56 protein-coding genes (2 of these 56 running past the window's edge) are annotated in these 56,156 nt (G+C 65.4%); 32 read left to right on the top strand and 24 right to left on the bottom strand.

Annotated features, from left to right (window positions below; genetic code table 11):
* Both AC07O8_RS06870 and AC07O8_RS06865 read left to right on the top strand, forming a co-directional pair.
* Positions 1–1,100 carry the 3' portion of a GGDEF domain-containing protein gene (locus tag AC07O8_RS06870; protein ID WP_495047320.1) on the top strand. The gene continues 778 nt to the left of window position 1, outside the view, so the window shows 1,100 of its 1,878 coding nt (coding positions 779–1,878); the start codon falls outside the window, past its left edge; its stop codon occupies positions 1,098–1,100.
* Positions 1,101–1,228: 128 nt separating this feature from the next.
* Positions 1,229–1,819, top strand: coding sequence for a hypothetical protein (locus AC07O8_RS06865; protein WP_495047319.1), 591 nt, complete (start codon positions 1,229–1,231; stop codon positions 1,817–1,819).
* Between the two features lie 83 nt (positions 1,820–1,902).
* Here the strand turns inward: AC07O8_RS06865 and AC07O8_RS06860 are convergent, their stop codons facing one another.
* Both AC07O8_RS06860 and AC07O8_RS06855 read right to left on the bottom strand, forming a co-directional pair.
* Entirely contained in the window at positions 1,903–2,418 is a 516-nt protein-coding gene (locus AC07O8_RS06860) for a DUF1697 domain-containing protein (protein WP_495047318.1), read from the bottom strand.
* Positions 2,419–2,589: 171 nt separating this feature from the next.
* Entirely contained in the window at positions 2,590–3,891 is a 1,302-nt protein-coding gene (locus AC07O8_RS06855; RefSeq protein ID WP_495047317.1) for a DUF445 domain-containing protein, read from the bottom strand.
* Between the two features lie 244 nt (positions 3,892–4,135).
* On the opposite strand from AC07O8_RS06855, the gene AC07O8_RS06850 reads away from it, so the two are divergent.
* A complete protein-coding gene (locus tag AC07O8_RS06850) occupies positions 4,136–6,349 on the top strand; it encodes a TonB-dependent siderophore receptor (RefSeq protein ID WP_495047316.1) in 2,214 nt (737 codons plus the stop codon).
* 69 nt (positions 6,350–6,418) lie between these two features.
* Here AC07O8_RS06850 and AC07O8_RS06845 read toward each other — a convergent pair whose 3' ends face one another.
* Positions 6,419–7,063, bottom strand: coding sequence for a hypothetical protein (locus AC07O8_RS06845; RefSeq protein ID WP_495047315.1), 645 nt, complete (start codon positions 7,061–7,063; stop codon positions 6,419–6,421).
* A gap of 158 nt (positions 7,064–7,221) precedes the next feature.
* On the opposite strand from AC07O8_RS06845, the gene AC07O8_RS06840 reads away from it, so the two are divergent.
* The 10 genes from AC07O8_RS06840 to AC07O8_RS06795 all read left to right on the top strand — a co-directional run bounded on the left by AC07O8_RS06840 (position 7,222) and on the right by AC07O8_RS06795 (position 18,450).
* The gene (locus AC07O8_RS06840; RefSeq protein WP_495047314.1) at positions 7,222–7,812 is read left to right on the top strand and encodes a hypothetical protein; all 591 of its coding nucleotides are present in this window, start codon (positions 7,222–7,224) and stop codon (positions 7,810–7,812) included.
* 393 nt (positions 7,813–8,205) lie between these two features.
* A complete protein-coding gene (locus AC07O8_RS06835; protein WP_495047313.1) occupies positions 8,206–11,136 on the top strand; it encodes a di-heme oxidoredictase family protein in 2,931 nt (976 codons plus the stop codon).
* 215 nt (positions 11,137–11,351) lie between these two features.
* The gene (locus AC07O8_RS06830) at positions 11,352–12,461 is read left to right on the top strand and encodes an MvdC/MvdD family ATP grasp protein (protein ID WP_495047312.1); all 1,110 of its coding nucleotides are present in this window, start codon (positions 11,352–11,354) and stop codon (positions 12,459–12,461) included.
* A gap of 73 nt (positions 12,462–12,534) precedes the next feature.
* Entirely contained in the window at positions 12,535–12,921 is a 387-nt protein-coding gene (locus AC07O8_RS06825; RefSeq protein WP_495047311.1) for an ExbD/TolR family protein, read from the top strand.
* A 7-nt stretch (positions 12,922–12,928) separates the two neighbouring features.
* Positions 12,929–13,276, top strand: a complete 348-nt coding sequence (locus AC07O8_RS06820) for a hypothetical protein (RefSeq protein WP_495047310.1) — start codon at positions 12,929–12,931, stop codon at positions 13,274–13,276.
* A 112-nt stretch (positions 13,277–13,388) separates the two neighbouring features.
* Complete coding sequence (locus AC07O8_RS06815; RefSeq protein WP_495047309.1) at positions 13,389–13,733, top strand: hypothetical protein; 345 nt, start codon at positions 13,389–13,391, stop codon at positions 13,731–13,733.
* A 359-nt stretch (positions 13,734–14,092) separates the two neighbouring features.
* Entirely contained in the window at positions 14,093–14,716 is a 624-nt protein-coding gene (locus AC07O8_RS06810; RefSeq protein ID WP_495047308.1) for a hypothetical protein, read from the top strand.
* Positions 14,713–15,663, top strand: a complete 951-nt coding sequence (locus AC07O8_RS06805) for a hypothetical protein (protein WP_495047307.1) — start codon at positions 14,713–14,715, stop codon at positions 15,661–15,663. Before AC07O8_RS06810 ends, AC07O8_RS06805 begins: the two co-directional genes overlap by 4 nt.
* Before the next feature lie 323 nt (positions 15,664–15,986).
* Positions 15,987–17,117, top strand: coding sequence for an MvdC/MvdD family ATP grasp protein (locus AC07O8_RS06800; protein WP_495047306.1), 1,131 nt, complete (start codon positions 15,987–15,989; stop codon positions 17,115–17,117).
* Between the two features lie 4 nt (positions 17,118–17,121).
* Complete coding sequence (locus AC07O8_RS06795) at positions 17,122–18,450, top strand: hypothetical protein (RefSeq protein ID WP_495047305.1); 1,329 nt, start codon at positions 17,122–17,124, stop codon at positions 18,448–18,450.
* Between the two features lie 170 nt (positions 18,451–18,620).
* Here the strand turns inward: AC07O8_RS06795 and AC07O8_RS06790 are convergent, their stop codons facing one another.
* The 20 genes from AC07O8_RS06790 to AC07O8_RS06695 form a co-directional block, all read right to left on the bottom strand.
* Positions 18,621–19,034, bottom strand: a complete 414-nt coding sequence (locus tag AC07O8_RS06790; protein WP_495047304.1) for a hypothetical protein — start codon at positions 19,032–19,034, stop codon at positions 18,621–18,623.
* Positions 19,035–19,675: 641 nt separating this feature from the next.
* Positions 19,676–20,326, bottom strand: coding sequence for a hypothetical protein (locus tag AC07O8_RS06785; RefSeq protein WP_495047303.1), 651 nt, complete (start codon positions 20,324–20,326; stop codon positions 19,676–19,678).
* A 4-nt stretch (positions 20,327–20,330) separates the two neighbouring features.
* Positions 20,331–20,921, bottom strand: a complete 591-nt coding sequence (locus tag AC07O8_RS06780) for an HNH endonuclease (RefSeq protein ID WP_495047302.1) — start codon at positions 20,919–20,921, stop codon at positions 20,331–20,333.
* 121 nt (positions 20,922–21,042) lie between these two features.
* On the bottom strand, positions 21,043–22,332 hold the full coding sequence (locus AC07O8_RS06775) for a methyl-accepting chemotaxis protein (protein ID WP_495047301.1): 1,290 nt from the start codon (positions 22,330–22,332) through the stop codon (positions 21,043–21,045).
* 147 nt (positions 22,333–22,479) lie between these two features.
* The gene (locus tag AC07O8_RS06770) at positions 22,480–23,193 is read right to left on the bottom strand and encodes an RNA polymerase sigma factor FliA (protein WP_495047300.1); all 714 of its coding nucleotides are present in this window, start codon (positions 23,191–23,193) and stop codon (positions 22,480–22,482) included.
* Between the two features lie 21 nt (positions 23,194–23,214).
* Positions 23,215–24,036 (bottom strand): MinD/ParA family ATP-binding protein, encoded by an 822-nt coding sequence (locus AC07O8_RS06765; RefSeq protein ID WP_495047299.1) that lies wholly within the window; start codon positions 24,034–24,036, stop codon positions 23,215–23,217.
* A gap of 317 nt (positions 24,037–24,353) precedes the next feature.
* Complete coding sequence (gene flhF, locus AC07O8_RS06760) at positions 24,354–26,066, bottom strand: flagellar biosynthesis GTPase FlhF (RefSeq protein WP_495047298.1); 1,713 nt, start codon at positions 26,064–26,066, stop codon at positions 24,354–24,356.
* Positions 26,063–28,159 (bottom strand): flagellar biosynthesis protein FlhA, encoded by a 2,097-nt coding sequence (flhA, locus tag AC07O8_RS06755; RefSeq protein ID WP_495047297.1) that lies wholly within the window; start codon positions 28,157–28,159, stop codon positions 26,063–26,065. Before flhA ends, flhF begins: the two co-directional genes overlap by 4 nt.
* Positions 28,160–28,299: 140 nt before the next feature.
* Complete coding sequence (locus AC07O8_RS06750; protein ID WP_495047296.1) at positions 28,300–29,496, bottom strand: EscU/YscU/HrcU family type III secretion system export apparatus switch protein; 1,197 nt, start codon at positions 29,494–29,496, stop codon at positions 28,300–28,302.
* A gap of 168 nt (positions 29,497–29,664) precedes the next feature.
* A complete protein-coding gene (locus AC07O8_RS06745; RefSeq protein WP_082938636.1) occupies positions 29,665–30,303 on the bottom strand; it encodes a protein phosphatase CheZ in 639 nt (212 codons plus the stop codon).
* Between the two features lie 16 nt (positions 30,304–30,319).
* Complete coding sequence (gene cheY / locus AC07O8_RS06740) at positions 30,320–30,712, bottom strand: chemotaxis response regulator CheY (protein ID WP_067276146.1); 393 nt, start codon at positions 30,710–30,712, stop codon at positions 30,320–30,322.
* 45 nt (positions 30,713–30,757) lie between these two features.
* Positions 30,758–31,705 carry a flagellar motor protein MotB gene (motB, locus tag AC07O8_RS06735; protein ID WP_495047295.1) on the bottom strand — a complete coding sequence of 316 codons (948 nt, stop codon included), beginning with the start codon at positions 31,703–31,705 and terminating at the stop codon, positions 30,758–30,760.
* Positions 31,706–31,720: 15 nt separating this feature from the next.
* Entirely contained in the window at positions 31,721–32,578 is an 858-nt protein-coding gene (gene motA, locus AC07O8_RS06730) for a flagellar motor stator protein MotA (protein WP_088403404.1), read from the bottom strand.
* A gap of 12 nt (positions 32,579–32,590) precedes the next feature.
* Positions 32,591–33,349: a class I SAM-dependent methyltransferase gene (locus AC07O8_RS06725; protein WP_495047294.1), complete on the bottom strand. Its 759-nt coding sequence runs from the start codon at positions 33,347–33,349 to the stop codon at positions 32,591–32,593.
* Positions 33,350–33,359: 10 nt separating this feature from the next.
* Positions 33,360–33,896 carry a flagellar transcriptional regulator FlhC gene (gene flhC / locus AC07O8_RS06720; protein ID WP_495047293.1) on the bottom strand — a complete coding sequence of 179 codons (537 nt, stop codon included), beginning with the start codon at positions 33,894–33,896 and terminating at the stop codon, positions 33,360–33,362.
* 56 nt (positions 33,897–33,952) lie between these two features.
* On the bottom strand, positions 33,953–34,276 hold the full coding sequence (gene flhD, locus AC07O8_RS06715) for a flagellar transcriptional regulator FlhD (protein WP_067276158.1): 324 nt from the start codon (positions 34,274–34,276) through the stop codon (positions 33,953–33,955).
* Between the two features lie 189 nt (positions 34,277–34,465).
* Positions 34,466–35,506, bottom strand: coding sequence for a glycosyltransferase (locus tag AC07O8_RS06710; RefSeq protein ID WP_495047292.1), 1,041 nt, complete (start codon positions 35,504–35,506; stop codon positions 34,466–34,468).
* Between the two features lie 28 nt (positions 35,507–35,534).
* Positions 35,535–36,071, bottom strand: coding sequence for a flagellar transcriptional regulator FlhC (gene flhC / locus AC07O8_RS06705; RefSeq protein ID WP_495047291.1), 537 nt, complete (start codon positions 36,069–36,071; stop codon positions 35,535–35,537).
* 74 nt (positions 36,072–36,145) lie between these two features.
* On the bottom strand, positions 36,146–36,472 hold the full coding sequence (gene flhD / locus AC07O8_RS06700) for a flagellar transcriptional regulator FlhD (RefSeq protein WP_088403399.1): 327 nt from the start codon (positions 36,470–36,472) through the stop codon (positions 36,146–36,148).
* A gap of 249 nt (positions 36,473–36,721) precedes the next feature.
* A complete protein-coding gene (locus tag AC07O8_RS06695) occupies positions 36,722–37,213 on the bottom strand; it encodes a tetratricopeptide repeat protein (RefSeq protein ID WP_495047290.1) in 492 nt (163 codons plus the stop codon).
* A gap of 655 nt (positions 37,214–37,868) precedes the next feature.
* Here AC07O8_RS06695 and AC07O8_RS06690 point away from each other — a divergent pair.
* The 7 genes from AC07O8_RS06690 to AC07O8_RS06660 all read left to right on the top strand — a co-directional run bounded on the left by AC07O8_RS06690 (position 37,869) and on the right by AC07O8_RS06660 (position 44,835).
* A complete protein-coding gene (locus AC07O8_RS06690; protein ID WP_495047289.1) occupies positions 37,869–38,708 on the top strand; it encodes a flagellin N-terminal helical domain-containing protein in 840 nt (279 codons plus the stop codon).
* Between the two features lie 485 nt (positions 38,709–39,193).
* Complete coding sequence (locus AC07O8_RS06685) at positions 39,194–40,036, top strand: flagellin N-terminal helical domain-containing protein (RefSeq protein WP_495047288.1); 843 nt, start codon at positions 39,194–39,196, stop codon at positions 40,034–40,036.
* Between the two features lie 326 nt (positions 40,037–40,362).
* Positions 40,363–41,232, top strand: coding sequence for a flagellin N-terminal helical domain-containing protein (locus tag AC07O8_RS06680; protein ID WP_297532384.1), 870 nt, complete (start codon positions 40,363–40,365; stop codon positions 41,230–41,232).
* Positions 41,233–41,396: 164 nt separating this feature from the next.
* Complete coding sequence (gene fliD / locus AC07O8_RS06675) at positions 41,397–42,866, top strand: flagellar filament capping protein FliD (protein ID WP_495047287.1); 1,470 nt, start codon at positions 41,397–41,399, stop codon at positions 42,864–42,866.
* 263 nt (positions 42,867–43,129) lie between these two features.
* Positions 43,130–43,513 (top strand): flagellar export chaperone FliS, encoded by a 384-nt coding sequence (gene fliS / locus AC07O8_RS06670; RefSeq protein WP_495047286.1) that lies wholly within the window; start codon positions 43,130–43,132, stop codon positions 43,511–43,513.
* Positions 43,514–43,621: 108 nt separating this feature from the next.
* Positions 43,622–43,921: a flagellar protein FliT gene (locus AC07O8_RS06665; protein WP_088403911.1), complete on the top strand. Its 300-nt coding sequence runs from the start codon at positions 43,622–43,624 to the stop codon at positions 43,919–43,921.
* Between the two features lie 167 nt (positions 43,922–44,088).
* The gene (locus AC07O8_RS06660; protein ID WP_495047285.1) at positions 44,089–44,835 is read left to right on the top strand and encodes a flagellar brake protein; all 747 of its coding nucleotides are present in this window, start codon (positions 44,089–44,091) and stop codon (positions 44,833–44,835) included.
* Positions 44,836–44,938: 103 nt separating this feature from the next.
* Here the strand turns inward: AC07O8_RS06660 and fliE are convergent, their stop codons facing one another.
* The gene (gene fliE, locus AC07O8_RS06655; RefSeq protein ID WP_377161309.1) at positions 44,939–45,259 is read right to left on the bottom strand and encodes a flagellar hook-basal body complex protein FliE; all 321 of its coding nucleotides are present in this window, start codon (positions 45,257–45,259) and stop codon (positions 44,939–44,941) included.
* Positions 45,260–45,423: 164 nt separating this feature from the next.
* Between fliE and fliF the strand changes: the two genes are divergently transcribed.
* The 12 genes from fliF to fliQ all read left to right on the top strand — a co-directional run.
* Positions 45,424–47,157, top strand: coding sequence for a flagellar basal-body MS-ring/collar protein FliF (gene fliF / locus AC07O8_RS06650; protein ID WP_495047284.1), 1,734 nt, complete (start codon positions 45,424–45,426; stop codon positions 47,155–47,157).
* A gap of 58 nt (positions 47,158–47,215) precedes the next feature.
* Entirely contained in the window at positions 47,216–48,211 is a 996-nt protein-coding gene (gene fliG / locus AC07O8_RS06645) for a flagellar motor switch protein FliG (protein ID WP_431099704.1), read from the top strand.
* Positions 48,212–48,250: 39 nt separating this feature from the next.
* Entirely contained in the window at positions 48,251–49,138 is an 888-nt protein-coding gene (locus tag AC07O8_RS06640; protein ID WP_495047283.1) for a FliH/SctL family protein, read from the top strand.
* Positions 49,135–50,559, top strand: coding sequence for a flagellar protein export ATPase FliI (gene fliI, locus AC07O8_RS06635; RefSeq protein WP_297532607.1), 1,425 nt, complete (start codon positions 49,135–49,137; stop codon positions 50,557–50,559). The genes AC07O8_RS06640 and fliI overlap by 4 nt, the downstream gene beginning before the upstream one ends.
* Before the next feature lie 34 nt (positions 50,560–50,593).
* A complete protein-coding gene (gene fliJ, locus AC07O8_RS06630) occupies positions 50,594–51,064 on the top strand; it encodes a flagellar export protein FliJ (protein WP_495047282.1) in 471 nt (156 codons plus the stop codon).
* Between the two features lie 33 nt (positions 51,065–51,097).
* Positions 51,098–52,591 carry a flagellar hook-length control protein FliK gene (locus AC07O8_RS06625; RefSeq protein WP_495047281.1) on the top strand — a complete coding sequence of 498 codons (1,494 nt, stop codon included), beginning with the start codon at positions 51,098–51,100 and terminating at the stop codon, positions 52,589–52,591.
* Positions 52,592–52,727: 136 nt separating this feature from the next.
* Entirely contained in the window at positions 52,728–53,309 is a 582-nt protein-coding gene (locus AC07O8_RS06620) for a flagellar basal body-associated FliL family protein (RefSeq protein ID WP_495047280.1), read from the top strand.
* Positions 53,310–53,334: 25 nt separating this feature from the next.
* Positions 53,335–54,336, top strand: coding sequence for a flagellar motor switch protein FliM (gene fliM / locus AC07O8_RS06615; protein ID WP_067276207.1), 1,002 nt, complete (start codon positions 53,335–53,337; stop codon positions 54,334–54,336).
* Positions 54,329–54,769, top strand: a complete 441-nt coding sequence (fliN, locus tag AC07O8_RS06610) for a flagellar motor switch protein FliN (protein ID WP_088403384.1) — start codon at positions 54,329–54,331, stop codon at positions 54,767–54,769. Before fliM ends, fliN begins: the two co-directional genes overlap by 8 nt.
* A 65-nt stretch (positions 54,770–54,834) precedes the next feature.
* Positions 54,835–55,200 carry a FliO/MopB family protein gene (locus AC07O8_RS06605; RefSeq protein ID WP_495047279.1) on the top strand — a complete coding sequence of 122 codons (366 nt, stop codon included), beginning with the start codon at positions 54,835–54,837 and terminating at the stop codon, positions 55,198–55,200.
* 67 nt (positions 55,201–55,267) lie between these two features.
* Complete coding sequence (gene fliP, locus AC07O8_RS06600; protein ID WP_495047612.1) at positions 55,268–56,026, top strand: flagellar type III secretion system pore protein FliP; 759 nt, start codon at positions 55,268–55,270, stop codon at positions 56,024–56,026.
* Positions 56,027–56,077: 51 nt separating this feature from the next.
* Positions 56,078–56,156, top strand: partial view of a flagellar biosynthesis protein FliQ gene (gene fliQ / locus AC07O8_RS06595; RefSeq protein ID WP_088403381.1) — the 5' end (the start) only. Its footprint extends 191 nt past the window's final position; the window shows 79 of its 270 coding nt (coding positions 1–79); it begins with the start codon at positions 56,078–56,080; its stop codon lies off the right edge, out of view.

Below are 56,156 nucleotides of genomic sequence, written 5' to 3'. Positions count from 1 at the left end.
AACTGGGCGTGGCGCATGCGGAACTCATCCGCGACGGCGCGACGCCCGAGCGCGCGGCGCAGATGGATGCGCTGTGCGTCCGTGCGCGGCGCTGGCTGGATCACCGCAATCACGCGTTCACCGAACTCGGGAAGCTCTGCGGCGAGCTGACCGGCAGCCTGACCGACCTGGCCGAAGACGATTCCTGGGCCCAAGGCCAGTGCGAGGCGATGAGCCAGACGCTGGCGCAGGGCCTGACGGCGCGCAGCGTGCGCTCGGTCAGCGAGCTGCTGCACAGCACGCGCGAGCGCCAGCACAGCCTGCGCGAAGAGCGCGGCCGCGCCCGCGACGCGCTCAAGGGCCTGATCAACCGGATGCTGCAGGAGCTGGGCGAGCTCGGCCAGCACACCGACCGTTTCAGCGACAGCGTCGGCAAGTACGCCACCGTGATCGAGCAGGCGGACTCGCTGGAAAGCCTGGCGGGCGTGGTGCGCGAGATGGTCGAGGAGAGCCGCAGCGTGCAGTCGCTGGTGCAGAGCACGCAAGGCCGGCTGCGCGACGAGCACGACCGCGCGACGCAGCTCGCCGGACGCGTCGAGGAACTCGAGGGCGAGTTGCGCCGGCTGTCCAGCGAGGTCCAGACCGACCAGCTGACGCAGGTGGCCAACCGGCGCGGCCTGATCGCGACCTTCGAGACCGAGCGCGCGAAGCTCGAGCGCGATCCCAAGCCGCTGGCGCTGGCGCTGCTGGACATCGACAATTTCAAGAAGCTCAACGACAACCTCGGCCACGCGGCCGGCGACGAGGCGCTGAAGGCGCTGGCGGCGCGGGTATCGGGGCTGCTGCGGCCCGGCGACAAGGTCGGCCGCTGGGGCGGCGAGGAATTCGTGCTGATCCTGCCCGAGGCGCCGCTCGAGGAGGCGCAGGCGGTGCTGCTGCGGCTGCAGCGCTCGCTGTCGGCCAGCCTGTTCATGCACGAGGGGCGCGACGTGTTCGTCACGTTCTCCGCGGGCGTGACGCTGTTCCGCGGGGGCGAGACGATGGAGCAGGCGCTGGACCGCGCCGACGAGGCGCTCTACGAAGCCAAGCGCACCGGCAAGAACCGGGCGTGCGTGGCCTGAGGCGCCTCATGTGTCCGAGGCGGGGCGACTGAAACCGCCGCCCCGCTCGATTGCCCTCGATTGCCCTCGATTGCCCTCGATTGCCCTCGATGGTGCCGCCACCCGGCACCGCGCCAGGAGCCCGACCCATGGACCACGCCGCGATCGATCCCAACCAGTTCATCCACATCCGGATGGTGCTGAGCATGGTGGTCAGCCTGTCGATCGCGCGGCTGCTGTCGGGGCTGGCGAAGTTCGTGCAGCACCCGGGCCGGCTGAGGGTCGACGGCGTCCACCTGCTGTGGGCGCTCTACATGCTGGTGACGCTGATCCACTTCTGGTGGTGGGAGTTCGCGCTGAGCCGCGTGGGCCCGTGGCACTTCCTGCAGTTCGCGTTCGTGGTCGGCTACAGCGCGGTGCTGTACCTGCTGTGCGCGATCCTCTTCCCCGACGACATCGCCGAGTACGCCGGCTACCGCGACTACTTCCAGTCGCGGCGGCGCTGGTTCTTCGGGATCCTGGCGTTCACGCTGCTGCTGGACGTGGCGGACACCGGGCTCAAGGGGGCGGCGCATCTGCAGGAACTCGGCACGGCCTACGGCGTGAAGACGGCCGCCGCCATCGTGCTGTGCGGCGTCGCGGCGCTGGTCACCAGCCGGCGCTTCCAGTGGGCGCTGGTGCTGGTCGCGCTGGCGGCGCAGCAGTGGTGGATCCTGCGGCTCTACAACGTGCTGTCGTGAGTCGCCGTGAACCGCCGTGAGCCGCCGTGAGCCGCGCCGCAAGCCCGCGGCTGCGGACTTGCCGCGAGCGACCGTGATCCCCTTCAGGCCTTGATGCACTTGCGCACCGTCTCCACGGTGCGCGTCGTGATCTGTTTGCCGAAGGTCTTCTCCAGCATGGTCATGAACAGCGGGCCCTTGTCGTTGGGCAGGTAGTGGCTGTAGACCTCGACGCCGTCGTGCTTGCAGATCGCGGCGCCGTCGCCTTCAAGCGGCAGCGAGACCTGGCCCTCGTGCGGGCGCTTCAGGAAGGTGATCAGCTGCTTGGCCGCGGCCGGCGGGCTGAACGCGGCGTGGTGGTCGGCGTCGACGATCTGCCTGAGGTGCTCGACCGGCCGCACGGTGGTGGCGAAGGTCTTGCCCAGCGTGTCGGTCATCGCCTGCTCGGCGAGGCGTTCGAGTTCGTCGACCGGCGCGCCGGGGTGATCGAACACCACGTTGCCGCTGGAGATCACCGTCTTCACCCGCGTGAAGCCGGCGGCCTCGAACGCACGGATCAGGTCCGGCATCCGGGCGTTCATCGGGCTGACACCGCGGAGGAAGGCGACGTAACGGGGCATGGCGAGGTTCCGGAATGAGCAGAAGATCGGCGCAGTCTACGGCCGATGCCCGGATGCCCGGATGCCGATGCGCCATCGACAACGCCTGACGCCTGTTCCCCTCGGCCGTTGCCTATTGAGCAACGCCCGTTGCCGATTCGGCCGCGGACGATGCCCCGCATGTGGTGGCACTCAGCGCTGCGCCAGGATCGTCACCGCGTAGAGCAGCAGGCCGATGACGCCACCCACCAGCGTGCCGTTCAGCCGGATGAACTGCAGGTCGCGACCGACGCTGAGCTCGATCTGCCGCACCAGGCTGCGATCGTCCCAGGCCTTGACGGTCGACGCGATGTGCTGCGTGACGCCCTCGCGCATGCCGTCGACCATGCGTCCCGCCGCGGACAGCACGTGCTCGTTGATCGCCTGCACGAGCGCCGGATCGCGGCTCAACCGGTCGCCGAGCGCCGCCAGCGACTGGTCGAGATGCCGCATCAGCACCGAGTCGTCGCGGCGCAGGTCCTGCTCGAGGGTGGCGCGGACCTCCGTCCACACGCCGTCGAGGTAGGCGCGCACGTCGTCGCTCTGCACGACGCGGTCCTTCATCGCGTTGACCTCGCTCGCGAACTCGGGGTCCTGGCGCAGCCGCTCGATGAATTCGAGGATCCAGTCATCGAACTGCCGCCGCACCGAGTGGTCGGGCTGCGACAGCGCGGTCTGCACTTCCTCGACCAGTTGCAGCGCGAGCTTGTCGGACAGGCTGTCGGCCATCTTCTCGACGTTCGCGATCGTGTCGACGAGCTTGATCGCCTTCGGCCACTGGGTGCTCGCGAACTTCACCAGCCGCGCGGCGACGAGCGCCCTCACCTCGGGCGTCGACAGGTAGTCGCGGAGCTTGGACAGCGCGCCGTCGAGCACGTCCTGGTGGCGGCCCGACTTGGTCAGCACGTCCAGGACCGAGGCCGCGGTGCCGGTGGCGTTCCAGGACAGCGCGCGCGCGACGAGGAACTCGCCGATGGCGCGGCGCACGGCCTGCTCGTTGAGCAGCGACAGCGCCTCGACGGCCATCGTGCGGACGGAGCCGGTCACCTGCGCGAGGTTGGCGGGCTCGCGCAACCACTGGCCGAGGCGCTCGGCGGGGTTGAGGATCTGGAGCTTGCGGAGCAGGACCTCGGGGTGGAGGAAGTTGTCGCGGACGAAGCCGGCGAGGCTGTCGGCGATGCGGTGCTTGCCCTGCGGGATGAGCGCGGTGTGCGGGATCGGGATGCCGAGCGGATGACGGAACAGCGCGACGACGGCGAACCAGTCGGCCAGGCCGCCGATGGCGGCGGCCTCGCAGAAGGCCTTGAGCCAGCCCCAGGGGCCCTGGGCGCCCATCAGCAGGCTCATGGCCAGTCCGGCGAGCGACGCGAGCAGGCAGCTCAGCGCCACCCGCTTCATGCGGCGGAGGTCGGCGGCGCGGGGGTCGGCGGGAGTCGGTGGCGGGATCAGGGACATCGGCGTCGGAGCGGAAGGTTCGGTGTCAGGAGCGCTGGGCGGGCGGGACGATGGACCTGCTTGTATCACCGGGCGCCGGCACATGGGCCCACGGCCCCGGCGGCCGCCGGTTCATGAAAGCGTTGCCAAAGCGCATCAACCTCGTCTGGAGCTGGTTTCCGCGGCCCTTCCACCTGCGGGTTCGCCCTATGATTCAGATGCGAATCATTGTCATTCACGTGCTTTTTCGGCTCCGCCCTCTTCCATGACCTATCTCCCGCGTCCCGTTGCCCTCGTCCACGTCCACGCCCTGGCGCTCGCCGGCCTGTCGCTGTCCTCGCTGGCGCAGGCCCAGACGGCGCCGGCCGTGCCGGTGCCAGCGGCGGCAGCGGCGGCAGCGGCATCTGCCACCAGGTCCTCGTCGGAACCCACGCCCCTGCCGGAGGTGAACGTGCGCGGCACCGGCCCCCGCGAGACCGCCACCAGCGCCGTCTACGGCATGGTCGCGCGCCGCAGCGCCACCGGCATGAAGACGGACACCTCCATCCTGGAGGCACCGCAGTCGGTCTCGGTCGTCACCCGCGAGCAGATCGAGCTGCAAGGCGCCACCGGCGTCGACGAGGCGGTGCGCTACACCTCCGGCACGGTGGGCGGCGCCTTCGGTTCGGACTCGCGCAGCGACTGGATCCTGGTGCGCGGCTTCCGCCCGGCGCTGTTCCTCGACGGTCTGGGCCTGCCCGACGGCACGTGGGCCGGCCAGACGCGCCTGGAGCCCTACCTGCTCGAACGCATCGAGATCCTGAAGGGTCCCGCCTCGGTCATGTACGGCGCGCTGCCGCCCAGCGGCTTCATCAACGGCGTGAGCAAGCGGCCGTCCGCCGTGCCGGTCAACGAGATCGGCCTGGAACTGGGCAGCTTCAGCAAGCGGCAGTTGACGGCCGACATCGGCGGCAAGCTGAGCGAGGACGGCTCGGTGCTCTTCCGCGTCGCGGGCCTGGCGCGCAAGAGCGATACCTATGTCGACTTCGCCAAGGACGACCGCTACGCCATCGCGCCGTCGCTGCTGGTGAACGTCAGCCCGGCGACCTCGCTGCTGGTGATGGGCCAGTTCCAGAAGGCCGACACGGCCGCCGCCGGCGGCTTCCTGCCCGCGGACGGCACGCTGTTCCCCAACCCCAACGGCAAGATCCCGCCCACCCGCTTCACCGGCGAACCCGACTACGACTGGTACAAGAAGAACAGCGCCTCGGTCGGCTACGAGCTCTCGCACCAGCTCAACGACACCGTCACGCTGCGCCAGAACCTGCGCTACATGGACTTCGACATCGACCACCGCACGGTGGGCGCTTTCGGACTCGCGGCGGACCAGCGCACGCTCTCGCGCTACGTGTGGACGCCGCGCGAGGACTCGAAGTCGGTCGCCGTCGACAACCAGGCGGAGTTCGCCTTCGCCACCGGCCCGGCGCGCCACACGCTGCTCACCGGGCTGGACTACCGTCGCGTCAAGACCGACTCGCGCTCGGCCTTCGACTTCTCCGCCGCGCCGTCGCTGGACATCTTCAACCCGGTCTATGGCGCACCGATCACCACGCCCGCCGACACCACGCACACGGCGCAGACGCAGAAGCAACTGGGCCTGTACCTGCAGGACCAGATCCGTCTGGATCGCTGGATCGCGACGCTGTCCGCGCGCCATGACCGCGTGACCACGGACACCGACGACAAGCTCGGCGGCACCACGGCCTCGCAGAAGGACAGCAAGACCTCGGCGCGCGTCGGCCTGAACTACGTCTTCGACAGCGGGCTGGCGCCGTACGTGTCGTACTCGACCTCGTTCCAGCCGACCATCGGCACCGACTTCTTCAAGCGCAGCTTCGTCCCGACGACCGGCCGCCAGGTCGAGGCCGGCATGAAGTACCGCCCGGCCAACAACCGCGCGCTGTTCACGGCGGCGGTCTTCGACCTGCGCCAGAAGAACGTGCTGACGCCGGATCCGGATCCGACCCACGGCTTCTCGTCGCTGCAGCAGGGCGAGGTGCGCTCGCGCGGCCTGGAGCTGGAGGCGCGCTTCCGCGCGGTGAGCACGCTGGACGTGATCACCTCCTACACCTACACGGACTCCAAGGTCGTCGAGACCGGCCTGCCGGTGTTCCGCCAGCCGAAGAACCAGGCCCAGGTCTGGGTCGACTACCGCGTCCCCGAGAACCTCGTGGCCGGCCTGGGCGTGGGCGGCGGCGTGCGTTACGTCGGCAGCTCGTACGCGTTCACGTTCGGCGGCACGGGCCCGGAGAACCGCGTCGACACGAAGGGCTACACGGTGCTGGACCTGCAGGCCCATTACGACCTGGAGAACTGGCGCTTCCTGGCCACGGTGAGCAACGCCACCGGCAAGGAGTACATCGCCACCTGCCAGTCGGCCGCGTGGTGCTTCTACGGCTACCCGCGCACGTTCAGCGTGTCGGCGCGCTACAGCTGGTGATCGACCCGACTCGGGAGCGTTTCCTCGCCGCAGCCTGTCGGCGCGGAGCGCTTCCCGGACAGGGCGCGTTCAGAGCTTCATCGACGGCCACTTCCGCGCCGCGTATTTCTTCAGCTCGATCGTGGTCTCGGGCGAGAAGACGAAGTCCATGCGGCCCGACGAGATCTGGTCGCGGAACCGGTTGCAGGACTTGACGCTGGGGACCTGCCCGTTGGTCAGGGTCGTGCCGTCCAGGTACTGCCGCGTGGCGCTCTCGCCGGCCTCCATGGCGGTCGCGAGGATCCGCTGACGATAGTTCTCCTTGCCGGCCGCGCCGGCCAGCTTCTCGATCTGCGCCGAGAACTCGTCGAAGGCGACGTTGGCGACGGTCAGGTAGTCGCGGTTGTGATCGAGCCAGGTCTCCTTGAGCTCGTTGACGCTCTTGCCCATCTCCGGATCCACGCGGGTGCACACGGCCGCCGCGCCCGTCACGACCTGCCGCCGCGCATACATCGTGAGCATGTCGCGGTGCAGGTCCTCCGAGGACTTGTCCTTGAACAGTTCCCGCAAGGCCTTGCGATCGTCCATCACGGGCGACGGCGCCGAAGCGGGATTCGCGAAGGCGTCCTCGGCCTTCTGCGCGCGGACCGGCGCGCAGACGACCAGCAGCGACGCCGTCGCGGACAACAGCAGACGCGCGCGCAGATCCAACGGCGATGACAGGGAGCGGGACATGACAAATTCCTTTCGAATCGCAGGATCGTAGAGGGCCGGTGCCCCGGCGGCCTGCGGGCTTGCCCGCAATCGCGACGACACTGTCACGGTCCCTCTCTTCCTCTCCTTTTCTCGCACCGACCATGCGCCTCCCTCAGTCCCTTCTTCTCGCTGCCCTGTTGACGATCGGCGTCGATAGCGGCATGGGCAACGCCATGGCGGCGACGCCGTCCGAGGCCATGCAGGCGGAAGCCGAAGGCAAGTTCGACACCGCCTTCCGGATCTGGAACGAACTCGCCGACGCCGGCGACGACCGCGCGGCGATCTCCGGCGGCCTCCTCGCGTACCAGGGGCGCGGCCGTGCGCCGAACTATGACGACGCCTACACGATGTTCCTTAAGGCCTTCCCCAAGTCGGGGGACGCCTGGAACAACATCGGCGTGATGTTCCGCGAGGGTCAGGGCGTGCCGAAGAACCGGAAGGTCGCCTACCTGATGTTCCTGGCCGTGCACATGAACGGCATCGGCGGCGAGGCCACGGTCATGCGCGCCAACCGCAACCTGCGGCGCGAGCAGGCGGAGCTGTCGGCCGAAGAGAAGCAGCTGGCGCTCTGCTACACCGGCGCCTACCTCACGGCCTACATCCGCAGCCGCGGCAAGCTCGAGGGCATCCCCGAAGCGCTGAGCCCGTCTCCCGAGCGCAAGCGTATCCGGGACCTCGGCTGGTTCATGAAGGGCGAGCTGGAGCCGTTCGACTGCCCCACGCCTTGAGCAGGCACTGCGTCCCCGCCGCCTTCCCGACCTTCCCGACCCTCCAGGCATTCCGGTCTTCGTCGCCGATACGAGTGACACTATTTGTCGGGTCCTCCGGGCCGGTCTGACAAAACCTGACCCTGGTGCTGCGCGGTGGTCGCCCGAATACCTCTTTGGGATGAGCACCCTCATCTGGAAGCGCTGGTTTCGCGCCGCAGACCGCACTTTGCAACCAACCGCTACCGGCACGTTCTCTGCTTGAACTACGCGAAAGTCCACCCGGGCTGAGCGTCCGCGCGCGCCCTGGTGTCTCGCATTCATCGGACCTGCAGGAGCGCCATGCGCCACCACCCATCAGAGGCTGACCCGACGTCGCCATGCCCCGCCCCACGGACAACGTCCTGGGGACTCGTGTTCAGTGCCGTCGTCGCGCTCAGCGCGGCCGGCACCCTCGCGGCTTGCGGCGGCGGTGGCGGCTCGTCCGACACGGGCGGCAGCCCGCCTGTGTCGGGCGCGCCGGCGCCTGCGCCGGCCCCTGCTCCCGCGCCGCCGGCGTCGTCACCCGTGGGCGATGAACCCGAACTGCCGCCCCCCGCGCCCGCGCCGCCCACCCTCCCCGTCGGCGGCAGCGGCAACGCCGGCACGCCCTCGCTGCCCCCATCGCTGCAATCGCCGTCCGGCCTGGACATCAGCAAGCCCGGCAAGGCCATCACCGGCATCACGGCGACCTCCAGCGCGCTGGAGAACAACGGCGACACCGCGCAGAAGACGCTCGACGGCGACCTGAACACGCGCTGGGCCAGCGCGTTCGACGACAAGGCCTGGATCCAGTTCGACTTCGGCGCCAAGACGCCCATCGGCTACCTGAAGCTCGTGTGGCAGAACGCCTACGGCAAGGAGTACGCGCTGCAGGTCTCCGACGACGGCCAGACCTGGTACCAGCTGCGCTACGTGGTCGGCGGACAGGGCGGCACGGAGGAGTTCTTCAACCTGAACGCCAACGCCCGTTACGTGCGCCTGCAGGGCGTGGCCCGCGGCACGCAGTACGGCTATTCGCTGCTCGAGGTCAACTTCAGCTCGCCCGGCAGCGACAACACGCTGCCGATGCTCACCGCCTCAGCCGTGCCCACGCCGCCCGCGAACAGCACGGTGGTCACGCCGGCGAGCCCGGCCACGTTAGAAACGACCCAGTTCACCCTGGCCGACGGCACGCTGGTGACGCGCTTCGGCTTCGTCGGCCGCTCGCGCCACGGCCGCGAGCGCGGCGAGGACTGGAACGAGATCGGCTTCGGTCCCAACGACACCGTGGACGCCGACGGCAAGCCGCGGGACAAAGGTCCGGGCGCCTACCTGAACTTCATCGCCAACTACTTCAAGAACCGCACCTGGGGCGTCGAGTTCATCGACAACAGCCGCGTGGCCGGCGTCACCAAGCCGACCCTCATCGTCAACCAGTACTACCAGCAGGCGCAGCGCGGCGGCGGCCACTCCTTCTTCCGCCGCATCGACGACCCGAACGTGACCGGCTACGGCTGGATGTCGCCCGGCAATCTCCTGGACCGCACCACCTACACCGACGGCTTCGTCGACAAGACCTCCTGCCCGGTGGTGCCCAAGCCGCCGCAGAACGCCCTGCTCAAGCCCACCACCGGCTACGGCGGCGTCATCGGCGCCAACGACGGCTGCTCCGTGGTGCTGGACAACATGCCCGGTCATCAGGACCTGGCGCCCAACGCCAACGGCGTGATGGTGCCCAACGGCGTCAACATCCCGTCGCGGCCGCTCAAGCTGGGCGAGGCGATCGAGTTCACCGGCTCGTTCTTCTCCAGCCGCGCGGCGATGGACGCGATCCAGGACAACGGCAACTTCCGCTACTACACCAACGAGGTCACCTACGTCGTGGGCAGCGGCCTGCGTCCGCAGTACGGCGTGCAGCCGCGACTGAACAACGCGGCGCTGCCGGTGGAGACGCTGTCGGGCGGCACGGGCTCGATCTCCTACGACTACGCGGACAACGCGACCTTCATGTTCCAGCAGCCGAATCTCCAGATCGGCATGCAGAACATGCAGCGATTCGTCGAAGGTCGGCGCTGGTTCCACACCAACATGTGGACCGGCGATCACAACGAGCAGGGCAACGATCGCAACACCGACGCGGTGAAGCTGCAGGGGCCGCGGTTCAACCAGACCAACTGCTTCGGCTGCCACATCAACAACGGCCGCAGCCTGGCGCCGCAGGTGCTCAACCAGCGCCTGGACACGATGGCGGTGCGCGTGGCCGCGCTGGACGCCAACGGCAAGCAGCTGCCCCACCCGGTCTACGGCGAGGCGGTGCAGATGAACGCCCGCTCCGCCACCACCGGCGCGCCGCAGGACTGGGGCAACGCCGTGCGCGTGGCCGGCTTCGACACGAAGAACGTCACGCTGGCCGACGGCACCGTCGTGACCCTGAGCAAACCCAAGGTGAGCTTCGACGGTCCGACGCCGTCGGTGTACTCGCTGCGCAGTGCGCAGCCGGTGATCGGCATGGGCCTGCTGGAGGCGATCACCGACGCGGACATCCTGTCGCGGGTGCGCACGACGCCGGACGCGGACGGCGTGAAGGGCCAGGCCAACCTGGTCTACGACCCGGAGACCGGCGCGGTGCGCGTCGGCCGCTACGGCTGGAAGGCGGCCAAGGTGAGCCTGCGTCACCAGACGGCCAACGCGCTGCTGCTGGACATGTCGGTGACCTCGCCGGTCTACCCCAACCGTGATTGCCTGGCCGGCCCGGCCCAATGCAACAACAAGAAGGTGGACAAGGGCGTGACCGAGGACGAGCTGACGCTGCTCTCGCGCTACGTCGCCCAGTTGGGCGTGCCGGCGCAGCGCAGCATCGTCAGCGGCTTCCCGAAGGGCGTGAGCCCGCTGCCCTACCTGGACGTGGATCCGGTCAAGATCGCGTCGGGCGCCAAGCTCTTCGACAGCATCCGTTGCACGGCCTGCCACATCGCCGAGATGAAGACGGGGCTGGGCACCGAACTGGCCGAGATGCGCAACCAGACGATCAAGCCCTACACCGACCTGCTGCTGCATGACATGGGCAGCGAGCTGGCCGACAACTTCGCGGAGTCGCAGGCCAGCGGCAGCCAGTGGCGCACGTCGGCGCTGTGGGGCATCGGTTACACGGAGCGCGTGGCGGGGACCGGCGTGAAGGTGGGCTACCTGCACGACGGCCGCGCCCGCACGCTGACCGAGGCGATCCTGTGGCACGGCGGCGAAGGCGACGCCAGCCGCCAGCGCTTCGTCAAGATGAGCACGGCGGACCGGGAGGCGCTGCTGGCGTTCCTGAACTCGCTGTAAGGCCGGACGGAGAGGCGACTCTCCGCCAAGGCGACGGCCTGGCTCGCAGCGTGCGGGCCAGGCCGTTTTCCTTGGTGGGTGTCGATACGCGAGTCAGTGGCTGACGGGTTTTTGCGATGTAAGCCATTGCAGGTTTCAAGCGAGGGGAGAACGGCGACCATCGTTGCCGATCCTTGTCAGAGCCCCTAGCAGGCGGCACCGCCGCCCCGCTTCCCATGCGCAACATCCTGATCCCGTCCCTGGCGACGGACATGCACGCCGTCGTCGTTCAGGTCGCGCTGGAGCAGCGCGGGCATCACGTGGTCCGCTGGACCTGCGACGAGTTCCCCTCGCTGAGGACGTCCAGCCTGACCATCTCGAGCCAGCAACGGCTGGACGGATGGGTCCGCTGGCACGGCCGTCGCGTGAGGACCGAGGAGATCGACCTCGTGTGGTTGAGACGTCCGGGATGGCCCGTCGCGCCTGCGGGCCTGGAGGGCGAGGATCGGGAGCCCGCCGACGGCGCGCTTCGCCACTGGTATCGCTCGATCTGGGAAGCGTGCTGGGCGGCCAATGCGGCGTGGGTCAACTCGATCGCGGGGCACGGCCGGGCGGATAACAAGCTCGTGCAACTGAATGCCGCCCGTGAATGCGGGCTGGCCATTCCCGACACCTTGATCTCCAACGAGCCGGACGAAGTCCGGAGGTTCATCCACTCCGGTCAGGTCGTGGTGAAGGCGTTCCAGAGCCGGGATGGGGGCGAGGGAGACGAGCGCACGTCGAGGTTGGCGGGCAGCATCCGCGAGCATCGGGCGCCGGAGGAGGACCTCATCCGCGCCTGCCCGGCGATCTATCAGATGCGGCTTCCGTCGGCCTTCGGCGTGCGGGCGTTCTTCTGCGGGAAGGCGGTGCTGGCTGTCTCCTTCGACGCCCGGCGGCAGACGGGGGCGCCGATCGACTGGGACGTGGGCCGACCCGATTTCTCGATCGGTGCGAAGGAGATCGCCGTCCCACCGTTCATCAAGGAGGCCTGCTTTGCGCTGATGACGCGGCTCGGGATCGTGACCGGCTCGTTCGACTTCGCGGTCACGCCGTCGGGTCAATGGGTCTTCGACGAGCTGAATGCGCAGGGGCAGTTCATGGGGATGGAGCAGTGCGCCCCCGAGGTGTCTGTCACCGACATGTTCGTCAGGTTTCTCGAAGCGGAATCGCATTGGGACTTCGAGTACGCGCGGGCAGGCTCGACGCTTCGACTGCGGGAGCTGCTGAATGAGCCTCGCACCAAGGAGCTGACCTTGATCGATGCGGCGCGGGTGAGGAATCAGGTGTCCAGCACGGTGTCTTGATCATCACCGCGAGACTTCGCCCGGTTTTCGGTGAAGATGCCCCCTTCGCTTCGAGCCCGTCAAGGAAGTCGCCATGCGCGCGGCCCATTTCTCGGAACACGCAGAGCCGCTGAGCCTCAGCGCCGTGAGCATCGCGCCCTTTTCCGCCGTGCTGCTCATCGTGGTGGCGCTGTGGATCATCGCCTTCTCCAAGCCCCTTCACGCCATCGGCTTCGACATCGGCGCCCAATGCGGTGGGCCGAAGGCAGAGCCCTCAGCCCTGACCGTCACCATCGACCAGAACGGCGTCGTCGTCTGGGAGGGCGAGGTCCTGAGCAGTCGCGCGGCTCTCGATGCCCGGATGCGTGCAGTGGGCAACGTCTCCGCCGCGGATCAGGCCGAGGTTCACGTCTGGCCTCACAAGGGCGCCAGCTATGGCGCGTTCCTGGCCGTCATGGTCGCCGCGCAGCTAGCGAGCTGAATCGACGATGAGCAACCTTCCCACCCTAGACGACCTGATCATTCTGTTCGAGCAAGAGCCGAGGTGGGTGCACCCCGAAGGCTGGCTCTCCGGTGTGGAGTTCGCGCTTACGCGTGGCGAGCAAAGTCTGCTCTTCAGGGTTGCCGACCACAATCTCACCTGTTCCATCTCCCTCAAACAGAGCGGTGTCGAGGTATTCAACGCAGAGTATGTCTTCGTGAGAGGACTGCGAATTGAATCAGTGCATCCGCAGGAATGGCTGAGTTGGGTAAGCTCCAACAACAAATTGACCAGGCTCCAAACGCGCCCGGTCTTGCACGTCTCCATCAGTGAGGACTGGGTTGACATTGAATGATCGAAATAGAACGAGTGCCAACGAGAATGCTGTTGGAATTGACGACTGCTGATTGCCAGCAACAAGCCTTCTCGTCGAGTTGGCCGACATACAGTCAGATACGAGACGTGACGTGTTGAAGAAAATCCTCCAGGATCGCCAGAAGTACTTGGCGATTCTCGACGACTCGAGAACTCCAATGGCGATTGGCTTCATGTCGCTTGGCCTCTTCATTTTTCGAAGCCTTGCTCACTGGAACGCGATTTACCTCTACGCGCTGCTTGGTTGCGCTGTGGTCTTCAACGCTGCTGATGTCAAGCTGAGGGCCAAAGAAGAACGCCTGTATTACGAAGCACACGAGAACCATGGAGAGCTGTGGCGCACGAGGGTGCTATCCATGATTTGCAACCTTGCCTCGCAGGCATCACAGTTTCTCTGTCTAGCATATATTTTCGCGTTTTTCTTTCGAAACGTCTGATTGACAGCGACGTATCGCCAGCGAAAGCCCCCAAAACCGTCCAAAAACAAACGAGTGCCACACGCTCCCGCGTGGGCACTCGTTTTTCATTCGACGTCCGCAGTTGGGCGCGGGCGGGTGAAAGTGATCGCTCAGGTCGCCACTGGCAGTGCCGTCGTTGACCATGAGCTCGACCGACTCGGCTACATCGGACGGAACCACCTAATCCACAGATATGAACGACAACCGTCTTGGCGTCGCGTTCACCTCCTCTGAAATGCGTTGGCGCGAAATTGCCTCTAATCTCATCTATTTATGTTGAGCACACGCAGATATATGTCATCTCCAATGACGACTTTGTGTGATGTAAGCGGTTGCAGGTGGCAAACGACGAGAGAACGGCGAACATCTTCAACGGCAATATTGCCGCGCCCTTTCCCCAACCAATGAACTCAAGCAATCCATCATTTGGCAGCATTGCCAGTTTCGCTATTGCGTTCACGATGGTGTCCACGGTTGCGGGCGCAGCCCACGCCGAACTTCCCATCGTGTATATCAACGGGACCGCTTTCTACTCACAAGACTTCTGGGACTATTCCTGGAGCACAGGGGATCAATACAGTGGCCCTCCAATGCCCCCAGCGTTCTTTAAAATGCTTGCGCAGAAGAATGCCTTGGCTCGAGCCATGCGTGACAGCGGGGATGTCCGGTGCTCTATTCTTGAGGAAATCCGCTCCACCGTGTCAACGGCAGACATAACATCTCGCATGTGGGCTGCTAGGAAGACCTATGACCAAATGGCTCTCTTGACGATTGGGAATGCCGAAATCGGAAAGTCCGGACTTCTGGCAATTACCTATGCGGACGGGGGGACCGAGAGGTGGAAGATTATTAGTCCAGTGCTTCCAGGTGGCGCAATTGAAGATCCTGAACTCCATTCATTAACGCTGGGAAACGGAACAGTCCAACCGAGTCCCAACCTTGCTTGCCGGCTGCTGAAATGACATCCAAGGTTTTGCTCGCTCTATTCGCGGCAATGCTGCTTGTCGGGGCTATTTCAATTGTCCTCTGCGATTCCGAACCGAAATTGAAGCCTCCCGCAAATGCAGCGCTCGTCAGGCCGCTGGCAGACACAAACGCACGCCCGGCTCCAAATCGGTCTGAGTCCTCGCGATCAAGCCCCGGCAACCCCGCCGTCGAAAATCCGATTCCGCAGACAACGCTACTGCAAGATTTAGCCACATCGACCAATTACAAAAAGGTATACGAGGAAGCCAAGGTGGCTCCTGGCAAAGGAGGATTCTTTGTTGCTGGTCTGGTCAATCGACGGTGTTCTGACGCGCGACTGGCGATCATGAAGAGTAGCGAGATCGCATCTGCCAAACCCCATGCTGAAGCTTACAAGATCCAGACAGCGAGCGACCGGCTAGCCATGCTTTGCCAGGGCATGATTGATGACGATGTGGATATCTATAAAGGCTATGCCAATATTTTTAAGACTCAAGATCGACGTGCAGACCCCATTCTTTCCATGAAGGAAGACTACAGCGAAGCTTACGCCAAGGGCGACATGAAGGTCATCGCCGACACATTAAAGGTGGCAATGAAATTTCCGTCGCCAGAACTGTTGGAGAATCTTTCTTTTACGATGAAGAATGGGGAATTTTATTTCAATGGGAAAACATATTCGGCGGGTTACGAAGGAAGTGCCAATATCCTATTAGCGGCAAGAATGTTGGCAATTTGCGAGATCTGGTCGCGCTGCGGAAGTGCCACTGACTATCATCTATTGAACGCTTGCGCGCTCGCGGGAATATGCGCGTCTTCGTACGAACAATTGGCGGCGGCTGTATTGACCCCAGAAGGGTTGATTGAAGCGCACCAACTAGCGAAGGTCATTTCAAACGCGGCAGCCACCGGCGACGTGTCTGTCTTCATACCTCGGCCATAGATGCGTCACGAATCGGCGAGCGGATTCGCTATCTGCATCGTCCAAACAAGACGAGTGCCACACGCTCCCGCGTGGGCTCTCAATTTTGTTCGACTTACAGAATTTCCCCCTATAGCCAGGTCGTGCGCACACAAACCCAGGTCATCACCACTAACGGATTTGTGTGATGTAAGCGATTGCAGGTTTCAAACGAGGAGAGCGGCGACTATCGTTTCTGCGGCGATGTTGCCGCGTCATTTCCTGGATGAACGACAGCGATAAATCAGTCGCCGATTTCATTTCATTCAGGGCACCTCCGGGGCATCATCACCGCCCCTCTTCCTATGCGCCATATCCTGATTCCCTCGCTGACGTCGGACACGCACGCCATCGTCGTGCAGTCCGCCCTTGAACGGCGCGGCCATCGGGTGTTCCGTTGGATCAGTGACGAATTTCCTACCTTGCAGACGTCCAGCTTGAGTATTTCCTGCGGCCGTAAACTGAGTGGCTGGATTCAATCGCAAGGCAGTCGCGTGCGCGCCGAAAGCATTGACCTCGTGTGGCTGCGTCGCCCGCGCTGGCCCGTCGTCCCCACCTATCTGCACGAGGATGATCGAGAGGTTTCCGGGGAAGAGCTGAACCACTGGTATCGCTCGATCTGGGAAGCATGCTGGGCCTCCAGTGCGGCTTGGGTCAATTCGATCCACGGACGCCGCCGAGCCAACAACAAGCTGCTGCAGCTGAAGGCGGCGCGAGACTGCGGCCTGGCCATTCCCAGCACGCTGATCTCGAACGATCCAGACGAGGTGCGGCGGTTCGTCCGGCCGGGCCGCGTCGTCGTGAAACCGTTCCAGACGCAGAACTGGCGCGAGGGCGACAAGAGCGTATCGACATTGACGGCCAGCATCCGTGAGGAGCAGTTGCCCGAGGATGATTTCATCCAGGCTTGCCCGGCGATCTACCAGACGTGCATCTCCAAGGCCTTCGAGGTCCGCGCATTCTTCTGCGGGAAGGCCGTGCTGGCCATTTCCATCGATTCACAGCGCAACACCGAGACATCGATCGACTGGCGGGCTGGCAGTCCTTCCTTGCTCGTTGCGCGGCGGATCAACCTTCCTCCGACGATCCAGGAGGCGTGCTTCTCCTTGATGATGAGGCTTGGCATCGTGACCGGCTCCTTTGACTTCGCGGTCACGCCTTCGGGGCAGTGGGTCTTCTTCGAAGTCAACGAGCAGGGTCAGTTCTTGTGGATGGAGCAATGCGTTCCCGAAGTCACCGCCACCGACATGTTCGTCAAGTTTCTCGAGGCTGAGTCGCACTGGGACTTCGACTACTCGCGCGCTGCGTCGCCGCTTCTGCTCAAGGACCTGCTCGATGCACCGCGAACCAAGGACCTGCTGTCGCTCGATGCAACACGATCGCGGAACCTGCGCTCCACTGCCGCGCTTGGAGGCATGGACACCACCAAAGCTTGACCGGATGCTCCTCGATCGCCTCTCCCGCTTCAGCGCAATGCCGTTGGTGGCGCTTCCATTTCTGGCTGCGTCGACGGCCTCTGCCGTGACGCTCTCGAATATCGATGTCGTCGGCGGGAAGAGCCTCGACATCGAGCTGATCCGCCGGTCGACGGAACTCGTCATCGGCAAGCTCTACGACAACAACGATCCGGCGTTCTTCGCTGCCTGTCGCAACGTGCGCCGCGGATTCCCCTCCGCCAACGTCACCTGCAACCTGATCCTTCGCGCCAACGACGAGGCCACCTATTCCATCGCCATTCAGACCAGCGTCTATCGGCCTGTCTACAGCGAGACCTGCGTCGAGGGCCTCGTGATTCCGAAGGCAGTCGACGAGCGGTTGAAGGCGCTCGACCGCGCACGGGAGGAGACCTTCCGCGAGAAAAACGGTCCGGCCGATGGGCGAGAGTTCATTGGCGCCGACGGCTTACTCGACTACGCATCCCCCCGCCTGCACGACGAGAGAAACCGCCTGGTCAGCGCCGCTAGGAAAGGACAGCAGGCGATCGTCGACGCCACGGCCTCCTGTGATGTCGACGTCAAGGGGGCGGCCCTGGTGCTGCTCCAGTACTCAGGGTCGGCGACGAGCGCCAGCAAGATTGCTTTGAGAGAAGCGAGACATCCAGACCCTGCGGTGAGGAACATCTCGCTGCGATTGATCTCCACGTTTTCGGCAGCGCTCAGCGTGGCGGACAGGAACAAGGCCGCCGGCATTGCATGTGAAGCCATCCTGCAAGGAAGCTTCTTGGACATCAACAAGTCGCTCGCTGTGATCGATGCCCTTGAGGCGCAGAACGGGCCGAGCGCGTTGGAGGTCGGCAGCGCTTGCGAGAAGGAAATCGCTCGCCTCAGCACGGAGAGCGATTCACCTCAGATCGGGGGATTTGCGAAGTCGATTGGTCGGCAGCGACGAGACAAGGCGTCGAGGCACGTCGGCACCGTTCAGAACGCCAGCTACTACTCCTGGGGCGCTGTCGGCACTCCGGCAGCGGAGTCTCTGGGAGAGTTGACGGCACGAGCGCTCGCTCGGAACTTCTCGTCCGCTGATGTCATCAAGCTGATTCCTGCTGCGCGGCCTGAAGGGAAGCTGTACCTACTCTGTGTCTTGCGGAAAATCGCGCCGAGGGACTACGGGAAAGCCAAAGCACTGGCTGCCCTCACCAACGAAACCCGAGTTTCGACATTTACAGGCAATGTCATGACGACGGAATCTGCGTCTGCTGTGCTGCTTCAGATCGAGGCATCAAACTGTGGCGCGCTGAGCTGGGCGGTAAGCAAGGGCTCCGACAAGTAGGCTGCGCTAAACACCCTTCAAAACAAAACGAGTGCCACACGCTTCCGCGCGGGCACTCGTTCTCTTTTGGGGGTGTGGGGATTGGGTGCGGTCTGAAACTGGACACGGTCAGCTAGCGGCGAGCAAGTTCTTCACCTGGCGGCCGTGGTCTTCGACGGCGGCGATCTCGATCACGGCGAAGAAGCTGGCGATTTCGTGGATGAGCTCGACGGCCATATCGCGGGGTTGCCGTTCGGGAGGCTCTTGCTCTTGCTCGTCGAGACGTCGAGCTGCTGGACGAACGAGGTCGCGTGAGCGAGGCGGTCGCGCAGATTGGCGATGGCGGTGCGGACGGTGATGTCCTGATCGAGCACGAGCGGATGCTTGTAGAAGCCGCCGTCGGCTGCCAAGTGATAGGGATTGCCGGCGGCGACGCTGAGCTGCTCCAGCGTGCGGTCGGAATTGAGGGCGAGGGGCTGGCGGTCGAGAAGCGGGACGGCGCGGGCGGCGGGATCGGGGTCCAACTCAATATGTTCGAGGGCGAAGAATTCCGAGAGCTTGAAGTTGCTATCAGCGACGGATTGGATGAAGCGATTGGAGGGCATGGAAGTCCTTAACTAAATGGAAGTTGAGGGACGACCACCTGACCTGTTGAATGCGGAGGGTGGGCGAGATGTCAAAACACGCACTGCACACGTGCGACTCTCCTCGCGGAAAAGTCCATCTCGCCCGAAATTAAGGCTAGTGAGAGGTCAACATGGTGACGCATCGCAGTGGGTGTTTTGAGCACCTGTTTCGATCCTCTCGCAAAAATCACATCTTGCCAATTACTCAAAATCGGAGGGTCAAAGACTCACCGAAGTTATGCAAACACATGACTAGGTATAACCCAGCCTTCAATAGCTCTGCGCTCCGCGCCATTGCAAGAACGACGGATTCAAACTAGCGACACCGGCTTGCACGCCAACCATCTGAATCGATCGCTGATTTCGGAGGAAGAATAATTCCCTTTCCTCGCAAATCGTTAAAAGCAACAAATCCAACGGCATTTTATTGAGCACGGAAGACAAATGCCTCCTAGCGTGAACCAACTCTAGGCCAGTTTGAAAAACTCCGAGAATATCAATATCTGAGGAACGACCAGGACCCGCAATACAAGAACCGAACAAGTACCAATGTCCGGTAACCGAAAAAGTATAGCGTCGAGCAAGAACTCCACAAATTCTGTCGATTTCCTCAAGCACAACTATGCCTTGTTTAGACGCGCCAATAAATCCCCCCATGCGAGCACTTGAACACCCATATGTCGAGCCGCTGTCAATGCTGTACTGGTAATACTTCCATTTGGGTTTCCCTTCAACACGATGTCACACGCGCCATATCGCTCCAACGAAAGGTGCAAGCCCTCAGAAGCCAAATCATAGTCATAATTTACGACAATGGTTAGCGGCTGTTTACCTCTACGATTAACGGTCCATTTCCGATCAGCATCCCTCGCCAAACTCTCCACAGCAGTATGTTTCTTTAAGCCTCTTTCTATGAACAAGTGCTCCTTATTCTTGTAAGCCCGTGGATCATCCACATTCAATACTTTCAACAAGTCACCAAAACCGCCAAATGCGGAGCCTCCAGCTTCGATTCTTTTTATCGCTCCGCCGGTCCACCATGAATCCTTTGGAATATTAACAAAGAACGCGATCGATCGATTGATTCCAAGGAGGTTCTGGATATGCGAGTCTTCAACTTTTTGCGTTGAGAGAGTTGCAACATCAAAGGGCCCGAGAAGCGTTCGCTCAATTCTCAACAACTGCGGAGCCAAAACATCAATGTCAGCGACACTTGGGGCATCATCTATTTTCGCTTTCACCCAGGCGCCAGTCCAATCCATTTCTTCCATATTTTCAATCTTTCAGAATATCATCCAGAGCACTTGGAAATCTAGCGCCTCCGCCAGCCGTCTCCTTGAGGAGATGACGAGCCTCAAGATCGCAAATATGCTGGCGAAATTTCTCCAAGGTTATTTTTTCATCCTGAGAGAGTAGCTTCCTATTCGAATCCAACAATGTAAGAAGCTTTCTATTATTTGGAATAATAGAAACAAGAACCTTACGCTTCCACTGAATCGCTTCTTCAGCCTCGGGATTCCAGAGATATTCATTTTCTGGCCCGTATTCGTTAAATATCAACCTATTCTGATCAAGCAATTGCTCGATGGCCAATCGTGCAGACGATCTTTCGGCATAAGTTGCAACACCAAACAGATTAATTATTTTCTCGGCATGCCCTTTTTTCCACTCAATCACCAACTCATCCGGGTAATCAGCGGGCGCCTTATCTATTTCAGTGTGACAATTGGGGCAGAGAAGAATAAGGTTATCAAATGAACCCAACTCTTCCGCTGCCATAGCAGGAATTGCTCTTGGGCCACTTTCATTTGCGGCCACGATATGCGCCATTTCGGCAATATGAATTTTTTCGGTACCAGTATCCAAAAATAACTTCCGATGACATGTAGGGCGCTGACAATGTCCTGCCGAGGCAGCAAAAAGCCGCAATATAGTTTCTCTGCTTGGGTGAGCTTTCCCTCTTCCGCAACTCATTTTCCAGCCCCTTTTAGAACCCAAACGCCAACCTCACCCCACCCCAATGCCTCCCAGCAACGGTGACGGGTGCCGAAGCCTCCTTGAGCAGCACGAAGTTCCCGCCGCCCATATCCCGGCGGTAGGTTTGCAGGAGGAACGGTCGTTGATTCCGGGCTGACGCCAGCCCTGTCCGGTCGTTGAAGATCCGTCGGTAGCGGCTGTTGGCTGTATTCCAAGCCACGTCGCCGGTGCGCTGGGGCTGGCAGTACCGCTTGTTGTGCGCCGCCACGTACCCGTTGCGGTCCACCGCGATGCAGAACACCACCTTGTCCGAGAGCTTCAGCATCCGCTCCTGGACCTCCGGGAACAGCTGATCCGCGATCTGCGTGAATCTCGTCGTGAACTGCTGCGGGTCGGTCCCCGCGATCGGCTGGTATTGCTCGTCGAAGAGCGCCGAGACGTCGATCCGCTTCTCCTTCAAAGCGCGTTCTAGCAACCCGGCAATCTCAGCCGCCGCCCCCTGCACCGCCTGGATGTACGGCGAGTCCTCGACCTCGACGCCGCTCGACGCGATCTGCTCGATCATCTGCTCCGACAGCCGCAGGAAGCGGTCGCTGCACGCGAACGCCGACTCCAGCTTGCGCATCGCCTGCTGGATCTCCACCCCGAGCTCGCCCGAGCGCTCCGCCAGTTGCTGCGTCGTCGCCTGGCTCTCCTGCGCCGACTTCGCGATGAGGTCGACGTCGATCTCCACATCCGCGAACGCCTGCAGGATCTTGCTCTGACCGGCTCCTCCCGAGCCGTCCGCCCTCAGCTCCCGGCTGAAGGTCTCGATCCGCGCATCCAGCGTCCCCACCGTGCCCATGATGGCCTTCGACGACGCCTCCACCTGCGCCGCCAGGTCCTTCACCGCATCCGCCACCACGCCGAAGCCGCGCCCCGCCTCGCCGGCGCGCTTGGCCTCCACCGACGCGTTGAACGCCACCAGCCGCGTCTGCAACGCGATCTTCGTGATCTCGGACGCCGCCCCGGACACCTGCCGCAGCGTCGACACGATGCCGCCCACCTCGTCGCCCACGCCGGACAGGGCCGTGCGCGCGCGCTCGACCGCCTCGCGCGTCTGGTTCGTGGATTGGTTGATGCCGTCCTGCGCATGCCGGACCTGCTCGAGCTCCGCGCCCAGCGCCTGCATCGCCTGCGCCTGCGAGGTCACGACCTTCTGCGTGTCCTCCAGCAGCCCGCGGACTTCGGCCGCGTCGCGGCCCAGTTTGGAGACGCCGCTCGAGAGCTCTCGAACGACCTTCGTGGTGTTGCCTTGCATCGCCGGCTCACGAAAGCCGACCTCGGCTCCCCCCGCCGGCGCATCAGGCGCCACCTTCCCGGCGCGCCTGCGCCATGAGTCCCACATCGGACGCTCCCCTCATGGTTCTCGGACCACAAGGACTGCGGCCGCTCTCTGCGGCTCGTTTTACCAGTCGCGCAGCTTCACGCGCAATCGGGCAATCGCTTGACTGTGCAGCTGGCACACCCGCGATTCGGTGACCTTGAGCACCGCCGCGATCTCTTTCAGGTTCATGTCATGTTCGTAGTACATGGACATGACGTAGGCCTCGCGCTCCGGCAGGTTCTTGATCGCCTCCACCAGCGCCTCGCGCATGCGGTGGTCGCCCAGCATCGACATCGGATCCGCCGAGTTGTCCCCGACGTGCCGGTCCAGATAGTCGTCGTTGTCCTCGCCGCCGGAGATGTCCTCCAGATAGACCAGCTGCGTCCCGCGCACCTTGCCCAGCATCTCCTGATACTCGGCCAGCGGAATGCCCATCTCCGCGGCGATCTCCGATTCCTGCGGCGGGCGGCCGAGCTTCTGCTCGAGCTTGTGCACGGCGCTCTCGATCGAACGCTGCTGGCGGCGGTTGCCGCGGCTCATCCAGTCGCTGCCACGCAGTTCATCGAGCATCGCGCCCCGGATGCGCTGCGTCGCGAAGGTCTCGAACTGCACGCCCTGCGCCGTGTCGAAGCGCGAGAGCGCGTCCGTCAGGCCGATCAGGCCGACCTGGATCAGGTCGTCCAGTTCAACGTTGGCCGGCAGTTTCGCGATCATCTGATGCGCCAGCCGGCGCACCAGCGGGCTGTACTGGCGGATCAGCGAGTTGTTGTCGAGTTGACCCTTGGCGGTGTACATCGTCTCGTCTCCAATCCGGCGTCAATGCGCAGCGAGGGTCACGCCTTGCGGGGCGCGGCCAGCCTTGGGCTGCCACATCGGCCGCGGACGCAGCGGCATCGCATCCGCAGCGCTGTCGAGCGCCGCGCCAGGCACCGAGGCCAGCAGCAGTTCACGCGCCATGTGACGCATCTCGTGCGTCAGGGGCGCCGTCACCGGCTGGCGGGGATCCAGGCAGGCCCACTCGCGCAGCACCGCGCCGAGGAAGCCGTCGCCGCAGCTCGAGAGCTGCTGGGCGATGCGCTCCGCCAGGCGCAGCTGCGGGTTGCAGGCCAGCAGCAGGCTGTAGACCATCAGGCCGGCGCGCTGCGTCAGCCATTTCATTCCAGCGTAGGCGTAGGTCACGCTCTGCACGTCGGTGTCGGCCAGCAGCACCGGACGCACTTCGCGCGACACCAGCACGCGGCTGAGTTCCGCGGCGCTGGCATGCAGCAGGACGACGTCAGCGAACGGTGCCGCGTCGGTCACCGCTTCCAGGAACTGGGCGGCCGAACCGTTGGCATTGATGTAGCGCATCGGCAGCCCGCGCGCGGCGAGGAAGGACACCTTCGCCGACAGCGGTTCGACGCAGGCGGCGAGGTCCACCGCCGCCAGTTCCGACGCCGCGGAGGCGTGCTCGCCGGCGTCCACGACCAGCGTGTGCAGCCCGAGTTCGCCGAAGGCCGCGCACATGCCTTCCAGCAGCGCGCCGCTGCCGACGACATGCGGATTGCTCACCACCGGTACCACGCGCACGCGCGCCGTGGCGAACAGACGGCGCAGGCCGTCGGCCTGGTCCTTGGGAGCATTGCTGAAGTCGCGCATTGGGCTGCTCTGTGTCTCTTGCGTGTTCCGCCCCAGCGCCCTGTCCCTCTCGAAAGGAACCGGCCATTGCTGGAGCCGTTACCGGAAGTTTCCCTCCCGGGGCCACCTCTTGACCGGGAATTGAAAGGGGGAAACACCCCGCTTTTCTCTTCCCCCACCCCTCACCTCGTGGACCTCTCACACATCAACGTCGGACGTCCCCGCCGCAATGAAAAAGGGGGAAAGGCCCGAGCCCTTCCCCCTTTCTAGAACTTGTGACCGGGTTTGGCAACTCCCCGCTCCGGGAAGCCCCCTCCGATCGAGCGGTCAGCCCTTGATCAATTCATTCCCATCGGCGAGGCGGCGCCCGCGCCTCCCGCCATCGTGCCGGCGGTGAAGATCAGGTTGACGTCGGAGGCGTCCACGCGCCAGGCCGACTGGCCGTGGCTGCGCAGCGCGCGTTGCACCAGCGCCTGCGACGAGAGGCGGTGCCAGTCTTCCGGCACGCGCTGGCCGTTGGTGACGCCCAGCACGCGCAGCTTGTGGCGGATCACGGTGTCCAGCGCGGGGGCCAGCTTCACCGCCTCGTCCAGCTTGGACAGGATGACGCCTTGCGCTTCCGCGCCGCGCCAGGCGCCGACCACGTCCTCGATCGTCTCGCCCTGCTGCGCGGCGTTGACCACCAGGATGCGCTTGATGCTCTTGTGCGCCAGCATGTCCAGCAGCTCGGCGGTCCGGCTGTCGCGCTGGGCCGTGCCGGCCGTGTCGATCAGCACCATCTTCTTGGACGACAGCAGATCCAGCAGGTCTTCCAGCGACGCGCGGTCATGCGCCGTGTGCACCGGCACGCCGAGGATGCGGCCGTAGGCGCGCAGTTGCTCGTGGGCGCCGATCCGGTAGGCGTCCAGCGTGATCAGGCCAAGCTGGCTCGCGCCGTACTTGGTCGCGAAGGCCGCGGCGATCTTGGCCGTCGTCGTCGTCTTGCCGACGCCGGTCGAGCCGATCATCGCGAACACGCCGCCTTGATCTTCGAGGGCCGGCTGCTGCTCGGCAGTCTGCACGTTGCGCGACAGCACATTGGCGGCCCAGGCGTGGGAATCGGCTTCCTCGGTCGTCTGCGCCGGCAGGCCTTCGACCAGCTTGCGCACCAGGGCCGGCGAGAAACCGGAATCCAGCAGCTTCTGCGTCAGGCGAGCCTGCGCCGGCTGGCGCTGGAGCTTCTCCATGAAGGCCAGCGCGCCGAAGCGCTCTTCGATCATGCCCTTCATCGCGCGGAGCTCGGTCATCATCTCCTGCTCGCGGCGCGAGGACGCCGGCATGTCGTTCAGCGGATGGTTGCCCATGCCGCCGAAGCCGTGGCCGATGCCGCCCAGGTCCTGCATGGCCTGCTGCTGCACGCGGATCTCGTCGCGCAGCACCGGCGGCACGACGCGCGGCGCGGGAGCCGGCGCGGGTTGTTCGTAGGCACGCTCGTCGACGCGACGGGCACCCAGGGTCTGCATCGCGGAACGCGCGCGCTGATCGCGCTGCGCGGCCATCGAGGCGACGGATTCATTCATCTGCGCATTGATCTGCGACTGCGAGAAGGCCGGCGCCGGCTCGTCCATCATCGGATCGGGCAGGCCGTTCATCTCGGCCGAGCGGCGCTTGAGCATGCGTTCCCGGACATAGTCCTGGAAGGACAGCGTGCTCATCGCCATCGCGTTGACGTCCTCGCCCACCGAGGCGCCCGAGCCGCCGAAACCGGGCTCGGCACGCTGCGGCGCCGGCGACGCGGCCAGGCGCTGCTTGAGCGCCTGACGCGGTTGCACCTCTTCACGATGCTGCGGGCGTTGCGGCTGGGCCGCGGGCTGGCGCGGCGCGGCGGCGGCACGCGGCGTCGAGGCGGCGACGCGCTCGATCTGCGACATGCCTTCCGGCGCCATCGCCAGCACCTCCACCCCTTCGGGGCAGGGCTTGTTTGAGAGCACGACCGCTTCGTCGCCGAAGGCCTGGCGGACCAGGGCCATGGCTTCGCGGGAATTGCGGGCGGTAAAGCGTTTGACGTTCATGCCGTGCCTCCGATGATGGAGCCGATGCGGATCGTGTGCGTTTCAGGAATCTCGCTGTGTCCCAGCACCTTCAGCCGCGGCGCAGCGCGCTTGAGCAGACGGGCCAGGGGAGCGCGAATCAGGTCGGGCACCAGCAGGCAGGCGGGCAAACCGCGATCCTCTTGGGATTGCGCGGTCTGGGCGGCACTTCTTGCAAGCGTGTCCGCCACGCCGGGATCCAGCGCCGCGCCGTGAGGCGAGTGCAGGGCCTGCGAGACCAGACGTTCCAGCTCGGGATCGAGGGCGATGACGTCGAGCTCCTTGGCCGGTCCGTAGATCTGCTGCACGATCGCCGGAGCGATGTGGATGCGACGGGCCAGCTCGGCGGGATCGGTCGTCTGCGTGGCGTTTTCGGCCAGGCTTTCCACGATGGAACGCATGTCGCGGATGTGCACGCCCTCTTCCAGCAGGAACTGGAGGACTCGTTGCAGGGCGGCGACATTGACCATCTTGGGAATCACGTCTTCGATGAGTTGGGGCGCTTGCTTGGTGAGGTGATCCACCAGCTGCTGGGTTTCCACCCGGCCCAACAACCGGGCCGCGTGAACTTGCAGCAAGTGTGAAAGATGAGTGGCCACCACGGTCGCGCAATCAACGACGGTAAAGCCCGCCATTTGCGCCATATCCCGCTGCCGCTCCTCGACCCAGACCGCCGGAAGTCCGAAGGCGGGGTCCGTGGTGGGCGTCCCGATCAGCTTCTGGGTGGCGTGGCCGGGGTTGATGGCGAGCCACATGCCCGGGTAGGCCTCGGCTTCGCCGATCACCGCGCCGCGCAGCGTCACGCGGTACTGGCTGGGGCGCAGTTCCAGGTTGTCCCGGATGTGCACCGACGGGGGCAGGAAGCCGATGTCCTGCGCAAACTTGCGGCGTACGCCCTTGATGCGGCTCAGCAGGTCGCCTTCGCGGGTCTTGTCGACCAGCGTGATCAGGCGGTAGCCGACTTCCAGGCCCAGCGTGTCCACGGCGACGACGTCGTCCCAGGAGGCTTCGGCATCCGGGTTCGGTGCGCCAGGCACCGGGGCGGCGGCCTTGCTGCGGGTCTCGGCGGCCTTGGTGGCCTGCTCCTTGGTGCGCAGCCAGTACGCCAGGTAGCCCAGGGCGCCGGCGATGATCATGAACACCAGGTGTGGCATGCCCGGGATCAGACCGAGGATGAAGACGACGCCCGCCGTGATGGCGACGGCCTTGATCGAGCCGAACACCTGCGAGCCGATCATCTGGCCCACGTCCTTGTCCTTGCCGACGCGCGACACGACCAGGGCGGAGGAGACGGAGATCAGCAGCGCCGGGATCTGTGCCACCAGCGCGTCGCCGACGGCCAGCAGGATGTAGCTGTCGGCGGCCTGGCCGGCGGACAGCCCGTGCTGGGCCACGCCGATGACGAAGCCGCCGACGATGTTGATGAAGAGGATCAGGATGCCGGCGATCGCGTCGCCGCGGACGAACTTCGAGGCACCGTCCATGGAGCCGAAGAAGTCCGCCTCGTCGCCCAGTTCGGCGCGACGGCGCTTGGCTTCCTTCTCGTCGATCAGGCCGGCGGACAGGTCGGCGTCGATCGCCATCTGCTTGCCGGGCATCGCGTCCAGGGTGAAACGCGCGCCGACTTCCGCGATCCGCTCGGCACCCTTGGTGACCACGATGAAGTTGATGACCACCAGGATCGCGAACACGATCAGGCCGACGGCGAAGTTGCCGCCGATCAGGAAGTGGCCGAAGGATTCGATGACCTTGCCCGCGGCGCCGGCGCCGGTGTGGCCTTCCAGCAGCACCACGCGGGTGGAGGCGACGTTCAGCGACAGGCGCAGCAGCGTCGTGATCAGCAGGACGGTCGGGAAGGCGGCGAAGTCCAGCGGCCGGATCATCTGCGACGCCACCAGCATCACCATGATGGACATGGCGATGTTGAAGGTGAAGAACAGGTCCAGGGCGAAGGCCGGCAGCGGCAGCACCATCATCGACAGGATGATCATGATGGCGATCGGCGCCCCGAGCGCCTGCACGATGGCGGCGCGGGGTCCGAGGAGGTTCTGCAAACGGGCCATCAGCTCGTTCATCGGTGCTGCCTTCAACCTGTTGGATGCCGGGGGGAGATCACGTGCCCGACACTGCCGTCGAGCCCCGCCATTGTTCGGCGGGAGCCCGTTGTCCTTTAGCCGGATAAAGGGGGGAAATCCCCCCCGAAATCAGGCAGCAATCAGGCGGGGTTGCCTTCCGGGAACTGATCGTCCAGTTCTTCTTCCGGCGGCGTCCAGCCCGGCTTCTTGTGCGGGTCGAGCTCGTCGGGCACCGGCGGGTTCGGCACGGCCTGCGGCGAGGCGCCCTGTCCCTTCAGCGCGGCCTTCAGCTGGTACACGTAGGCCAGCACCTGCGCCACGGCGCCGAACAGCGCGCCGGGGATCTCCCGGTCCAGTTCCGCATGGGCGTACAGGGCACGGGCCAGCGCCGGCGCCTGCAGCACCGGCACCTTGTTCTCCTTGGCGATGTCGCGGATCTTGAAGGCCAGCAGGTCCAAGCCCTTGGCCACCACGCGCGGCGCGCCGAACTTGGTCTCGTCGTAGGCGATCGCAACCGCATAGTGGGTCGGGTTCATCACGACCAGGTCGGCCTTCGGCACTGCCTGCAGCATGCGGCGCTTGACCAGTTCGCGGGCCTTGGCGCGCATTTTGTGCTTCATCTCGAGGTTGCCTTCGGCTTCCTTGAGTTCGTTCTTCGCTTCCTCGCGGGACATCTTCAGCCGCTTGAGGTACTGGAAGCGCTGCAGCGGCACATCGATGACGGCAAAGAGCGCCAGACACAGGCCCAGCATCATCAGACCGCCCATCAGCTGCTTGCCCGCGAAGGCCAGCGCCGCCGGCAGCGGCACCGACATGATCCCGATGAAACCGGCGATGCGGTCCTTCAGCGCCATCGCGCCGACGACGCCCAGCACCAGCGACAGCGCCACGGCCTTCAACGCCGTGGTCAGGTTCTGCATCTGGAACAGCTTGCCGAACCCGGTGATCGGATTGAGGTTGGAGAACTTCGGCGCCAGCGGCTTCATCGTGAAGTTCCAGCCGCCCGAGGCGATGTGCGCCACGATCGCGGCCATCGCCAGGATGATCAGCGCCGGCAGGCCCAGCATGAAGCCCTGCCAGGTCAGCGTCGACAGGCGCTCGGTCATCATGCCGGCACTGCGCAGTTGTTCGGCATCGAAACGCAGCGCGCCTTCCAGCATGCGCTGCAGGCTCTCGACGGCGTACGGCGTCGAGGTCGCGAACAAGGCGCCGCCCGTGGCCATCACCGCGAAATGCGGCAGGTCCCGGGAGCGCGGCAGTTGCCCTTCCTTGCGAGATCTCTCGATCTTCTTCTGTGAGGCGGGTAAGTTGCGGTCTTGTGCGTCTTGATCGGCCATGGGGGGTCACGGCCTTATGCCGTGGCCCCGCCATTGTTCGGCCGCAGGGGGTTTTGCTTTGGCCGGATAAGGACTGGAAAGCAGCCGGACTTCAGATCCCGCGCGCCCAGAAAGCAGAAACCCGCGCCTGGGCGCGGGTTTCGTTGCGGCGAGGCCGGCTTCGAAAGATCAGAAGCCCAGCGACGCCAGCAGGTCGTCCACTTCGGACTGGTTGGCCACCACGTCGGCGCGGCCTTCCGGATTCACGACCGGGCCTTGCAGGATGCTCGGGTCGACCTTCTCGCGCTGTTCCGGCGGCACCACCGAGACCAGCAGCTTCACCAGCGAATCTTCCAGGTCGTTCGCCAGGGTCACGACCTTGGCGACCACCTGGCCGGTCAGGTCGTGGAAGTCCTGCGACAGCATGATGTCGGTCAGGTGGGTGTCGATCTTCGACGTGGAGGACTCGACCTCCTTGACGAAGTTCAGCACCGCGCCCGACGCCACCGCGCGGACCGGGTCCGCGGTGATCGCCTGGGCCATCGCGTTGGCGGCCTCGGTGATCTTGGCGTGCTCGGCCTTGGCCTGGTCGACCGAGTTCAGCACCTTGTTGGCGGCGTCGGCGGTCTTGTTGGCGATGTAGGTCAGTCGGCTGCGCGCATCCGGCAGTCCGTCGGTCGCGACCTGCAGCTTGGGCATCACGCCCAGCTGCTGCATCGTGTCGTGCAGCACGCGCGTGATCGTGCCGATCTGTTGGAACACCTCGGGCGAGACCGTCAGCGGCTCGTTGGATTGCGAGGTCAGTTTGGCCAGCTCTTCCATCTGCATGGTGGGACTCCCAGCGTCAGGCCGCAGCGGCCAGCTTCTGCATGATCTTCAGGACTTTCTCCTCCAGCGTGGCTTTCGTGAATGGCTTCACGATGTAGCCCGCCGCGCCGCTCTGGGCGGCCAGGACGATGTCCTCCTTGCGGGCTTCCGCCGTCACCATCAGCACCGGCAGGTGCTTCAGCGTGGCATCTTCCTTGATGGCCTTGAGCAGCTCGAAGCCGTTCATGTTGGGCATGTTGATGTCGCTGACGACGAAATCGTATTTCGCCTGTTTCAGCATGCTCAGGGCCTCGACGCCATCTTCCGCTTCTTCGGCGTTGTTGTAGCCGATCTCCTTCAGCAGACCGCGCACGATCCGGCGCATGGTCGAGAAGTCGTCGACGATCAAGAATTTCATGTCAGTGCTCATGGCGTTCCTCTGAGGGGACTGGAGGGCTTTGTTCGATTCGGAACGTTATCGGCTCGCGGGCGCGGAACTTGAGGCCTGCGGCGCGCTGGCCGCGGGGTCTGAAGCATCCTCGTCCTCATCGGGCAGGTTCTTCAGCACCGCATCCTCGGCATCGCGATTCATCACGATGATGCTGATACGGCGATTGACTTGAGCCTTGGGGTCTTTCGTGTCGAGCAGCTTGCTCGACGCCAACCCCTGCACGCGAAGGACCCGGGCATCCGGCAGACCGCCCGCCACCAGCTCGCGCCGTGAGGCATTGGCCCGGTCCGCCGACAGTTCCCAGTTGCTGTATCCGCGCTCTCCCGCAGAAAACGGCTGTGCATCCGTATGACCTTCCAGCGTGAGCCGGTTGGGCACCTCTGACAACACGTTGCCGAGTTCCTGCAGCAACTCGCGCATATACGGTTTCACCACCGCGCTGCCGCTGTCAAACATCGGACGATTATTCTCGTCCACGATTTGGATACGCAAGCCCTCGCGGGTCATATCGAGCCGGATTTGCCCACCTAATGCCGCAATTTTGGGGTTCTCGGCGATGATTTTCTCGACCTTGTCCTTCAACTGCTGCAGGCGGACGCGCTCCGCCCGTCGCTGCTCTTCCTTGAGGGCCTTCAGGTTGATGGTCTTCCGGGGAGATTCGACGTCGCCGGCCTTGACCTGACCCGTCTGGCGCGTCAGGTCCTGACCGCCGCCCTTGATGATGTGCGACGCGTCGCCCGAGCCCGATCCGCCGAACATCGCCACCTTCAGCGGCGAGGCGAAATAGTCGGCGATGCCCTTCTTGTCGCCCTCGGTCGTCGAGCCGAGCAGCCACATCAGCAGGAAGAAGGCCATCATCGCCGTCACGAAGTCGGCGTACGCGATCTTCCACGCGCCGCCGTGGGCGGCATGGCCGCCCTTCTTGACGCGCTTGATGATGATGGGCTGGAGCTTCTTGGCGTCACCGGCCATGGTGATTCACTCCGTTCACTTCTTCTTCACGTGGCCTTCGAGCTCGGCGAAGGTCGGGCGCTCGGTCGAGTACAGCACCTTGCGGCCGAATTCGATGGCGACCTGCGGGGCGTAGCCCTGCATCGAGGCCAGCAGCGTGGTCTTGATGCACTGGAGTTCCTTGCCCGCTTCGTCGACCTTGGCTTCCAGCGCGCCGGCCAGCGGCTCGGCGAAGGCGTAGGCCAGCAGAATCCCGAGGAAGGTGCCCACCAGCGCCGAGCCGATCATCCCGCCCAGCACCGCCGGCGGCTGGCCGACCGAGCCCATGGTGTTCACCACGCCCAGCACCGCGGCCACGATGCCGAAGGCCGGCAGGCCGCCCGCCAGGCGCTGCAGCGCGATCACGGCGAGGAAGGCCTCGTGGTGGTGCGTGTCGATCTCGGCGTCCATCAGGGACTCGATCTCGTGCGCGTTGAGGTTGCCGGAGACCATCATCCGCAGGTAGTCGGTGATGAACTCGGTGACGTGGTGGTCGTTGCCCACTGTCGGGTATTTCTGGAACAGCGGCGAGCTGTGCGGATCCTCGACGTCCTTTTCGATGGACATCAGGCCTTCCTTGCGGGCCTTCTGCAGGATGTCGTAGAGCAGCGCCAGCAGCTCCATGTAGCGCGCCTTGGTGTACTTGCTGCCCTTGAAGCAGTCGCCCAGGCCCTTCATGGTGGCCTTCATGACCTTGGGCGGATTCGTGGCGAGCATGCCGCCGATCGCCGCGCCGAAGATGGTGGTCATCTCGAACGGCAGCGCGTGCAGCACCACGCTGATGTTGCCTCCGTGCGCGATGAACACGCCGAAGATGCAGGCCAATGCCAGCAGCCAACCGATGATGACAAACATGAAATGGGTTCCTCAGGCCTTGAGTTCGCGCACCCGGTAGACATACAGCTGATGCCGGGTGCCGGTGTCCAGTTGCGCGAAGACGGGTTGTCCCGGCAGCGGAAAGTCCAGACTGACCAGCCAGCTGCCCGGCCGCATCTCCATGCGCGCCTTGTCCAGCGCGCGCGGCATCGACTCGGGCCGCTGGAACAGGTAGACCAGGTCCGTCTCGCGCCACGACTGGGCCCACAGGTCGCCCCGGGCGATGTCGGCCCAGGGGCAGCGCAGACGGGCCAGCAGCCACAGGAAGCCACTGTATTCAATGCCCGCGACACGCACGCCCGGATAAGCACGGCGAAGGGCTACCAATCCGTCGCCTAACCCGCAGCCGGCGTCCAGCACGTGGGCGCCGTCGTGCAGCTTCACACGCTCAGGGAGCGCGCGCAACGCGTCTTGCGGCGTGGGGAACAGCGGCGCGTCGTTCCAGCCGCGGCGGGGATAGGCCAGCAGCAGCACGGCCAGCGGGATCAGCCAGATCCAGGCCGGCAGGTCGGTGCCGGTGAAGAGCAAGGCCATCGGGAAACCGGCGGCCACGATCATCCGGCGCCAGGTCTGGCGATGGAGTCCTGCAAGGATCAGGCCCAGGCCCGATGCGACGATCGCCGCCGGCCAGTCGGGCCCGAACAGTCGCCAGACGGCGAAGCAGGCGCCCCAGCTCAGCAGCGCCCATGTCGGCCACCGCAGCGAGGACGGCGCGTCTCCCGAGGCGGCGCGGGGAAGTCGGGCGGCCATGGCGGCGCCCTCAATGCATCTGGATGCCGCCGGCCGCCTTGCCCTTGCCGGCGCGTGCCGGGGGGTTGCACAGGCCGCAGACGTAATGCTTGGCGACCTCGTGCGGGTGGGTCACGAAGTGGCCGCCGCACTTGCTGCAGCTGGTCATCGTCAGCATGCCGTTGTCCACGAACTTCACCAGGCGCCACGCGCGGGTCACCGACAGCAGCTGCTCCAGGTTCTGGGCCGCGGTCTGTTCCTGGTACAGCTGGTAGGCCTTGATGACGACGTCGATCTCGTCCATCTCTGCGACCTTGTTCAGGTACTCGTGGATGTTCAGGAACAGGCTGGCGTGGATGTTGGGCTGCCAGGTCATGAACCAGTCCGTCGAGAACGGCAGCTGGCCCTTGCTGGGGCTCTTGCCCGCGACTTCCTTGTACAGGCGCAGCAGACGCTCGTAGCTCAGGTCCGTTTCCGACTCCAGCACCTGCAGGCGGGCGCCCAGGTGGATCAGCGTCACGGCGCGATCGATCTGCTTGGCTTCGGTCAGGATGGACTTGGTGCGCATGTCGGTGTCTCCGGCTTCAGTTCTGCTTCAGTTGACGCGAAGGGCGTCGATATAACTTAGGCGGCTTCCTGGTGACGTCCAGCCATCAGGATGGACGCATGCAGACGGGAGACGCTGTCGTTGGCCGCCGGCTTGCCATGCGAGGTCAGCAGGCCCCACACCAGGTCGTCGTCCATGCGGAAGCGGCACAGCAGCGTGTTGCCCGAGGCGATCTTCAGCATCTGCGCGGCGCTCAGCGTGTTCAGCAGCGTCGCGGTCTCTTCCGAGATGCCCAGACGATACAGCGCCTGCTCGCGGTCGGCGCGGATCAGGCTTTGGGCCAGCATCAGGTACGACAGGTTGGCTTCGCGGATCTCGGCGAGGATTTGGTCGGCGTTCATCGTTCGGCTCCTGGGGTGTTGGGTGCTGATGTCGTTTCGTTTCAGCGTGAGACGAACTGTAGAGATCGCGACACGTCAGCAACATCAGGTCGCTTCCATCTCCGGCTTAGGGAGCGCGCCGACGCGCTTGTCAGATGAATTCCTACAAGATGCCAGATCAGCACCATCCCGGCGCTGCTTTTTGAGGGATCACCGCAGCTCGCGCAGCGCCCTCGCCGCCTCTGGGCGCCCGGTGGCGTCCAGGATCAGCGCCAGGTTGTAGGCAGCCAGGTGGCTGCCGCGCCCCGCGACCGCGCCCGGCTGATCCGGCCGCTCACCGATCTCCAGGCAGCGCCGCCAGGCGTCTTCAATCATCGGGACCAGGACTTCGGCTTGTTGAGGCTGATCCGCCGCCCAGTCCAGCAGCAGATCGCCCAGCGCGAAGAAGAAGTCCGGCGAGTCCCCGCATCCTTGCAGCTGCGTTTCAGCGAAAACAAGCCCTTCGGCGTGGCGCTTGAGCGCCTTCAGCCCGAAGAGTCTTCTCGCGACCAGGTCGTTCCACCATGCCGGCCGCAGGGGCAACAGGGTCAAGCGTTCTACGGCAATGGCGAACGCTGCTTCCGCATCCGCGAAGCGGTCATAGACCGCATGATCCTTGCCGAGCTGATACCAGAGATACGGATTGGCGGGATCCTCGTCGACCGCCGCGCGCAACAGCTGCTCGTTGCGCCCCTGCTTCACGTGGAGCCGTTCCGGCATGTAGCCGTCGTGCGCCACCTGGATATCGAGCGCCCGGACGCGCAATTCATGCACGGGTTGTTCGTGGATGCGACCGGCGTACCGGACATGTCCCGGCAAGACGCGGCTGAGTCGCGCGTGCGCCGTGCCCCCGTCGAAGTGATCCTCGAGCGCGATCGTGCCGATGAAGTCGGGCGCGGTGCCGCGCAACGCGTCGAGCGCCGCGCCACTGCCCTCCCCGATCAGCCATTCATCCGCATCGAGCACGAGGTGCCAATCGGCGCCTGCCGCGTCCAGCGCTGCGTTGCGGGCTGCAGCAAAGTCATCGTTCCAAGGGAAATGCGCGACCCGGGCGCCGGCGGCTGCAGCCAGGCGGACGGTGTCGTCGGTGGAACCGGTGTCCATCACCAGCAGCTCGTCCACGAAGGGACGGACGCTGGTCAACAACCGGGTGATCGTCGCCGCCTCATTGCGGGCGATGACGACCAGACAGCTGCGCCAGCGGGTAGGCATTCGGAATTCGTCGTCCGGAGCGATGCGCTCAGTGCATCTGGATGCCGCCGGCCGCCTTGCCCTTGCCGGCGCGTGCCGGGGGGTTGCACAGGCCGCAGACGTAATGCTTGGCGACCTCGTGCGGGTGGGTCACGAAGTGGCCGCCGCACTTGCTGCACCTGGTCATCGTCAGCATGCCGTTGTCCACGAACTTCACCAGGCGCCACGCGCGGGTCACCGACAGCAGCTGCTCCAGGTTCTGGGCCGCGGTCTGCTCCTGGTACAGCTGGTAGGCCTTGATGACGACGTCGATCTCGTCCATCTCGGCGACCTTGTTCAGGTACTCGTGGATGTTCAGGAACAGGCTGGCGTGGATGTTGGGCTGCCAGGTCATGAACCAGTCCGTCGAGAAAGGCAGTTGGCCCTTGCTGGGGCTCTTGCCCGAGACTTCCTTGTACAGGCGCAGCAGACGCTCGTAGCTCAGGTCGGTTTCCGATTCCAGCACTTGCAGGCGCGCGCCCAGCTTGATCAACGTCACGGCGCGATCGATCTGCTTGGCTTCGGTCAGGATGGACTTGGTGCGCATGGGGTACTCCGGTTCTTTCGGATGTTCTCGGGCGGCAATTTCTCTGCCTGGGGCAGCTGCCGGTCTCTGCGGAATCAGGCCGCGGCTTCCTGATGGCGGCCGGCCATCAGGATGGAGGCATGCAGGCGGGAGACACTGTCATTGGCCGCCGGCTTGCCATGCGAGGTCAGCAGGCCCCACACCAGGTCGTCGTCCATGCGGAAGCGGCACAGCAGCGTGTTGCCGGAAGCCATCTTCATCATCTGCGCCGGGCTCAGCGTGTTCAGCAGCGTCGCGGTCTCTTCCGAGATGCCCAGACGATACAGCGCCTGTTCGCGGTCGGCACGGATGAGGCTCTGGGCCAGCATCAGGTACGACAGGTTGGCTTCGCGGATCTCTGCAAGGATCTGGTCGCTGTTCATCGGGTGGCTCCTGGTGGGTTGCGTTGCTGCGATGGAATGAATTCTGAAGAAACACCGCATCGCGCGACATCAGGGTGGCGCCAGAGACAAGCTAGGGAGCGGGACGACCGCCTTGTCAGCCTGATTCCTACACGCTGACAGGCCCCAATGAGAAAACCGCCGACCGAGGCCCGTGGTTGCGGGCTCGGCGGCGGTTTTTCAGGGAGACAGCCTGTCAGGCTGTTCCGGCGACGACGGCGCGTCGGCCGTTCAGGCGGCTTGCAGGCGCAGCAGTTCGGAGTCGACGATCGTCATCAGTTCCGGCGAATCGCGACGCAGCATCTCGAGGGCCTGGCCTTCATTGAGGATGCTCAACACCTCGATCGCGGCCTTCACCTCGCCCAGGCCCGACAGCGCGAAGCCCAGCGTATACAGGGAAGGCGCATGTTGGGGCGAGAGCTCGACCGCGCGATGCGCATACAGCGCGGCGTCCTTCAACTGACCCGCGGCCAGCAGCAGCGCGCCGACGTCGGACAGCAGGTCGACGCTCATCGGCGCCATTTCGAGGGCGTTGTACAGCAGCGCGACGCCGTCGCCGATGCGGCCCTGCGCGGCCTGCGCGTATGCGGCGTTGCGAGCCTGGGCCAGCAGGAGGCGGGCCTCGCTGGAACCCGGGCGGATCGTTCCGTGAAATTGTTCGTCGATCGACGCGTCGATCATCGACACGGCGGACCGTGCCTCGGTTTGCACTTGCAGTGGCATAGATCTCTCCATGGTCGTTGGGACTCGTCGATCGAGTCCGGTCTCGAGCCGAGACCGATCCCGGCGAAGGTGGCGGATGCGGCGATCCCGCTGGTCGGCATCGCCAGGAGGCACTTTAGGGCGGCACCCCCGTGATCGAGCACACGAAAAGCGCTGGCATTCCCCCTCAATCCCGCCGCATTCAGGCCGTAGATACCCCCATGTCCGTCGCCAGACCGACACCCGGGCACGGGTCCGGGTCGAAGTCAAACGACAAACAACACGTTGCAAGACCTGCTTATCAACAGATCACAAGTCTTGACAAATTGCCCTCAAGTTCTATGGCGAGGGGCCCGATAACCAACTCAACGGGGCTGCTGAACGCAGCGACAGGCCAGCAAAGACAAGCAGTCTTGCTGGCAGGTCGAGGCAGGCAGGCGGCACGTGGTCCGGTTAGAAGGCCTGACGTTCTTGGCTTCCGATGAGGGGTGGGACGGCAACGGTTGACTAGCGTCGGACTGGGACCGAACCGGGAAATGGCCCGGGCGGTTCAGCAGGAGCATCCGAGATCCTCGGCCGGTTCGCCTCACGGCGGGACGGAGGATCGGAGGACTCAGGCGCTCATGTGTGGTTCGGCGCTTTTGCCGGTATTTACGTATAGCTGTTAGGAGCAATCATGGCCCAAGTCATCAACACCAATCTGCTGTCGCTCAACGCCCAGCGCAACACCAGCACCAGCGCCACCTCGTTGGCCACGTCGATGCAGCGCCTGTCTTCGGGTCTGCGCGTCAACTCCGCCAAGGACGACGCCGCCGGCCTGGCGATCGCCGACCGCATGAACTCGCAAGTCCGCGGCATGAACGTCGCCCAGCGCAACGCCAACGACGGCATCTCCCTGTCGCAGACCGCTGAAGGCGCGCTGTCCAAGGTCGGTGACTCGCTGCAGCGCATGCGTGAACTGGCGGTGCAGGCCCGCAATGCCACGAACACGACGACCGACCTGGACTCGATCGGTCAGGAATATGCCCAGCTGGGCTCGGAAATCCAACGCGTCCTGGGCGGCACGACCTTCAACGGCCGCGCCATCCTGGCTGGCGATTCCGGCACGCAGACCTTCCAGATCGGCGCCAACACGACGGCCAACGACTCGGTCGACGTCACGACGACCAACATGACCACGGACACGACCATCACCGGCGTGACCGGCGGCGCGATCACCAACGCGTCGTCGACCAGCGACCTGGCCACCGTGATCGACAACATCGACTCGGCGATCAAGACGGTCTCCGGCGAACGCTCGAAGCTGGGTGCCTCGCAGAACCGTTTCGACGCGATCGTGTCGAACCTGCAGATCTCGGTCGAGAACCAGACCGCTGCCCGCAGCCGGATCATGGATGCCGACTTCGCTTCGGAAACCGCCAACCTGAGCCGCGCGCAGATCCTGCAGCAGGCCGGCAACGCGATGATCGCGCAGGCCAACCAGGCTCCCCAGCAAGTGCTGGCCCTGCTGCGCTGATAGAAGGAAGAGGAGGCCGCCCGACGCTCACGCGTCAGCGGTCGCCAGGATCCTCGAAGGGGACGCGGTCCCCTTCTCTTTCCCCATCGCACCAGCGTTGCTGGTGGCAGCGGTGGTGAAAGAGAAGTCAACGAGCGAGGGTGGGGCCGGAATGGGGCTTGGGGTTCGCGGACGCGAGGCCCCATGCCCCGTGGAGAGCCCGCGCCAGGCCTCACGGAGTCGTCCTCCAGACAGCTCTGCACTCGCTTCAGAGCAGCGCGCAGCAAGTGCCCGCCCAGTGGCTCCCCGCCACTTCATCACGCCCGCAATGGGGCGTTACAAGCTTTCTTTTCAAGAAGGCCTCAAGTCCATTCCTGGGCGGCCCGATAACTGCATCAACGGGTCCGCAATTCAACAGCTAGGGCCACGTGGTCCGGCTCAGTCGGACGATTAATCAACCGTCCGCCGAGACCGCAGAAGGTCTTTGAAATTTAAAGGAATGGATCATGGCTCAGATCATCAACACCAACCTGCAATCGCTCAACGCCCAGCGCAACCTGTCGTCTTCGCAGTCGTCGCTGTCGGTGTCGATGCAGCGCCTGTCCTCCGGTCTGCGCGTCAACTCCGCCAAGGATGATGCCGCCGGCCTGGCGATCGCCGAGCGCATGAACGCTCAAGTCCGCGGCATGAACGTCGCAGTGCGCAACGCCAACGACGGCATCTCCCTGTCGCAGACCGCTGAAGGCGCGCTGTCCAAGGTGGGCGACTCGCTGCAGCGCATGCGTGAACTGGCGGTGCAGGCCCGCAACGCCACCAACACCACGACCGACCTGGACTCGATCGGCAAGGAATACGCCCAGCTGGGTCAGGAAATCGGCCGCGTCATCGGCGGCACGACCTTCAACGGCAAGTCCATCCTGGGCGACGACGCCGGCACGCAGACCTTCCAGATCGGCGCCAATACCAGTTCCAACGACACGGTGGACGTGGTCACCAACAACATGACCAACGACGCGACGATCACCGCCGTCACCGGTGGCGCGATCGACAACGCCTCGACGCCCGACGCGCTGAAGACCGTGATCGACAACATCGACGCGGCCATCACCACGGTCAGCGGCCAGCGCGCCATCCTGGGCGCCTCGCAGAACCGCTTCGACGCCATCATCTCCAACCTGCAGGTCTCGGTGGAGAACCAGACCGCCGCCCGCAGCCGCATCATGGATGCCGACTTCGCCGCGGAAACCGCCAACCTGAGCCGCGCGCAGATCCTGCAGCAGGCCGGCAACACGATGGTGGCGCAGGCCAACCAGCTCCCGCAGCAGGTGCTGTCGCTGCTGCGCAGCTGATCCCCTTCCAAAGGTCGACTCCTCAAGCACCGGCCCTCGCGGCCGGGCCTCCCAAGGCTCCGCATCGCCCCTCCCGGGACCGATGCGGGGCCTTCTTTTATTGGCTCGCTAATGGCGGGTTTTCCGCCCGTTAATCGGCCCATCGGCGTTGAAGCACGTTTCGCACAATGGGAGCCATCGAGCACGTAGTACCGCTCGACCACCGGTCCAACCGGCAGATCCAAACAATGACTGCGATGGCGCAGCGAGGATCCGCGGGTGAGGTCGGGAACCGACCCACCTAACCGGGATCGCAGCCAGGACAGGATCTCCGCAGGAGTGCATCAATGCCACAGACCATCAACACCAACATTGCCTCGCTGAACGCGCAACGCAATCTGAACTCGTCGCAGTCGTCGCTGGCGACCTCGATGCAGCGCCTGTCGTCGGGCCTGCGGGTGAACTCCGCGAAGGACGACGCCGCCGGCCTGGCGATCGCCGAACGCATGAACTCGCAAGCGCGCGGCATGACGGTGGCGATGCGCAATGCCAACGACGGCATTTCGCTGTCGCAGACCGCTGAAGGCGCGCTCGGCAAGGTCGCCGATTCGCTGCAACGGATGCGCGAACTGGCGATCCAGGCCCGCAACGCGACCAACGCGGACAGCGACAAGGATTCGCTGGACAAGGAATTCGGCGAGCTCGCCAAGGAAATCCAGCGCGTCACCGCGGGGACGACCTTCAACGGGAAGTACATCCTCGGCCAGGATGCGTCGACGCCGCAGACCTTCCAGGTCGGCCCGAACACGACGTCCAACGACGAGATCACGGTCACGACGCCGAACATGACGGAGGACGCGACGATCACCAACGTCGCCGGCACGGACGCCAACGGCACCGGCCGATCGGTCATCGACCGCACGGCCGACGCGGCGGCGATCGCCACCGTCGTGGCCAACATCGACACCGCGCTGGACACGGTCAACAGCCAGCGCGCAACGCTGGGTGCGACGCAGAACCGCTTCGACGCCGTGATCTCCAACCTGCAGGTGGCCTATGAGAACCAGACCGCCGCCCGCAGCCGGATCATGGACGCCGACTTCGCGGTGGAAACATCCAACCTGAGCCGCGCGCAGATCCTGCAGCAGGCCGGCAACGCGATGGTCGCGCAAGCCAACCAGTTGCCGCAGCAGGTGCTGTCGCTGCTCAAGGGCTGATAGAAAAACGCAATCGGATCGTCCAGGCGCCGTCCTAAAGTCGGACCGCCATGGGCCGATATCCAGGACAGGGCCTCACGCGACACACGCGAGGCCCTGTCGCGCATGGGACTTCCGTGCAGGACGCCGGGTCTCGCTGACCAGGATCACAGGGAGTAACAACGATGGCATCCATCACTTCGGCCGGTCTGGGCAGCGGCCTGGACGTCGAGAGCATCGTCACGAAGCTGGTCTCGCTCGAGAAACAGCCGATCACCGATCTCCAGACGCGCACCGACACGATCAAGACGCAGATCTCCGAATACGGGAAGATCAAGAGCGCCTTCAGCGCGATGCGCGACGCGGCTGCCAAGCTGGCCAATCCCAGCACCTGGGCGGCGCTGACCGCGACCTCGTCCGACACCTCGATGGCCACGGTCATCGCCGGCGCCGGCTCGGGCGCCGGCTCCTACGCGCTGAGCGTGACCAACCTGGCCTCGCCGCAATCGCTGTCGAGCAAGGCCTTCGCGACGAACTCCACCGTCGGCTCGGGGTCGATGACCATCGAGCTGGGTCAGTGGAGCGCGGACAACTCGACCTTCACCGGCAAGAACGGCGCGACGCCGGTGAGCGTCTCCGTCTCGGCCACCGACACGCTGTCCAGCATCCGAGACAAGATCAACGGCTCGGGCGCGGGCGTGCTCGCCTCCGTCGTGACCGACGCCAACGGCCAGCGCCTGGTGATCCGATCCAAGGACACCGGCGAGGCAAACGGCTTCCGCATCACCACGGCCGACGACGACGGCAACGGATCGGACGCCAGCGGCCTGTCCGCACTGGCCTACGACCCGACGTCCTCGGTGACGTCGATGACGCAGAACACCGCGGCCAGGAATGCCAACCTGACGGTCAATGGCCTGGCCATCAGCTCCGCCTCCAACAACATCGAAGGCGCCGTCGACGGCCTGACGATCAACCTGCTCAAGGGCGGCACCAAGGACCCGGCGGATGCCAGCGGCGCGACGATCATTCCCGCGCAGTCCACGATCACCGTGGGCCAGGACAAGGACAGCGTCAAGAAGGCGATCAACGACTTCGTCACGTCGTACAACAGCCTGATGACGCTGATGCGCAACGACACCAAGTACGACGACACGAACAAGACGGCCGGCACGCTGCAGGGCGACAGCACCGCCGTCGGCCTGCAGAGCCAGCTGCGCAACATCACGGCGTCGGGCAGCACGCTGGGCGGCCAGTTCGGCCGGCTGTCGGACATCGGCATCGACGTCGGCGCCGATGGCACGATGAAGGTCACCGACACGAAACTGACCAGCGCGCTCGGCAGCATGGGCGACCTGAAGAACCTCTTCATGGGCGTCGACAGTAGCGACCCGAACAACAACGGCATGGCCACGCGGTGGCGCTCCTTCGCCGACCAGGTGACCGGCTTTGACGGTTCGATCACGACCCGCACCACCGGCCTGCAGTCGCGCGTGACGGCCAACGGCAAGCGCGTCGACGAGCTCAACGACCGCGCCGACGCCTACGAAAAGCGCCTGCGCGCGCAATACACGGCGCTGGACACGCAGATGGCCAAGCTCAACGACCTGCAGAGCTACGTCAGCAAGATCACCAGCATGATCAGCAGCAGCTGACGCCGGCCGCGCGGTGGCGATCGGAACAAGACCGTCGCCACCGCCCTTCTCCGGCGCTTCGAAAAGAGCACCGACAAGCCTCCTCACGGAGGCTTTTCCTTTTCTTCACGCAGGCAGAATTTCGAGACAAATTCGACACGGGGGAGGCTCAAGTCGGGCCGGCGGGGGCCGAAAACTGATTCAAGCACTTCAGCACACCGCAGCGACAAATCATGTACGGCAACTCCTCCCCCTTCGCCTCCCACGGTCAACGCGCCAGCAGCATGTACAACCGCGTTGGCGTGGAAACCGACGTGATGACGGCTTCGCCGCACCGCCTCGTGAGCCTGCTCCTGGACGGCGCCTTCGATTCGATGACGCAAGCCATCGGCGCGATCCGCTCCGGCAATGTCGAAGTGAAGAACCGCAGCCTGAGCCGCGCGGTCCGCATCCTGGACGAAGGCCTGAAAGCGGCCCTGAACCTGGAATCGGGCGAGCTGGCCCTGGACCTGCGCGACCTGTATGCCTACATCTGCACCCGGCTCACCTACGCGAACCTGCGCAGCGACGACGTCGCCGTCGAGGAATGCGTGAAGCTGCTGCAACCGATCAAGGAGGCCTGGGCCAGCATCGCCCCGGCCGCCGCCGACCAACGCGCCGCGGCTTGAGCCCCGGACCCCGCCCTTCAGCCTGACGACTTGAGAAGTTCCATGTCCAAGTACACCGCCAAGCCCCAGACCTCCGTCGCCCACGCCGCCCCGACCCCGGACCGCCTCATGAGCACCCAACTGTTGAGCTACTACGAAGCCATCGAACAAGCCAGCGCCGACATGCTGAGCGCGGCCCGTTCGGGCAACTGGGACGAAGTGGTGAAGCTCGAAGGCGCCTGCGTGCTGCTGATCTCGCAGCTCAAGCACGCGGCCGCCAGCCAGAACCTGGGTCCGGACGAAGCGCAGTTGAAGACGCGCATCATGCAGCGCATCCTGGTCAACGACGCGGAGATCCGCCACCTGGCCGAGCCCTGGCTCGAAGACCTGGACCAGCTGATGAAGGGCAAGTCCAAGACGGTCCACTGATCAGCCCGCTGACCGGTCCTCGTCCGCCCGCCCCGCGATCCGAGACATCGGTCACGCGACCGGGTGTCGGACGCACGACAGCGCCGCGACCAGCCCCTTGAACGGATGGGGTTGGCGCGGCGTTTGCCTTGGGGATGCGAGAGAATTTTTCAAACGAATCCTGCCGGATGCTGGCCTTGAGCGACCTGAAGCTATCCACTAGCCCCCCCGACGCCGCGGACACCGATTTCCGGATGGACGCGCCCGGCGAGATCATGAACTGGCTGCGCGAGCTGCTGCAGTCGCAGGCGCGCATCCAGCTGTCGACGCCGGACGGCGAAGCCATCCACACCGTGCTGCGGGCGCTGGACACGCCGCACGGGATGCTGACGATGGAAGCGCCGCAGGTCGGCGACACGCTCGCACCGGTGCTGGCCAGCGACGAGCTGGTGGCGACGGCCTTCCTGGACAAGATCAAGCTGCAATTCGACGTGTCCGGGCTGGTGGCCATCCGCGGTGACGGTGCGGAGGTGCTGCGCTCGCCGGTCCCGCTGCGCCTGTACCGCTTCCAGCGACGCCAGGCCTACCGGGTCACGTCGGCGGGACAGCTCTACCCGGCGCTGAAACTGTCCGACCCGGATCTCCCCCGTCTGCGCGTCATGAACGTGAGCGCCGGCGGCGTCGCGCTGCAATGGCCCGCGAATGTCGTGCCCGTCCCTCAGGCAGGCGAAGAGATCAGCGGTACGCTGGAGCTCGAGCGCGAGGTCAGTTTCTCCACGCTGCTCAAGATCCAGCACATGTCGGAAAGCGAACAGGGGGCGCCGCACCACGCCGGCTGCGCCTTCGTCTCTCTGGCACCCACGGCGGCCCGCGCGCTGCAGATCTTCATCGACCAGGCGCAGAAGCGGGAACGGTTGATGCGCCGCAGCCTCTGATCCACTGATCTCAGAATGAACAAAGCCGCCCGAGAGGCGGCTTTTTCGTTCGTGATGCGGAATCGCAGCAAAGAGCGGCGCGCGTCGCGGGCCGGAACTTCGCTCAGACCTGCATGTTCATGATTTCCGAATAGGCGGATACCAGCCGGTTGCGCACCTGCAGCGTCGCCTGGAAGCCGATCTGCGCCTTCTGCATGGCGACCATGGTCTCCTCGAGGCTGACGGTGGGGTTGTCCAGCTGGACCTCCCGCTGCAGCCGCGAGGCCTCGTTCTGCTGCGTGCTCACGGACTTCAACGCCGAACTCATCGCATCCGCGAAGCTCGTGCCGCCCGACGCGGCCTTGGCCACCGGCTGCCCCTGGGGGGTCAGGCCGGCGCGTGCCACCGCGTTGGCGAAGTCGAAGGGTTTGAGTTTCAGGTCCACGGAACGCATCCTACGGATCCAGGGGGGGCCCATAGCTCCGAACTGGGGGGCCTTCTTCGGCCTGTTCCCACCATTCTTGAGGGCGCCGATCGAAATAATCCAGTCCTGTGTCGAGGCGTCCGCCTGGGCACCCCGTTCGACACCAGCCGTACACCCACCGCCCCATGGACAACGCCCTGAGCAGCCCCGCCGCCGGACTCCCCGAGGTGCAGCAGACCGCCAAACCGGCCGGCCTGCCCGCCCGCCTGGCGGCGATGCCCGCCAAGAGCAAGATGATGCTGGGCGGCGGCGTGGCCGCGCTGCTGGCGGTCATCGTGGCGATGTCGATGATGACGGTCAAGCCCGACTACCGGCCGCTGTTCTCCGGCCTGTCCGACAAGGACGGCGGCGCCGTCATCGCGCAGCTGTCGCAGATGAACGTGCCCTACCGCAACGATCCGGGCGGCGTCATCATGGTGCCCGCCAACCAGGTCTACGACCTGCGCATGAAGCTGGCGTCCGCCGGCCTGCCCAAGGGCGGCGTGGTCGGCTTCGAGCTGATGGACAAGCAGTCCATCGGCCAGACCGCCTTCAACGAGCGGCTGAACTTCCAGCGCGCGCTCGAAGGCGAGCTCACCCGCACCATCACCGCCATGGCCGACGTGGCCGACGCGCGCGTCCACCTGGCCATGCCGCAGCAGAACGGCTTCTTCCGCGAGCAGCAGAAACCCAGCGCCTCCGTCATGCTGACGCTGCGCGGCGGCCGCACGCTGGACCGCGCCCAGATCGCCGGCATCGTCCATCTGGTGTCCTCGTCGGTGCCGGAACTGAATCCCAAGGCCGTCAGCGTGCTCGACAGCACCGGCGCCTTGCTCTCCCAGAACCCGGACGGCAACGCCATCGGCCTGGACAGCCAGCAGCTCCAGTACAAGCAGCAGATCGAAGCCAACCTGAACAAGCGGGTGGCCGAGCTGCTGGAGCCGGTGGTCGGCCGCGACAACCTGCGCTCGACGGTCACCGCCGATGTCGACTTCAGCCAGGTCGAATCCACCGCCGAGGAATACAAGCCCAACCAGGGTCCGAACACGCAGAGCAGCGTGCGCCGCCTGACCTCCGAGGAGCAATCCGGCGGCACCGCCGGCGTGCCCACCGGCGTGCCCGGCGCGACCACCAACCAGGTCCCGCCGCAGGCCGCCGCGCCGATCAACGGCCAGGCCCAGCAGTTGCAGCCGGCCGGCCAGTCCGGCGGCACGCAGAACCTGCGCCGCAACAACGACACGCAGTTCGAACTCGACCGCACCGTGCGCGTCACGCGCAACGCGATCGGCCAGATCCGCCGCCTGAACGCCGCCGTCGTGGTCAACCAGAAGACCGTCACCGACAAGAACGGCAAGACTTCCAGCCAGCCGCTGTCCGACGCCGAGATCCAGAAGCTGGACTCGCTGGTCAAGGAAGCGCTGGGCTTCTCGCAGGAGCGCGGCGATTCGATCAAGGTCATCAGCACCCCGTTCGTGTCCGACAAGATCGAGAACGCCGACGTGCCGCTGTGGCAGCAACCCTGGCTGCGCGACGTCGCCCGCGACTTCGCCGTGCCCGCCGCCCTGGTGCTGGTCGCGCTGATCGCCGTGTTCGGGCTGGTTCGCCCTGCTCTCAAGGCGGCTTTCCCGCCGCCCGCCGAACAGAAGGACGACACTGCCGGCAACAACGCGCTGAGCGTGGTCGAGGACGAGCAACTCGCGCTGGGTGGTCCGCGCGGACCGGGCGGCCTGCCGGCCCTCGAGGCGCCGATCTCCAACGACAAGCTCGAACGCGCCCGCCTGCTGGCCAAGGAGAACCCGATCGCCGTGGCCAACATCATGCGCGCCTGGGTCAACGGCGAGGAGCTGGAAACGGCCTCCCCCGCCGGCGGCCGCCGCTGATTCCCGAAGCCTCACCGCAGACAAGCACGCCCACCCGGACCGATAGCGAGACACCACCATGGACGACAAAGGCGTAGAAGACGCAGCCATCCTGCTGATGTCGCTGGGCGAGGAGGAAGCCTCCGAGGTCTTCAAGCACCTCGCGCCCAAGGAAGTGCAGAAGCTCGGGGAGACCATCGCCAAGATGAAGGTCGTGCCGCGCGAGCGCGTGGAGCGCGTGCTCGACAAGTTCGACCTGGTCGCCGAGACGCAGAGCACCCTGGTCAGCGACACCGACGAGTACGTCCGCTCGGTGCTGCGCAAGGCGCTGGGCGAAGACAAGGCCAACCTGCTGCTGGACCGGATCCTGCAGGGCTCGGACGTCTCCTCGATCGAATCGCTGAAGTGGATGGACCCGGGCTCGGTCGCGGAACTGCTGCGCAACGAACACCCGCAGATCGTCGCCGCCATCCTGTCCCACCTGGACTTCGACCAGAGCAGCTCGGTGCTGCGCGTCTTCACCGAACGCCAGCGCAATGAGGTGCTGATCCGCATCGCCACGCTGGACGGCATCCAGCCGATGGCGCTGAAGGACCTCAACGAGGTCATGGGCCAGATCCTGGCCGGCGGCGAGCGCATGAAGAAGTCCAACCTGGGCGGCGTCAAGACCGCGGCCGAGATCATCAACATGATGGGCACCAGCGTCGAGGCCTCGGTGCTGGACTACATCCGCGAGGCCGACTCCGACCTGGCGCAGAAGATCATGGACAACATGTTCACCTTCGACGACGTGGACAAGATCGACGACCGCGGCATCCAGGCCATCCTCAAGGAAGTGCAGTCCGAGTCGCTCATCGTCGCGCTCAAGGGCGCCGGCCCGGAGCTGCGCGAGAAGATCTTCCGCAACATGTCCACCCGCGCCGCCGAGACGCTGCGCGAGGACCTGGATTCGCGCGGCCCGGTCCGCCTGTCCGAGGTCGAGGCCGAGCAGAAGGAAATCCTCAAGGTCGTCCGCCGCCTCGTCGACGAGGGCCAGATCGTGCTCGCCGGCGGCGGCGACGACCAGTTCCTGTAATACGCTGGTCGACCCTTCCGACGACGGACACCCGCCACGATGGTCACCCGCCCTCCCCGCCAAGTTCCGCCCCCGCCGCGCGCCGACGGCGATCAGCAGCGCGGCAGCACCTATGGCCGCATCATTCCGCGCGAGGAGCTGTCCGGCTTCGCCGCGTGGAATCCAGGCGCGCTCGACGGCGGCGCGGCACCGCGCCGCCCCGCCGTCACCGCGCCCGCTCCGGTCGAGCCGCCTCCCCCGCCTCCGCCGCCGGGTCCCAGCCTCGAGGAACTGCTGCAGCAGGCCCGGCAGGCCGGCTACCAGGACGGTTATCGCGACGGCATGGCCGCGCTTGACGCCTTCAAGCAGAGCTTCGCCAAGCAGATCACCGCCCAGGTGGGTCAGTTGGTCTCGAGCTTCGACCAGGACCTGTCCGCGATGGAACAGGACATGGCCGATGCGCTGGCGCGCACCGCCGTCGAACTGGCCCGTCAGGTCGTCCGCAATGAACTGGAGACGGCGCCGGAACTCGTGGCCAAGGTGGCGCATGACGCCGTCGAGGCGCTGCTGATCAACGCCCGCCACGTCCGCGTGCGCGTGCACCCCGACGACCTGCCGCTGGTGCTGGACGGTGCCGGCCAGGAACTGCGCGCCCGCGAGGCCCAGGTCATCCCCGATCCGTCGATCGCCCGCGGCGGCGTCAAGGTCGATGCCGACATCTGCAGCGTCGACGCGTCGCTGCCGGCACGCTGGCAGTCGGCGGTCGGCGCCATGGGCCAGAACTCCGTCTGGGAGGACCGCCGCAGTGCCTCCGACATGGCGCGGGACGCGCGCCTGGACTTCCGGACCGACCCCACCCCCAGCCAGTACGGCGGACTGCCTCATGGCACCAATCAAGGCACCAATCAAGGCGCCAATCAAGGTGGCCACGAGGACCGCGAGCCATGAGCGCACGCACCGACCGCTGGCGCCAGTACTTCGACGACCTGCAGGCCTTCGCCGGCAACGCGCCGCCGATCGAGCCGCAGGGCAAGCTGGTACGCGTGGCCGGTCTGGTGCTGGAAGCCACCGGCGTGAAGGTGCCTGTCGGGTCGGTCTGCGAGATCCACATGCCGTCGAGCGCCTCGTCGCCGCGCCGCGGTCAGCGTCCGGTCACGGCGGAGGTGGTCGGTTTCTCCGGCGACCGCGCCTACCTGATGCCGACCGACGAGATCCAGGGCCTGGCCAGCGGCGCGATGGTGCTGCCGCGTCCGGCGGCGCTGCATGGTCCCGTGCTCGGCGAGGAGCGCCATCCCTGGCGCCGCGACGAGGACCGCGGCCTGCATCTGCCGATGGGGGACGGCCTGCTGGGTCGCGTCGTCGACCCGCAAGGCCATCCGATCGATCGCCGCGGCCCGCTGGCCGACATCCGCGATGAACCCATGGTCCGCCGCCCGATCAATGCGATGGACCGCGACCCGGTGCGCCGCCCGCTGGACACCGGCGTGCGTGCCATCAATTCGCTGCTGACCGTCGGCCGGGGCCAACGCCTGGGCCTGTTCGCGGGCACCGGCGTCGGCAAATCCGTGTTGCTGGGCATGATGGCCCGCTACACGCAGGCGGACGTCATCGTCGTCGGCCTGATCGGCGAGCGCGGCCGCGAAGTGAAGGAATTCATCGAGGACATCCTCGGCGAGGAAGGCCTGCGCCGCAGCGTCGTCGTCGCCGCGCCGGCCGACGCGCCGCCGCTGCTGCGCATGCAGGGCGCGACCTATGCCACCGCGATCGCCGAGCATTTCCGCGACCGCGGCCAGCACGTGCTGCTGCTGATGGACTCGCTCACCCGCTACGCCATGGCGCAGCGCGAGATCGCCCTCGCGATCGGCGAACCGCCGGCGACGAAGGGCTATCCGCCTTCCTGCTTCGCGAAGCTTCCGCAACTGGTGGAGCGCAGCGGCAACGGCCTGGCCGGCGAAGGGTCGATCACTGCCTTCTACACCGTGCTGTCCGAAGGTGACGACCAGCAGGACCCGATCGCCGACGCCGCCCGAGGCATCCTCGACGGCCACATCGTGCTCAGCCGGGAGCTGGCGGAGAGTGGGCACTACCCTGCGATCGATGTGGAACGGTCCATCTCGCGCGTCATGACCAGCGTGGCCGACAAGCGCCACATCGAACTGGCGCGCCGTTTCCGGCAATTGCTCGCGAAATACAACAAGGCGCGCGACCTGATCCAACTGGGCGCCTATCAACCCGGTCACGATCCCGAGTTGGACATGGCGGTCCGCCTGCACGGCGACATGGACCGATTGCTCCAACAAGACATGCATTCCCCCGCTTCTTTGAACGATTGCCTCAATCAATTGACCGCCACACTCAACTTTGCGTGATAGCTGCCGACATCCGTAAAGCGAGGTCATCGACATGAGTAGTTCCAATCTGCAGGCCCTGACCGTTCTCCTCGAACGCGCGGAGGCCGAGCGCGATGAAGCGCTGCGTCATCTGCAGGATGCGCAGTCGCGTGCGAACGCGGCGCGCAACCAGCATGACCAGCTGTCGCAGTACCGCACGGACTACCGGACCCGTTGGTCACAGGAATTCGCCCAACGGACAACCGTGCAACTGCTGGGCTGCTATCAGAACTTCGGCCAGCGCCTGGACCAGGCCATCGGTCAGCAAGGCGGCATCGCCGACTACGCCGACCAGCGCCTGTCCGCCGCCCGCGACCTGGTCCGGGAACGCGAACTGCGCGTCGCCTCGGTGCGCAAGCTGATCGAGCGCCGCCGCGCCGAGACGCTGCGCAGCCAGATGCGCCAGGAACAGCGCACCACCGATGAACAGGCCGCCCGCGCCGCCTCGCGCGGCGGCAACCCGATGTCCCGGCTGGTCGCCTGATCGCGGCCCGGTCCACCCGGAACCTCCCTCGCCATGACGCAGATCCAGAACACTACCCCGATGCCGGGCGCCCTCGGCGGCCTTGGCGCGAACAACCCCGCCTACGCCGGCCGCAAGGACGGCGCGTCGACGGATTTCTCCCGCCTGCTGAGCCAGAGCAATCAGCAGCTGCAGAACCAGTCGGCGCAATCGGCCAAGACAACCATGGCCCAGTTGCAGTCGCAGCAGCTGGCGAGCCAGCAGGCGCAGAGTCAGCAGCAGGCCAGGCAGTTGGAGGCCCAGCAGCAGGCGCAGCGCCAGGAGTCGGCGCAGCCGCCGAAGCCGGCGTCGCCGCCTCCTCGCGCGCCAGAGAACACCGCCGCGAAGGACGAGAACAAGCTAGCCGCGCGCAATGCCGCGGCCCGCAACAGCGCCAACAAGGCCGAGGACAGCAAGACGCCGTCCCGTGCCACGAAGGCGGATCCGTCCAATGACGCGCAAGCGCCGGACGCTGCGGATGCCGCCGATGCGGCCGACCCGCGGGACGCCGTCAGGGCCGATGCCGCCAGCGGCAAGGACGCCGAGCGCGTCGACGCCAAGGAAGGCGACGGCAAGGACAAGAAGGACGCCAAGGATGCCAAGGACGCTGGTGCCACCGCGTCCGAGCAGATCCTGGCGATGCTGCGCGGCGACACGCCCGCCGAGATCAGGAGTGCACGGCACGCCGGCACCGGCGCAACGGAAAGCGACGAAGCGGGTACCGACGCCCTGCCCGGCGGCGCGCACGCGCATGGCAAGCCAGCCACCACCGGCGACGCCCTGCGCGAGCGCCAGCAACTCCAGCGTGAGCTGAGCCAAGCCGCCGCGGGGACTGCCGGCGCCACTGACGTGACCGACGGCAGCGACAAGGCCGCCCGGACCGACGCGCTGCAAGCCGCTTCTGGCGGTACGCACGAGATCGCGATGGGCGAAGGCGCCGCCAAGGGCCCGCAGCCGAGCTTCGAAGCGCTGCTCGCCGCAGCCCAGCAGACCGGTTCCGCCTCCGGCACGTCCGGTGCGGACGGGACGTCCGCGACCCAGGCGCCCAGCGTCCCGCTCAGCCAGCCGCTGGACAGCCCCGACTTCGCCCCGGAACTGTCCGCCAGCGTCAGCCTGCTGATCCAGGACGGCGTGCACGAGGCGCAGCTCCAGCTCAACCCGACCGAGATGGGGCCGGTGTCGATCAACATCCAGCTCGACGGCCAGCAGGCGCAGGTGAACTTCCATGCCCAGCACGCCGCCACCCGCGAGGTGCTGGAACGCAGCCTGCCGGACCTGGCGGCCGCGCTGCAGGCGCAAGGCTTGACCCTGAGCGGCGGCGGGGTGTTCGCCCAGTCGCAGTCCAACGGCGGCCAGAATCGTGGCGACGGTTCCGCCGACGGCGCCTCGAACGGCCATGGCCGTCAGGGCGGCCGCGGCCAAGGCTCGGACGACGACGGCGCGATCACCGCCAGCGGCCGGTCGGAGCGCCGCTCCGCACCGCGCGGACTGGTCGACCTGTACGCCTGACGGTCGCCGAGTCTGACCGGAATCCTCCGCCTTTTCGCGCGTTGAGCGCTCTGGCGGCGCTTCACAATGGGAGACATTGCCAGGTCATCAGGCCCGGCTCCCCGCCAACGTCCCTCTTTTCATCACCGGAGCGCCCATGGCCACAGCCGCCGCAGGCAACGACGCCGCCGTCAAGGGTGGCGGCAAGAAGAAGCTGATCATCATCGTCGCCATCGTCCTGGTGGTGGTGCTGGTGGGCGTCGCCGCGTTGCTGATGATGAAGAAGAAGTCGCATGCCGACGACGAGGAAGGTGCCGCCGCCGAGGAGAAGCCCGCGGCCGCCGCCCACGCCAAGCCGGGCACCCCGCCGACCTTCGTCCCGCTGGACCCGTTCACGGTGAACCTGGCCGACAAGGAAGTCGACCGCTTCGCGCAGGTCGGCATCACGCTGGAAGTCGCCGACGCGCATTTCGCCGATCAGCTCAAGGCCTACATGCCGGCGATCCGCAACAATGTGCTGCTGGTGCTGTCGCACAAGACGTCCGCCGAGCTGCTGAGCGTCGAGGGCAAGGAAAAGCTCGCCAAGGAAATCCGCCGCGAAGCCGTGCGCCCGATGGGCATCGAGCTCGACGACGAGGATGAGGACGAGGACGCCGCTCCGAAGAAGAAAAAGAAGAAGAAGCGCCAGGTCGAAAGCCCGGTGACGCAGGTCCTGTTCTCCACCTTCATCGTGCAGTGACGAGCCGCACAGCAAGGAGCGCACGATGAATCAGCAGATCCTGTCGCAAGACGAAGTCGATGCCCTGCTGCAGGGCATCACCGGCGAGAGCCAGAAGCTCGAGGCCGAAGAGGTCCAGACCGGCGGCATCCGCGAGTACAACCTCGCCAGCCAGGAACGGATCGTCCGTGGGCGCATGCCCACGATGGAGATCATCAACGAACGCTTCGCGCGGAACATCCGCATCGGGCTGTTCAACTTCATCCGCAAGAGCCCGGAAGTCGCCATCGGCGGCATCAAGGTGCAGAAGTACAGCGCCTTCCTGCGCGAGATCGTGGTCCCGACCAACTTCAACATCGTGTCGGTGAAGCCGCTGCGCGGCAGCGGCCTGATCGTGTGCGACCCGACGCTGGTGTTCGCGGTGATCGACTCGCTGTTCGGCGGCATCGGCAAGTTCCACACCCGCATCGAGGGCCGGGACTTCTCCGCCACCGAGCAGCGCGTGATCCTGCGCCTGGTCGAAGTGATCATCCAGGAGTACACCAAGGCGTGGAAGGGCATCTATCCGCTGGAGCTGGAATACCAGCGTTCGGAGATGCAGCCGCAGTTCGCCAACATCGCCACGCCCAGCGAGATCATCGTGTCCACCTCGTTCACGCTGGAAATCGGCGAGACCAGCGGCACCGTGTACTTCTGCATTCCCTACTCCACGCTGGAGCCGATCCGCGACGTGCTGTACAGCACCACGCAGGGCGACTCGAGCGAACCCGACCGCCGCTGGGTCAACCTGCTCAAGCACCAGATCCAGTCGGCCGAGGTCGAACTGGTGGCGGAGCTGGCCAAGGCCCCCGCGACCGTGGAACAGCTGCTGGCCTTCAAGCCGGGCGACTTCATCGAGCTGGACCTGGAGCAGATCATCCAGGCCAAGGTGGACGGCGTGCCGGTGTTCGACTGCCATTACGGCACCTCGAACGGCAAGTATTCGATCAAGATTGAAAAGATGCTGACCGGCCCGGATGCCGGCTGGCTGGGAGCCCGCAATGGCTGACAACACCCCGATGGACGAACAGGACGCGATGGCCGCCGAATGGGCGGCGGCGCTGGCGGAAGCCGGCGGCGGCGGCAGCGAGGTCGCGGCCGAAGTGCAGCAAGTGACCGAACAGGTCGCGCCGGCCGCCTTCACCAACTTCTCGCCGACGCCGGGCAACCTGCCCGGCAGCGACATCAACATGATCCTGGACATCCCGGTCCAGCTCACGGTTGAACTCGGCCGCACCCGCATCCCGATCAAGAACATCCTGCAGCTGGCGCAGGGCTCGGTCGTCGAACTCGACGCGCTGGCCGGCGAGCCGATGGACGTGCTGGTCAACGGCTACCTGATCGCCCAGGGCGAGGTCGTGGTCGTGAACGACAAGTTCGGCATCCGCCTCACCGACATCGTGACGCCGTCCGAACGGATGCGGCGCTTGAGCAAGGCATAACCTGACCCCCGATCAGCCCCACTCCGGTGGGGCTGATGCGTTGCAGGGACGCATAATTCAACGCCATGAACAACAGCCTCGTCCCCCTCCTCTGGTTCCTGGCCATCCTGGCCTTGATCCCGGTCGTGCTGTGGCTGCTCAAACGCACGCCGCTGGGTGGAGGCGCGATGGGCGGACAGCTGCGCACCGTGGCGCAACTGGTGATCGCGCCCAGCCAGCGCATCGTGATCGTCGAGGTCGGCCAGGACGAGGACCGCCAATGGCTGGTGCTCGGCATCACCGGCCAGCAGATCCGCACGCTGCACGTGATGCCGCCGCAAGCCGACGCCGGTGCGGCGCTGCAGGCGGTGCAGCCGTCGTTCTCCTCGATGCTCAAGCGCAGCCTCGGCGGCAGGCACGCCGATGGCCCCGGTTCCAGCACCTCGGCCTGATCGGGAACGGCGCATGACCGCTTCGACCTCCCACGCCCCCGCCTTGCACGAGCCCCGTCGCCAGCGGATGTCGCGGCGCACGCTGGGCATTGCCGGCGCGCTCGCGCTCGGCGGTTTCGGTGCCGCGGCCTGGGCCCAGCAAGGCGGCGCGCCCGCCAGCGTGCCGCTGATCATCGGCCAGGGGGCGGGCGGCAACAGCTACTCGGTGCCGATCCAGACGCTGCTGTTCTTCACCGCGCTGGGCTTCCTGCCGGCGGTGCTGCTGATGATGACCGGCTTCACCCGGATCGTGATCGTGCTGTCGCTGCTGCGCCAGGCGCTGGGCACGCAGGCGGCGCCGCCGAACCAGGTCATCGTCGGCCTGTCGCTGTTCCTGACCTTCTTCGTGATGAGCCCGACGCTCGATCGCGTCTACGCCGAGGCCTACCAGCCCTACCAGGCCGGTCAGATCGGATTCGAAGTCGCGCTCGAGCGCGCGCAGGTGCCGATGCGCGCCTTCATGCTCAAGCAGACGCGTCAATCGGACGTCGCGCTGTTCGCGAAGCTGGCCAAGCTCGAACCCAACGTCGCGCCGGAGAACGTGCCCTTCCGCGTGCTGGTGCCGGCCTTCGTGACCAGCGAACTGAAATCCGCGTTCCAGATCGCCTTCCTCATCTTCATCCCGTTCCTGGTGATCGACATGATCGTCTCCAGCGTGCTGATGAGCCTGGGGATGATGATGCTGTCGCCGGTGCTGGTGTCGCTGCCGTTCAAGCTGATGCTGTTCGTGCTCGCGGACGGCTGGAACCTGCTGCTGGGGTCGCTGGCGGCTTCGTTCGCGCAGTAGCGGCGCGAACGTACCGAAGCGACTCGACATCGCGACTCCAAGGACAAGCTCATGGATGCACAACAGGTCTTCTCGGTCGGCCAGCAAGGGCTGTACGTGCTGCTCATGGTCGCGGCGCCCATCCTGCTGA

This window comes from Roseateles sp. GW821-FHT09G09, assembly GCF_059415965.1.
Note: the sequence above shows the minus strand (reverse complement) of the source record. Positions and strands in the feature narration are given on the sequence as shown.

What these genes read in the sequence shown, in the direction of transcription:
- flhC (WP_495047291.1), bottom strand. Translation starts at nt 36,071, where the DNA reads ATGCGCACCAAGTCCATCCTGACCGAAGCCAAGCAGATCGATCGCGCC.
- fliP (WP_495047612.1), top strand. Translation starts at nt 55,268, where the DNA reads ATGTCGCGGCGCACGCTGGGCATTGCCGGCGCGCTCGCGCTCGGCGGT.
- AC07O8_RS06860 (WP_495047318.1), bottom strand. Translation starts at nt 2,418, where the DNA reads ATGCCCCGTTACGTCGCCTTCCTCCGCGGTGTCAGCCCGATGAACGCC.
- AC07O8_RS06800 (WP_495047306.1), top strand. Translation starts at nt 15,987, where the DNA reads ATGCGCCATATCCTGATTCCCTCGCTGACGTCGGACACGCACGCCATC.
- fliN (WP_088403384.1), top strand. Translation starts at nt 54,329, where the DNA reads ATGGCTGACAACACCCCGATGGACGAACAGGACGCGATGGCCGCCGAA.
- AC07O8_RS06830 (WP_495047312.1), top strand. Translation starts at nt 11,352, where the DNA reads ATGCGCAACATCCTGATCCCGTCCCTGGCGACGGACATGCACGCCGTC.
- fliI (WP_297532607.1), top strand. Translation starts at nt 49,135, where the DNA reads ATGAGCGCACGCACCGACCGCTGGCGCCAGTACTTCGACGACCTGCAG.
- AC07O8_RS06865 (WP_495047319.1), top strand. Translation starts at nt 1,229, where the DNA reads ATGGACCACGCCGCGATCGATCCCAACCAGTTCATCCACATCCGGATG.
- AC07O8_RS06690 (WP_495047289.1), top strand. Translation starts at nt 37,869, where the DNA reads ATGGCCCAAGTCATCAACACCAATCTGCTGTCGCTCAACGCCCAGCGC.
- AC07O8_RS06765 (WP_495047299.1), bottom strand. Translation starts at nt 24,036, where the DNA reads ATGCGCGACTTCAGCAATGCTCCCAAGGACCAGGCCGACGGCCTGCGC.
- fliS (WP_495047286.1), top strand. Translation starts at nt 43,130, where the DNA reads ATGTACAACCGCGTTGGCGTGGAAACCGACGTGATGACGGCTTCGCCG.
- AC07O8_RS06660 (WP_495047285.1), top strand. Translation starts at nt 44,089, where the DNA reads ATGCTGGCCTTGAGCGACCTGAAGCTATCCACTAGCCCCCCCGACGCC.
- AC07O8_RS06750 (WP_495047296.1), bottom strand. Translation starts at nt 29,496, where the DNA reads ATGGCCGATCAAGACGCACAAGACCGCAACTTACCCGCCTCACAGAAG.
- fliD (WP_495047287.1), top strand. Translation starts at nt 41,397, where the DNA reads ATGGCATCCATCACTTCGGCCGGTCTGGGCAGCGGCCTGGACGTCGAG.
- flhC (WP_495047293.1), bottom strand. Translation starts at nt 33,896, where the DNA reads ATGCGCACCAAGTCCATCCTGACCGAAGCCAAGCAGATCGATCGCGCC.
- AC07O8_RS06775 (WP_495047301.1), bottom strand. Translation starts at nt 22,332, where the DNA reads ATGCAAGGCAACACCACGAAGGTCGTTCGAGAGCTCTCGAGCGGCGTC.
- AC07O8_RS06625 (WP_495047281.1), top strand. Translation starts at nt 51,098, where the DNA reads ATGACGCAGATCCAGAACACTACCCCGATGCCGGGCGCCCTCGGCGGC.
- motA (WP_088403404.1), bottom strand. Translation starts at nt 32,578, where the DNA reads ATGTTTGTCATCATCGGTTGGCTGCTGGCATTGGCCTGCATCTTCGGC.
- AC07O8_RS06695 (WP_495047290.1), bottom strand. Translation starts at nt 37,213, where the DNA reads ATGCCACTGCAAGTGCAAACCGAGGCACGGTCCGCCGTGTCGATGATC.
- flhD (WP_088403399.1), bottom strand. Translation starts at nt 36,472, where the DNA reads ATGAACAGCGACCAGATCCTTGCAGAGATCCGCGAAGCCAACCTGTCG.
- flhD (WP_067276158.1), bottom strand. Translation starts at nt 34,276, where the DNA reads ATGAACGCCGACCAAATCCTCGCCGAGATCCGCGAAGCCAACCTGTCG.
- AC07O8_RS06855 (WP_495047317.1), bottom strand. Translation starts at nt 3,891, where the DNA reads ATGTCCCTGATCCCGCCACCGACTCCCGCCGACCCCCGCGCCGCCGAC.
- AC07O8_RS06745 (WP_082938636.1), bottom strand. Translation starts at nt 30,303, where the DNA reads ATGCAGATGGAAGAGCTGGCCAAACTGACCTCGCAATCCAACGAGCCG.
- cheY (WP_067276146.1), bottom strand. Translation starts at nt 30,712, where the DNA reads ATGAGCACTGACATGAAATTCTTGATCGTCGACGACTTCTCGACCATG.
- AC07O8_RS06725 (WP_495047294.1), bottom strand. Translation starts at nt 33,349, where the DNA reads ATGGCCGCCCGACTTCCCCGCGCCGCCTCGGGAGACGCGCCGTCCTCG.
- fliF (WP_495047284.1), top strand. Translation starts at nt 45,424, where the DNA reads ATGGACAACGCCCTGAGCAGCCCCGCCGCCGGACTCCCCGAGGTGCAG.
- AC07O8_RS06825 (WP_495047311.1), top strand. Translation starts at nt 12,535, where the DNA reads ATGCGCGCGGCCCATTTCTCGGAACACGCAGAGCCGCTGAGCCTCAGC.
- fliG (WP_431099704.1), top strand. Translation starts at nt 47,216, where the DNA reads ATGGACGACAAAGGCGTAGAAGACGCAGCCATCCTGCTGATGTCGCTG.
- flhA (WP_495047297.1), bottom strand. Translation starts at nt 28,159, where the DNA reads ATGAACGAGCTGATGGCCCGTTTGCAGAACCTCCTCGGACCCCGCGCC.
- AC07O8_RS06845 (WP_495047315.1), bottom strand. Translation starts at nt 7,063, where the DNA reads ATGTCCCGCTCCCTGTCATCGCCGTTGGATCTGCGCGCGCGTCTGCTG.
- AC07O8_RS06850 (WP_495047316.1), top strand. Translation starts at nt 4,136, where the DNA reads ATGACCTATCTCCCGCGTCCCGTTGCCCTCGTCCACGTCCACGCCCTG.
- AC07O8_RS06820 (WP_495047310.1), top strand. Translation starts at nt 12,929, where the DNA reads ATGAGCAACCTTCCCACCCTAGACGACCTGATCATTCTGTTCGAGCAA.
- AC07O8_RS06770 (WP_495047300.1), bottom strand. Translation starts at nt 23,193, where the DNA reads ATGTACACCGCCAAGGGTCAACTCGACAACAACTCGCTGATCCGCCAG.
- AC07O8_RS06710 (WP_495047292.1), bottom strand. Translation starts at nt 35,506, where the DNA reads ATGCCTACCCGCTGGCGCAGCTGTCTGGTCGTCATCGCCCGCAATGAG.
- AC07O8_RS06805 (WP_495047307.1), top strand. Translation starts at nt 14,713, where the DNA reads ATGACATCCAAGGTTTTGCTCGCTCTATTCGCGGCAATGCTGCTTGTC.
- AC07O8_RS06795 (WP_495047305.1), top strand. Translation starts at nt 17,122, where the DNA reads ATGCTCCTCGATCGCCTCTCCCGCTTCAGCGCAATGCCGTTGGTGGCG.
- AC07O8_RS06680 (WP_297532384.1), top strand. Translation starts at nt 40,363, where the DNA reads ATGCCACAGACCATCAACACCAACATTGCCTCGCTGAACGCGCAACGC.
- AC07O8_RS06620 (WP_495047280.1), top strand. Translation starts at nt 52,728, where the DNA reads ATGGCCACAGCCGCCGCAGGCAACGACGCCGCCGTCAAGGGTGGCGGC.
- fliM (WP_067276207.1), top strand. Translation starts at nt 53,335, where the DNA reads ATGAATCAGCAGATCCTGTCGCAAGACGAAGTCGATGCCCTGCTGCAG.
- fliJ (WP_495047282.1), top strand. Translation starts at nt 50,594, where the DNA reads ATGAGTAGTTCCAATCTGCAGGCCCTGACCGTTCTCCTCGAACGCGCG.
- AC07O8_RS06685 (WP_495047288.1), top strand. Translation starts at nt 39,194, where the DNA reads ATGGCTCAGATCATCAACACCAACCTGCAATCGCTCAACGCCCAGCGC.
- AC07O8_RS06785 (WP_495047303.1), bottom strand. Translation starts at nt 20,326, where the DNA reads ATGGAAGAAATGGATTGGACTGGCGCCTGGGTGAAAGCGAAAATAGAT.
- AC07O8_RS06640 (WP_495047283.1), top strand. Translation starts at nt 48,251, where the DNA reads ATGGTCACCCGCCCTCCCCGCCAAGTTCCGCCCCCGCCGCGCGCCGAC.
- AC07O8_RS06665 (WP_088403911.1), top strand. Translation starts at nt 43,622, where the DNA reads ATGAGCACCCAACTGTTGAGCTACTACGAAGCCATCGAACAAGCCAGC.
- motB (WP_495047295.1), bottom strand. Translation starts at nt 31,705, where the DNA reads ATGGCCGGTGACGCCAAGAAGCTCCAGCCCATCATCATCAAGCGCGTC.
- AC07O8_RS06605 (WP_495047279.1), top strand. Translation starts at nt 54,835, where the DNA reads ATGAACAACAGCCTCGTCCCCCTCCTCTGGTTCCTGGCCATCCTGGCC.
- AC07O8_RS06790 (WP_495047304.1), bottom strand. Translation starts at nt 19,034, where the DNA reads ATGCCCTCCAATCGCTTCATCCAATCCGTCGCTGATAGCAACTTCAAG.
- flhF (WP_495047298.1), bottom strand. Translation starts at nt 26,066, where the DNA reads ATGAACGTCAAACGCTTTACCGCCCGCAATTCCCGCGAAGCCATGGCC.